At 69.1% G+C, this 56,777-nt stretch carries 50 protein-coding genes (1 of these 50 running past the window's edge); 19 read left to right on the forward strand and 31 right to left on the reverse strand.

Features of this window, described 5'->3' with window-relative positions:
• Positions 1–168: 168 nt before the first annotated feature.
• Positions 169–1,986, reverse strand: coding sequence for a DEAD/DEAH box helicase (locus tag ACIRCZ_RS00005; protein ID WP_402848241.1), 1,818 nt, complete (start codon positions 1,984–1,986; stop codon positions 169–171).
• A 115-nt stretch (positions 1,987–2,101) separates the two neighbouring features.
• Between ACIRCZ_RS00005 and ACIRCZ_RS00010 the strand changes: the two genes are divergently transcribed.
• Positions 2,102–3,346 carry an MFS transporter gene (locus tag ACIRCZ_RS00010; protein ID WP_402848244.1) on the forward strand — a complete coding sequence of 415 codons (1,245 nt, stop codon included), beginning with the start codon at positions 2,102–2,104 and terminating at the stop codon, positions 3,344–3,346.
• A gap of 10 nt (positions 3,347–3,356) precedes the next feature.
• Here the strand turns inward: ACIRCZ_RS00010 and ACIRCZ_RS00015 are convergent, their stop codons facing one another.
• A complete protein-coding gene (locus tag ACIRCZ_RS00015) occupies positions 3,357–5,936 on the reverse strand; it encodes an ATP-binding protein (RefSeq protein WP_402848247.1) in 2,580 nt (859 codons plus the stop codon).
• A 134-nt stretch (positions 5,937–6,070) separates the two neighbouring features.
• Here ACIRCZ_RS00015 and ACIRCZ_RS00020 point away from each other — a divergent pair, with 134 nt between their 5' ends.
• Genes ACIRCZ_RS00020 through ACIRCZ_RS00030 form a run of 3 tightly spaced genes read left to right on the forward strand, consistent with a single transcriptional unit; the run spans position 6,071 to position 8,464 of the window.
• Positions 6,071–6,871 (forward strand): class I SAM-dependent methyltransferase, encoded by an 801-nt coding sequence (locus ACIRCZ_RS00020; protein WP_402848250.1) that lies wholly within the window; start codon positions 6,071–6,073, stop codon positions 6,869–6,871.
• 59 nt (positions 6,872–6,930) lie between these two features.
• Entirely contained in the window at positions 6,931–7,806 is an 876-nt protein-coding gene (locus tag ACIRCZ_RS00025; RefSeq protein ID WP_402848252.1) for a class II glutamine amidotransferase, read from the forward strand.
• Positions 7,807–7,816: 10 nt separating this feature from the next.
• Positions 7,817–8,464 (forward strand): DUF402 domain-containing protein, encoded by a 648-nt coding sequence (locus ACIRCZ_RS00030; RefSeq protein ID WP_402848255.1) that lies wholly within the window; start codon positions 7,817–7,819, stop codon positions 8,462–8,464.
• A gap of 33 nt (positions 8,465–8,497) precedes the next feature.
• Here the strand turns inward: ACIRCZ_RS00030 and rimK are convergent, their stop codons facing one another.
• Positions 8,498–9,688, reverse strand: a complete 1,191-nt coding sequence (gene rimK, locus ACIRCZ_RS00035) for a 30S ribosomal protein S6--L-glutamate ligase (RefSeq protein WP_055891709.1) — start codon at positions 9,686–9,688, stop codon at positions 8,498–8,500.
• A gap of 18 nt (positions 9,689–9,706) precedes the next feature.
• Here rimK and ACIRCZ_RS00040 point away from each other — a divergent pair, with 18 nt between their 5' ends.
• Positions 9,707–10,219, forward strand: a complete 513-nt coding sequence (locus ACIRCZ_RS00040; protein WP_055891712.1) for a RimK/LysX family protein — start codon at positions 9,707–9,709, stop codon at positions 10,217–10,219.
• 28 nt (positions 10,220–10,247) lie between these two features.
• On the opposite strand, the gene ACIRCZ_RS00045 is transcribed toward ACIRCZ_RS00040, so the two are convergent.
• The gene (locus tag ACIRCZ_RS00045) at positions 10,248–10,889 is read right to left on the reverse strand and encodes a TetR/AcrR family transcriptional regulator (protein ID WP_402848261.1); all 642 of its coding nucleotides are present in this window, start codon (positions 10,887–10,889) and stop codon (positions 10,248–10,250) included.
• Positions 10,890–10,983: 94 nt separating this feature from the next.
• On the opposite strand from ACIRCZ_RS00045, the gene ACIRCZ_RS00050 reads away from it, so the two are divergent.
• The 3 genes from ACIRCZ_RS00050 to ACIRCZ_RS00060 all read left to right on the forward strand — a co-directional run bounded on the left by ACIRCZ_RS00050 (position 10,984) and on the right by ACIRCZ_RS00060 (position 13,735).
• Positions 10,984–12,723 (forward strand): MDR family MFS transporter, encoded by a 1,740-nt coding sequence (locus ACIRCZ_RS00050; RefSeq protein ID WP_402848264.1) that lies wholly within the window; start codon positions 10,984–10,986, stop codon positions 12,721–12,723.
• A 22-nt stretch (positions 12,724–12,745) separates the two neighbouring features.
• Positions 12,746–13,243 carry a MarR family winged helix-turn-helix transcriptional regulator gene (locus ACIRCZ_RS00055; protein WP_402848267.1) on the forward strand — a complete coding sequence of 166 codons (498 nt, stop codon included), beginning with the start codon at positions 12,746–12,748 and terminating at the stop codon, positions 13,241–13,243.
• Between the two features lie 114 nt (positions 13,244–13,357).
• On the forward strand, positions 13,358–13,735 hold the full coding sequence (locus ACIRCZ_RS00060; RefSeq protein ID WP_402848270.1) for a VOC family protein: 378 nt from the start codon (positions 13,358–13,360) through the stop codon (positions 13,733–13,735).
• Positions 13,736–13,754: 19 nt separating this feature from the next.
• Here ACIRCZ_RS00060 and ACIRCZ_RS00065 read toward each other — a convergent pair whose 3' ends face one another.
• Genes ACIRCZ_RS00065 through ACIRCZ_RS00080 form a run of 4 tightly spaced genes read right to left on the reverse strand, consistent with a single transcriptional unit; the run spans position 13,755 to position 16,897 of the window.
• Positions 13,755–14,945, reverse strand: a complete 1,191-nt coding sequence (locus ACIRCZ_RS00065) for an OmpA family protein (protein WP_402848273.1) — start codon at positions 14,943–14,945, stop codon at positions 13,755–13,757.
• 55 nt (positions 14,946–15,000) lie between these two features.
• The gene (locus ACIRCZ_RS00070) at positions 15,001–15,867 is read right to left on the reverse strand and encodes a hypothetical protein (RefSeq protein WP_402848276.1); all 867 of its coding nucleotides are present in this window, start codon (positions 15,865–15,867) and stop codon (positions 15,001–15,003) included.
• A gap of 18 nt (positions 15,868–15,885) precedes the next feature.
• The gene (locus tag ACIRCZ_RS00075; protein WP_055891722.1) at positions 15,886–16,242 is read right to left on the reverse strand and encodes a hypothetical protein; all 357 of its coding nucleotides are present in this window, start codon (positions 16,240–16,242) and stop codon (positions 15,886–15,888) included.
• Positions 16,229–16,897 carry a hypothetical protein gene (locus tag ACIRCZ_RS00080; RefSeq protein ID WP_055891727.1) on the reverse strand — a complete coding sequence of 223 codons (669 nt, stop codon included), beginning with the start codon at positions 16,895–16,897 and terminating at the stop codon, positions 16,229–16,231. The genes ACIRCZ_RS00075 and ACIRCZ_RS00080 overlap by 14 nt, the downstream gene beginning before the upstream one ends.
• 157 nt (positions 16,898–17,054) lie before the next feature.
• Between ACIRCZ_RS00080 and ACIRCZ_RS00085 the strand changes: the two genes are divergently transcribed.
• On the forward strand, positions 17,055–18,668 hold the full coding sequence (locus ACIRCZ_RS00085; RefSeq protein ID WP_055891730.1) for an MFS transporter: 1,614 nt from the start codon (positions 17,055–17,057) through the stop codon (positions 18,666–18,668).
• Here the strand turns inward: ACIRCZ_RS00085 and ACIRCZ_RS00090 are convergent.
• Positions 18,661–19,500, reverse strand: coding sequence for a helix-turn-helix transcriptional regulator (locus ACIRCZ_RS00090; RefSeq protein WP_402848279.1), 840 nt, complete (start codon positions 19,498–19,500; stop codon positions 18,661–18,663). The genes ACIRCZ_RS00085 and ACIRCZ_RS00090 overlap by 8 nt on opposite strands.
• Before the next feature lie 100 nt (positions 19,501–19,600).
• On the opposite strand from ACIRCZ_RS00090, the gene ACIRCZ_RS00095 reads away from it, so the two are divergent.
• Positions 19,601–20,383 carry an SDR family oxidoreductase gene (locus tag ACIRCZ_RS00095; protein WP_402848282.1) on the forward strand — a complete coding sequence of 261 codons (783 nt, stop codon included), beginning with the start codon at positions 19,601–19,603 and terminating at the stop codon, positions 20,381–20,383.
• A 30-nt stretch (positions 20,384–20,413) separates the two neighbouring features.
• On the opposite strand, the gene ACIRCZ_RS00100 is transcribed toward ACIRCZ_RS00095, so the two are convergent.
• Positions 20,414–20,932 carry a DNA glycosylase AlkZ-like family protein gene (locus ACIRCZ_RS00100; RefSeq protein ID WP_402848285.1) on the reverse strand — a complete coding sequence of 173 codons (519 nt, stop codon included), beginning with the start codon at positions 20,930–20,932 and terminating at the stop codon, positions 20,414–20,416.
• Positions 20,933–21,511: 579 nt separating this feature from the next.
• Entirely contained in the window at positions 21,512–22,087 is a 576-nt protein-coding gene (locus ACIRCZ_RS00105; RefSeq protein WP_055891745.1) for a hypothetical protein, read from the reverse strand.
• 201 nt (positions 22,088–22,288) lie between these two features.
• Here ACIRCZ_RS00105 and ACIRCZ_RS00110 point away from each other — a divergent pair, with 201 nt between their 5' ends.
• Positions 22,289–24,862, forward strand: coding sequence for an ATP-dependent Clp protease ATP-binding subunit (locus ACIRCZ_RS00110; RefSeq protein WP_402848288.1), 2,574 nt, complete (start codon positions 22,289–22,291; stop codon positions 24,860–24,862).
• 87 nt (positions 24,863–24,949) lie between these two features.
• On the opposite strand, the gene ACIRCZ_RS00115 is transcribed toward ACIRCZ_RS00110, so the two are convergent.
• Both ACIRCZ_RS00115 and ACIRCZ_RS00120 read right to left on the reverse strand, forming a co-directional pair.
• Complete coding sequence (locus ACIRCZ_RS00115) at positions 24,950–25,438, reverse strand: DUF2510 domain-containing protein (protein ID WP_402848291.1); 489 nt, start codon at positions 25,436–25,438, stop codon at positions 24,950–24,952.
• Positions 25,439–25,530: 92 nt separating this feature from the next.
• Positions 25,531–26,628, reverse strand: coding sequence for a type I restriction endonuclease (locus ACIRCZ_RS00120; RefSeq protein ID WP_402848293.1), 1,098 nt, complete (start codon positions 26,626–26,628; stop codon positions 25,531–25,533).
• A 245-nt stretch (positions 26,629–26,873) separates the two neighbouring features.
• Here ACIRCZ_RS00120 and ACIRCZ_RS00125 point away from each other — a divergent pair, with 245 nt between their 5' ends.
• Together ACIRCZ_RS00125 and ACIRCZ_RS00130 are read left to right on the forward strand one after the other, a co-directional pair.
• A complete protein-coding gene (locus ACIRCZ_RS00125; protein WP_402848296.1) occupies positions 26,874–29,486 on the forward strand; it encodes a transglycosylase domain-containing protein in 2,613 nt (870 codons plus the stop codon).
• Positions 29,487–29,536: 50 nt separating this feature from the next.
• On the forward strand, positions 29,537–29,764 hold the full coding sequence (locus tag ACIRCZ_RS00130) for a hypothetical protein (RefSeq protein WP_402848299.1): 228 nt from the start codon (positions 29,537–29,539) through the stop codon (positions 29,762–29,764).
• On the opposite strand, the gene ACIRCZ_RS00135 is transcribed toward ACIRCZ_RS00130, so the two are convergent.
• The 10 genes from ACIRCZ_RS00135 to ACIRCZ_RS00180 all read right to left on the reverse strand — a co-directional run bounded on the left by ACIRCZ_RS00135 (position 29,761) and on the right by ACIRCZ_RS00180 (position 41,064).
• Positions 29,761–30,891 (reverse strand): DUF1611 domain-containing protein, encoded by a 1,131-nt coding sequence (locus tag ACIRCZ_RS00135; RefSeq protein ID WP_402848301.1) that lies wholly within the window; start codon positions 30,889–30,891, stop codon positions 29,761–29,763. The two genes, ACIRCZ_RS00130 and ACIRCZ_RS00135, sit on opposite strands and share 4 nt — an antisense overlap.
• Before the next feature lie 138 nt (positions 30,892–31,029).
• Positions 31,030–31,644 carry an HD domain-containing protein gene (locus tag ACIRCZ_RS00140; RefSeq protein WP_402848304.1) on the reverse strand — a complete coding sequence of 205 codons (615 nt, stop codon included), beginning with the start codon at positions 31,642–31,644 and terminating at the stop codon, positions 31,030–31,032.
• 38 nt (positions 31,645–31,682) lie between these two features.
• Complete coding sequence (locus ACIRCZ_RS00145; RefSeq protein ID WP_402848307.1) at positions 31,683–32,714, reverse strand: zinc-binding dehydrogenase; 1,032 nt, start codon at positions 32,712–32,714, stop codon at positions 31,683–31,685.
• Complete coding sequence (locus tag ACIRCZ_RS00150; protein WP_402848310.1) at positions 32,711–34,300, reverse strand: PucR family transcriptional regulator; 1,590 nt, start codon at positions 34,298–34,300, stop codon at positions 32,711–32,713. The genes ACIRCZ_RS00145 and ACIRCZ_RS00150 overlap by 4 nt, the downstream gene beginning before the upstream one ends.
• Positions 34,297–35,328 (reverse strand): DUF917 family protein, encoded by a 1,032-nt coding sequence (locus ACIRCZ_RS00155; protein WP_402848313.1) that lies wholly within the window; start codon positions 35,326–35,328, stop codon positions 34,297–34,299. The genes ACIRCZ_RS00150 and ACIRCZ_RS00155 overlap by 4 nt, the downstream gene beginning before the upstream one ends.
• Before the next feature lie 3 nt (positions 35,329–35,331).
• Positions 35,332–36,435 (reverse strand): DUF917 domain-containing protein, encoded by a 1,104-nt coding sequence (locus ACIRCZ_RS00160; RefSeq protein ID WP_402848316.1) that lies wholly within the window; start codon positions 36,433–36,435, stop codon positions 35,332–35,334.
• A complete protein-coding gene (locus ACIRCZ_RS00165; protein ID WP_402848319.1) occupies positions 36,432–37,538 on the reverse strand; it encodes a DUF917 domain-containing protein in 1,107 nt (368 codons plus the stop codon). The genes ACIRCZ_RS00160 and ACIRCZ_RS00165 overlap by 4 nt, the downstream gene beginning before the upstream one ends.
• Positions 37,535–39,088 carry a hydantoinase/oxoprolinase N-terminal domain-containing protein gene (locus tag ACIRCZ_RS00170; RefSeq protein WP_402848322.1) on the reverse strand — a complete coding sequence of 518 codons (1,554 nt, stop codon included), beginning with the start codon at positions 39,086–39,088 and terminating at the stop codon, positions 37,535–37,537. Before ACIRCZ_RS00170 ends, ACIRCZ_RS00165 begins: the two co-directional genes overlap by 4 nt.
• 47 nt (positions 39,089–39,135) lie before the next feature.
• A complete protein-coding gene (locus tag ACIRCZ_RS00175; protein ID WP_402848325.1) occupies positions 39,136–40,536 on the reverse strand; it encodes a purine-cytosine permease family protein in 1,401 nt (466 codons plus the stop codon).
• A 141-nt stretch (positions 40,537–40,677) separates the two neighbouring features.
• The gene (locus tag ACIRCZ_RS00180) at positions 40,678–41,064 is read right to left on the reverse strand and encodes a (deoxy)nucleoside triphosphate pyrophosphohydrolase (RefSeq protein ID WP_402848328.1); all 387 of its coding nucleotides are present in this window, start codon (positions 41,062–41,064) and stop codon (positions 40,678–40,680) included.
• Positions 41,065–41,130: 66 nt separating this feature from the next.
• Between ACIRCZ_RS00180 and ACIRCZ_RS00185 the strand changes: the two genes are divergently transcribed.
• Positions 41,131–41,826, forward strand: a complete 696-nt coding sequence (locus ACIRCZ_RS00185; protein WP_055891798.1) for a DUF1345 domain-containing protein — start codon at positions 41,131–41,133, stop codon at positions 41,824–41,826.
• A gap of 48 nt (positions 41,827–41,874) precedes the next feature.
• Here ACIRCZ_RS00185 and ACIRCZ_RS00190 read toward each other — a convergent pair whose 3' ends face one another.
• Positions 41,875–43,473, reverse strand: coding sequence for a serine hydrolase (locus ACIRCZ_RS00190; RefSeq protein ID WP_402851577.1), 1,599 nt, complete (start codon positions 43,471–43,473; stop codon positions 41,875–41,877).
• Between the two features lie 23 nt (positions 43,474–43,496).
• Positions 43,497–44,528: a LacI family DNA-binding transcriptional regulator gene (locus ACIRCZ_RS00195; protein WP_402848331.1), complete on the reverse strand. Its 1,032-nt coding sequence runs from the start codon at positions 44,526–44,528 to the stop codon at positions 43,497–43,499.
• A gap of 150 nt (positions 44,529–44,678) precedes the next feature.
• On the opposite strand from ACIRCZ_RS00195, the gene ACIRCZ_RS00200 reads away from it, so the two are divergent.
• From ACIRCZ_RS00200 to ACIRCZ_RS00215, 4 genes are all read left to right on the forward strand, one after another.
• Positions 44,679–45,977, forward strand: coding sequence for an extracellular solute-binding protein (locus ACIRCZ_RS00200; protein ID WP_402848334.1), 1,299 nt, complete (start codon positions 44,679–44,681; stop codon positions 45,975–45,977).
• Between the two features lie 92 nt (positions 45,978–46,069).
• Entirely contained in the window at positions 46,070–47,041 is a 972-nt protein-coding gene (locus tag ACIRCZ_RS00205; RefSeq protein WP_402848337.1) for a carbohydrate ABC transporter permease, read from the forward strand.
• Entirely contained in the window at positions 47,038–47,907 is an 870-nt protein-coding gene (locus ACIRCZ_RS00210) for a carbohydrate ABC transporter permease (RefSeq protein ID WP_235500376.1), read from the forward strand. Before ACIRCZ_RS00205 ends, ACIRCZ_RS00210 begins: the two co-directional genes overlap by 4 nt.
• On the forward strand, positions 47,904–49,721 hold the full coding sequence (locus ACIRCZ_RS00215; protein WP_402848342.1) for a glycoside hydrolase family 35 protein: 1,818 nt from the start codon (positions 47,904–47,906) through the stop codon (positions 49,719–49,721). Before ACIRCZ_RS00210 ends, ACIRCZ_RS00215 begins: the two co-directional genes overlap by 4 nt.
• 122 nt (positions 49,722–49,843) lie before the next feature.
• Here ACIRCZ_RS00215 and hpaD read toward each other — a convergent pair whose 3' ends face one another.
• The 6 genes from hpaD to hpaH form a co-directional block, all read right to left on the reverse strand.
• Positions 49,844–50,926 carry a 3,4-dihydroxyphenylacetate 2,3-dioxygenase gene (gene hpaD, locus ACIRCZ_RS00220; protein WP_402848345.1) on the reverse strand — a complete coding sequence of 361 codons (1,083 nt, stop codon included), beginning with the start codon at positions 50,924–50,926 and terminating at the stop codon, positions 49,844–49,846.
• A gap of 38 nt (positions 50,927–50,964) precedes the next feature.
• On the reverse strand, positions 50,965–52,461 hold the full coding sequence (gene hpaE / locus ACIRCZ_RS00225) for a 5-carboxymethyl-2-hydroxymuconate semialdehyde dehydrogenase (protein ID WP_055891810.1): 1,497 nt from the start codon (positions 52,459–52,461) through the stop codon (positions 50,965–50,967).
• Positions 52,462–52,530: 69 nt separating this feature from the next.
• The gene (locus tag ACIRCZ_RS00230; RefSeq protein ID WP_235500377.1) at positions 52,531–53,226 is read right to left on the reverse strand and encodes a GntR family transcriptional regulator; all 696 of its coding nucleotides are present in this window, start codon (positions 53,224–53,226) and stop codon (positions 52,531–52,533) included.
• Positions 53,208–54,710 (reverse strand): fumarylacetoacetate hydrolase family protein, encoded by a 1,503-nt coding sequence (locus ACIRCZ_RS00235; protein ID WP_402848350.1) that lies wholly within the window; start codon positions 54,708–54,710, stop codon positions 53,208–53,210. The genes ACIRCZ_RS00230 and ACIRCZ_RS00235 overlap by 19 nt, the downstream gene beginning before the upstream one ends.
• A 96-nt stretch (positions 54,711–54,806) precedes the next feature.
• Positions 54,807–55,616, reverse strand: coding sequence for an HpcH/HpaI aldolase/citrate lyase family protein (locus tag ACIRCZ_RS00240; protein ID WP_055891821.1), 810 nt, complete (start codon positions 55,614–55,616; stop codon positions 54,807–54,809).
• Entirely contained in the window at positions 55,601–56,386 is a 786-nt protein-coding gene (gene hpaH / locus ACIRCZ_RS00245; protein WP_055891824.1) for a 2-oxo-hept-4-ene-1,7-dioate hydratase, read from the reverse strand. Before hpaH ends, ACIRCZ_RS00240 begins: the two co-directional genes overlap by 16 nt.
• A 294-nt stretch (positions 56,387–56,680) precedes the next feature.
• Between hpaH and ACIRCZ_RS00250 the strand changes: the two genes are divergently transcribed.
• Positions 56,681–56,777 carry the start of an ABC transporter substrate-binding protein gene (locus ACIRCZ_RS00250; protein ID WP_402848356.1) on the forward strand. 1,427 nt of this gene lie beyond the right edge of the window, so only the first 97 of its 1,524 coding nucleotides appear in the window; its start codon is at positions 56,681–56,683; the stop codon falls past the right edge of the window.

A 56,777-nucleotide genomic window follows, 5' to 3' on the forward strand; every position in this document is an offset into this window, starting at 1 on the left:
GGGGGACCCTGTGGGAGAGTAGGACACCGCCGGACTTCTTTTCACGAAATGGCCACCCACCGGGTGGCCATTTCGCATTTAACAACCAACACCACGGTCTGTATGCCGTTGCGGACATGTAGAAAGGGCCACCCGGAATCGGGTGGCCCTTTCTGCGTTCTGTGACTGCTACTTGTGGCGCGGCTTGCGGGCGGGACGGTCGTCGCGGTCGGCGCGAGGAGCGCGATCGTCGCGGTGCACGGTGCCTCCGCGGCGGTCGGGGCGCAGCTCGATGAGCTTGCCGCCGATGCGGGTGCTCTCCAGGCGCTGCAGGACGTCACCGGGCAGATCGGCCGGCAGCTCCACCAGGGAGAACGCCGGGAGGATCTGGATGGCGCCGAAGTCCTCGCGGCTCAGGCCGCCCTCGTTCGCCAGCGCGCCGACGATCTGACGCGGCTCCACCTTCTGACGGCGGCCGACTTCCAGCCGGTACGACGCCATCGGCTTGCCGCTCGGGCGGCTGCGGCGCTCCGGACGCTCCGGGCGCCCACCGCGGTCTCCGCGGGCGTCGCGGGAGTCCCGCCCGTCGCGGGTGCCACGCTCGCGGGAGTCGCGGCCGTCGCGCTCCACGCGACGGGCCAGCTCGTCCTCGGGGGAGAGCAGCAGGGGCTCCTCGCCCTGGGCCACCACGGCGAGAGCGGCGGCCACGTCGGCCTCCGGCACGTCGTGGTGCTCCACGTAGTGGGCGATGATGTCGCGGAAGCGAGTGATCCTGTCTTCCTGGCCGAGCGCATCCGTGATGGCGTCGTCGAAGCGGGCGAGGCGAGTGACGTTGACGTCCTCGACCGTCGGCAGCTGCATCTGGGTGAGCGGCTGGCGGGTGGCCTTCTCGATCGCGCCGAGCAGGCGGCGCTCGCGCGGGGTGACGAAGCTGATCGCGGCGCCGCTGCGACCAGCGCGACCCGTGCGGCCGATGCGGTGCACGTACGACTCGGTGTCGATCGGGATGTCGAAGTTGACGACATGGCTGATGCGCTCGACGTCCAGGCCGCGGGCGGCGACGTCGGTGGCCACCAGGATGTCGAGCTTGCCCGACTTGAGCTGGTCGACCGTCCGCTCGCGCTGTGCCTGAGCCACGTCTCCGTTGATGGCCGCAGCGGAGTATCCGCGGGCGCGCAGCCGCTCGGCGAGGGTCTCCGTCTCGTTCTTGGTGCGGACGAAGACGATCATGCCCTCGAAGTTCTCGACCTCGAGGATGCGGGTGAGTGCATCCACCTTCTGCGGGTACGAGACCATCAGGTAGCGCTGCGTGGTGTTCGCGGAGGTGGTGGTCTTGTTCTTGACCGTCACTTCCTCAGGATCGTGCAGGTACTTCTTCGAGATGCGGCGGATCTGCGCGGGCATGGTGGCCGAGAACAGCGCGACCTGTTTGTCGTCCGGGGTGTCCGCGAGGATTGTCTCGACGTCCTCTGCGAAGCCCATCTTGAGCATTTCATCCGCCTCGTCGAGCACGAGGTACTTGAGCTCGGAGAGGTCGAGGGTGCCCTTGGCCAGGTGGTCCATGATGCGGCCGGGGGTGCCGACGACGACGTGGACGCCACGGCGGAGCGCGGAGAGCTGGACGCCGTAGCCCTGGCCGCCGTAGATCGGCAGCACGTGCACGCCACGCAGGTGCGCCGCGTACTTCTCGAACGCCTCGCAGACCTGCAGCGCGAGCTCGCGCGTCGGTGCGAGGACGAGGGCCTGGGGGGTCTTCTGCGATACGTCGAGCCGCGACAGGATCGGCAGGGCGAACGCTGCCGTCTTGCCCGTGCCCGTCTGTGCGAGGCCGACGACGTCGCGGCCTTCGAGGAGGAGCGGGATGGTCGCGGCCTGGATCGCGGACGGGGTCTCGTAGCCCACGTCCTTCAGTGCCTTCAGCACAGCCCCGTCGAGTCCCAGCTCGGAGAAAGTCGTCGTTTCGCGGGCAGTCTCTGCCTCGTCCTGCGCTGTATCCGGTGCTGTCATGCTTCAACGGTAGTCCCCAGCGGAGCAGACCGCTCGCGCGGGGCTGGCCTGGGGCCCCGCGGAGGTCGATGATGGCAGGTGTGAGCATCGTGGATACACGGAGCGGTCGCCAGCGATGAACCCGGCCTCGCGCAGGGTGCAGCGCATCTACCTGACCCTGCTGCTCGGGAACACCATTGCCGCATCGTTCATCTGGGGCATCAACACGCTGTTCCTGCTGGACGCAGGGCTGACCAATTTCGAGGCGTTCGCGGCGAACGCGTTCTTCACCGCGGGGATGGTGGTCTTCGAGATCCCGACCGGCGTCGTCGCCGACACCGTGGGGAGGAAGGCGTCCTACCTGCTCGGCACCGTGACGCTGTCGGTGACCACCGCGCTGTACTGGATGCTGTGGCTCTGGCACGCGCCGTTCGTCTGGTGGGCGCTGGTTTCCGTGCTGCTCGGTCTCGGGTTCACCTTCTTCTCCGGCGCCGTCGACGCCTGGTTGGTGGATGCGCTCGCCTCCACCGGGTACACAGGGAGCCTGGAGGCGGTGTTCGGCCGCGGTCTCGTGGTGGAGGGCATCGCGATGTTCGCCGGTTCCGTGCTCGGCGGCGTGATCGCGCAGGCGACGAACCTCGGTGTGCCGTTCCTGCTGAGGGCGGTGGTGCTGGTCGTCATGTTCGTCTTCGCGTTCGTGGTGATGAAGGACCTGGGGTTCACGCCGGACAAGACGATGGGCCCGCTGAAGGCGACGAGGAACGTGCTGGTCCAGTCGATCGACCACGGTCTGCGCAAGCGGTCGGTGCGGTACGTGATCCTGTCGGCGCCGTTCGCCTCCGGGGTCGGCATCTACGCGTTCTATGCGCTGCAGCCGTATCTGCTGCAGCTGTACGGCGACCCGTCCGCATACTCGGTTGCCGGCCTGGCCGCCGCGATCCTCTCGCTGGCGCAGGTGGCAGGCGGGGTGCTCGCCTCGCGCATCCGGGGGCTGTTCGCCAGGAGGACGACGACGGTGATCGGCGCGTCGCTGGCGAGCGTCGTGGTGCTGGTGGTGCTGGGGATCACGAGCCTGTTCTGGCTCGCCGTGGTGTTCCTGGTGGTGTGGGGGTTCGTGTTCGCGGTGGCTGGGCCGGTGCGCCAGGCGTACCTGAACGACATGATCCCGTCCAAGCAGCGCGCGACGGTGCTCTCCTTCGACTCGCTGTTCGGGAGTCTTGGCGGGGTGTTCATCCAGCCGGCGCTCGGCCGCGCCGCCGATGTCTGGGGGTACGGGACGTCGCTGGTGATCGGAGCGGCGGTGGAGCTGATCGGCGTGCCGATCCTGTACCTGAGCAGGCGGCAGCGCGATCCGGCGGACACGAACACGGTGCGCACCTGAGCGCGTCGGGTCAGGCGTCCGTTGCGAGGGCCTCGGCGACGGCCTGCTCGACGGTGAGCTCGCGGCCGGCCGCGATCGCCGCATCCAATCGCTCGCCGTCACCCGAGGCGGTGAGGCGGTCGAGATACGCCTGGTGGAACGTGAAGGTCGGGCCGTTGTGCAGGCCGCTGCGTTCCCGCAACGCTCTGGATGCACCGGCGAGCCGCCCCGCGCGAACGACGTCTCCGCCGATGGCCGCGATCGCGACCATGCCTTCGAGGCCGTACGCGAGACCTTCGACGTGGCCGAGCGTGGCCGAGACGGCGACGCTGCGGGCGAAGTCGGTGCGCGCGTCGTCCGTCTCGCCGAGCATGAGCTGCGCCCAGCCCAGGTGGTATGCGGCGATCCGCTCGCCGACGGCGTCGCCCTCGCGCTGGGTGATGGCGAGGCTCGTGGCGAACCTGTCGCGCGCCTCTGGGATGTCCTGCTTCCGGAGCGAGACGCGACCGAGGAGGACGAACGCCATCGACTCGCCCCAGGTGTTCCCACTGGACCGGAACAGCCGGAGGCTCTCCTGCATCACCTCTTCGGCGCGGTCGGGGTCCGGCTTCGCTCCGGTCAGCAGCGCGAGAGCAAGCGAGATGCGCGCGAGACCTTCCCCATCCGGGTCGCCGACGCTGCGGAAGAGGTCGGCGCTCTCCGTGAGCTCGGCGGCGACGCTGCCGTCCGGGTCCTTCCAGAACATGATCGTGCGGGTGAAGTAGAGGGCGATGGCCCTGGTGCGATCGGAGAGCGTGCTCCCTGAGTCGAGGGCCTCGTCCATCCAGGTGCGCACCTCGCCGAGCAGGCCGGACACCCACCAGTAGAGGTAGAGGCTGAACGCGAGGTGGGCTGCGCGATCCCAGTCGCGGGAGCCGAGCAGGAATCGCTCGGCGGCGCGGAGGTTGTCCCGCTCGTCGCCGAGCCGCGTCAGCCACTCGCGTTGCCGCCCGGCTTTGAGGTCGTCCTTCGCACTGTCTCCGAGACCGAGGAAGTACCCGGCGTGTGCGTCGCGGGCGGCATGCAGGGCGCCGGCGTCCCACAGCTGTTCGCGGGCGTACTCGCGCACGATGGCCTGCATGGCGAACCTGGCACGCCCATCCCGATCGTGCTGGCTGACCATGCTGCTGTCGACGAGGGCGGCGAGGTCGCCGAGGACATCCGACGACGGCGCGCGCCCATCGCCGTGGCCGTCGAGCTCTGCGGCTCCGACCGCCTCCGCCGCGTCGAGGGTGAAGCCGCCCTCGAAGACGCCGAGGCGCGCGAGCAGCGTGCGCTGGCTCTCCTCCAGGAGCTGGGTGCTCCACTCGATCGTGCGGCGCAGCGTCTGCTGCCGTTCCGGGAGGTCGCGGGAGCCGCCGATCAGCACCGCGAGGCTCCTGTCCAGCCGGTCGAGCAGGTCGTCGGGGGAGAGCACCCTGATCCGCGCGGCGGCGAGCTCGATGGCGAGCGGCATCCCGTCGACCGCCGCGCACACCCCGGTGACGGCGGCGCGGTTGTCATCGGTGACCTCGAAGTCGGGTTTGACGGCGTGGGCGCGTTCGACGAACAGGTGCAGGGAGGAGTCCTCGGGGAGCGGGCCGACCTCGAAGCTCTGCTCTGCGCTCAGCCGGAGCAGGGCGCGGCTGGTGACCATCATCGACACCCCCGGCGCGGCGGCGAGAAGCGCCGTCAGGGTAGGAGCGGCGGTGAGCACCTGCTCGAAGTTGTCGAGGACCATGAGCAGGTGCCTGTCGTGGAGGGCGGTCTCCAGGTTCTCCATGATCGGGGCGTCACCGGTGTCACGCACCCCGAGCGCCTGCGCGATGGCGGCGGGGACGCGCTCGGGGTCGTGGACGGCGGACAGATCCACGAACACGGCGCCGTCGACGAACGCCGGGGTGACCGCGCGGGCGGCAGCGAGCGCGAGGCGGCTCTTGCCGATGCCGCCAGGACCGGTGAGGGTGACGAGGCGGGCGCCGGCGCTGTAGAGATTGCGGATGGCGGTCAGATCGGCCTCGCGCCCGATGAGGCCGGTGAGCGGTTTCGGCAGACGGACCGGCTCCGCCACCCTGTCTGCGTCGGCAGGCACGTCGACGACGGTGAGCGATCTGCTCTGCTCGAAACGCTCGGCGAGGAGGGTGGCGAGGTCGGCCTCGACCAGGCGGGAGAGCTCTTTGGCCGACTCGAAGTATTTGTACGCCGCCCTGTCGTCGTCCCTGATGCGGTTGAGCAGGTCGGTCAGCTTCGGCTCGCGGTTCTGCGCCGGCGTCTTGACGTAGAGCAGGCGCGGAAGGTCGTCCGGGCAGAGGTTGTACTCGTCTTCGAGGCCGGAGACCTCCTCCTCAGGGGCGACCCATCCGTAGCGCTCCCAGTAGAGCCCGAGGAAGACATCGCTCTGCTCCAGATAGGCGCGGTACAGGTCGCGCGGCGGATGCGGGCGGGCGCCGAGCTCGAACATCACGGGCGCGAGGTGCAGGCGCTCGATGGCGCTGCGCGCCGCTCGGCGTTCGTCCGCGAGCTCTTGCAGGGTGGAACTGACGAAGATCCGCAGCCGTTGATCCGGCGTGCGGATAACATGAGCGCTCCTCATAACGGCATTCTGTTGCGGCCGGCAACAATAGTCCAGTGTTTACGGGCAATCCGGGATGCGCGGGGTGGCCGTGGCGGGCAGGGGAGGCGCACACTGAACGGGACGACAGGACGACGGGAGACGAGGGCCGGGCGATGAGCGAACCGGGAGGAGACCGGTGGGAGCGCGGCGACGCATACGAGCGGTTCGTCGGTCGGTGGAGCGCGCTCCTAGCGGTGCCGTTCCTGGACGGACTGGGGGTCGCAGACGGGCTGGACTGGCTCGACGTCGGCTGCGGCACGGGGGCACTGACGGAGGCGGTCCTGGAGCGGTGCGCGCCCGCATCCGTCGTCGGGGTGGAGCCATCGGCCGGGTTCCTGGGCGTGGCGGCGGAACGGCTGGGCGGGAGAGCCGAGCTGCTGCGGGGGAGCGCTGACGCGCTGCCGGTGCCGAGCGCATCCCGCGACGCGGTGGTGTTCGGGCTGGTGCTCAACTTCGTGCCGGATGTGCAGGCGGCGCTCGCCGAGGCCGTCCGCGTCGCGCGGCCGGGCGGGACGATCGCGGCGATCGTCTGGGACTACGGCGCTCGGATGGAGTTCCTGCGCATCTTCTGGGATGCGGCGGTCGAGCTCGACCAGGAGGCGGCGGCGCTCGACGAGGCCGTACGCTTCCCGCTCAGCGATCCGCGCGCCCTCCGCCGCGCGTTCGAGACGGCCGGGCTCACCGGGATCGTCGTGCGGGCGATCGAGGTGCCGACCGTGTTCGCCGATTTTGACGACTACTGGCGGCCCTTCCTCGGCGGGCAGGGCCCCGCGCCCTCGTACGTCGCAGGGCTGGACCGTGCGGCGCTGGACCGGCTGCGCGACCACCTGATCGGCCATCTTCCGGTGGCGGACGACGGCACGATCCCGCTCACGGCGGGCGCCTGGGCGATCAGCGCATCCCGAGCCTGGTAGTCGGCGCATCCTGGTGGGATGATGAGCCATACCGATTGCACAGACTTGGAGGTCGTGCGATGTGTAGATGGCTTGCATACTCTGGGGCTCCGATCAATCCATCGACCCTGGTGCTCGACGCGCAGAACTCGATCGTCGCGCAGTCGCTGAACTCGTCGCTCGGGGCGGAGCCGGTCAACGGCGACGGCTTCGGGCTGGGCTGGTATCCGAGCGGAGGCACACGCGAGCAGACGCCTGCGCTGTTCCACAGCACGGAGCCCGCGTGGAACGACGCCAACCTGCGCGAACTGTCCACCGCGATCGAGAGCCCGATGTTCTTCGCGCACGTCCGCGCGGCGACGCACCCACCGATCCAGCAGACCAACTGCCACCCGTTCCGCTTCGAGCACTGGATGTTCATGCACAACGGCGCGATCATCGACTTCCCGAAGATCAAACGAGAGCTGACCTTCGCGGTCGACCCGGAGCTGTATCCGCACATCGAAGGGACGACGGACACCGAGGTGCTGTTCTACCTCGCCCTCACCTACGGGCTCCGCGACGACCCGATCGCGGCAGTGGGCGCCGCCATCCGGAAGGTCGAGGAGGTCGGGCACGCCGCCGGCATCCGGTTCCCGATGCAGGGCACGATCGCTGTCGCGGACGGGTCGACGATCTGGGCGTTCCGGTACTCGACGCAGCACCAGACGCGGTCCCTGTTCCACGCGGTGGACATTCCGACGCTGCTGCAGATGTACCCGGACATCGAACGGTTCCGCATCTTCGATCGCAGCGCCCATCTCGTGGTGTCCGAACCGCTGAACGACCTGCCTGGCGTCTTCCTCGAAGTGCCGGAGTCGACCGTCGTGGTGCTCGACGGCACTGGATACCACCACGAGGCGTTCCTCGACGACGCGTGGGTGCCTGCCAGCGGAGTGCCGACGTCACACGGCTAGACTCCTCTGCATGCCGCAGACCACCGCGACCGCGCTCCTCCGCTGGATCTCCGACGACCGCATCAGCAGCGTGTATCAGCACTATGTGATCGAGGACTCCGAACGCTGCATCGCCCTCTGGCAGCCGGCAGGCACGGTCGGACGGGTCGCCGTCGGGGAGCGGGGAGGACCGCGTGGCCGCAACATGATGCCAGGCGGATGGAGCGGGAGCTACACCGAACACGAGTGGACAGGCGACGGCGTGCTGCGCATCCACGTGCCCGGACAGCCGTGGTCGACGTGGCGCTGGCTCACCGCAGACGGGTGGACGGAGCACGCGTACGTGAACCTCGAGACGCCGTGGACGCGGACCGGCCTCGGGTTCGACACCGCCGACTGGATCCTCGACGTGATCGCCGAGCCGGACGGCAGCCACAGCCTGAAAGACGAGGACGAACTCGCCTGGGCGGCTGAGACGGGCAAGTTCGACGCCGCGAAGCTGGCCGCGGTCGAGGACGCGCGACGCCGCGCGGTCGCTGCCGTCGAGGCGCACGCCTTCCCGCTCGCAGCCGACTGGGACGCCTGGGGCGCGCTTCCCGCCGAACCGCTGCAGCTCGCGGCGGGCTGGGAGATCGTCGCCCCGGAGCCCAGCCGTTCTCCCTCTCCGACGCTGGACTGAGCCGAAGACGCCTGGGCTCGATCGCTTCGGAGCTCAGGATTCGGGCAGAGGTTCCTTGGGGAGCTTGCGCACCTTGTGGCGACGGCGGCGCCGCTCGGGGATCATCGAGCGCATCTCCTCGAGCCTGCCGAAGCAGAGGAGGCGGTCTCCCGCTTCCAGCTCGACGTCGCCGCGCGGGTTCGGGATGACGGTCGCGCCGCGGTGCAGGGTGAGCACGGTGATGTCGCGGTCGCCGAGACCGGAGTCGCGCATCCGCTTGCCGACGAGGTCTGCATTGCCGTGCACGACCAGCTCGGCGACGCCGTAGCCGGTGGAGACGCTGAGGCGCTGACGCACGTCGATCTCGGGGAACGCCACCTGGTTGTCGATGAAGTCGATGATCGCGCCGGCCACGTCCAGCCCGGTCGCCGTCTCGATGCCTTCGAGCCCCGGCGAGGAGTTGACCTCCATGACCAGCGGGCCGTCGTTGCCCTCGAGCATGTCGACCCCGGCGACGCGCAGCCCCATGATCTGGGCGGAGCGCACGGCGGCCTGCTCGTACTCCGGCGTCAGCTCGACAGGCTCGACGGAGCCGCCGCGGTGCACGTTGGAGCGGAACTCGTCGCCGTTCGCCCTGCGGCGCATGGCGGCGACGACCCTGTCGCCGACGACCAGTGCCCTGATGTCGCGGCCGCGGCTCTCCGAGATGAAGCTCTGGATGAGGACGTTCTGCTTGGTGGAGTGCAGCGTCTCGATGATCGCCTCGGCGATCTTCACCTCTGGCGCGAGGATGACGCCGATACCCTGGGTGCCTTCCAGCAGCTTGATGACGACGGGAGCGCCGCCGACCTTCTCGATGGCGAGGCGCACGTCGGCGCGGCTGTGCACGAACGCGGTCGCTGGCATCCCGATGTTGTGCCGGGAGAGGATCTGCGTGGCCCGCAGCTTGTCGCGGGAGTTCGTGATGCCGTTCGCCGTGTTGGGCGTGTACACATCCATCTGCTCGAACTGGCGAACGACGGCCGTGCCGAAGTAGGTGATCGAGTTGCCGATGCGGGGCAGGATCGCGTCGTAGTCGGAGAGCAGCTTGCCTCGGTACTGCAGGTCGGGCTCCTCGCCGGAGAGGTCGATGGCGAACCGCAGCGTGTCCAACACCTTGACCCTGTGCCCGCGTTGCAGTGCGGCCGCTCGGAGCCGCTGAGTGGAGTACGCCTGCGGGGCGCGCGAAAGGATCGCGAGTTTCATCGGGGGTGTCCTGCCAAGATGGTGGGTGTGAAAGACGACCTCCATTCAAGCACCATCGTGGGCTGGCGCGAATGGGTGAGCCTGCCCGATGTCGGCGTGCCCTGGATCAAGGCCAAGCTCGACACCGGCGCCCGCAGCTCGGCGCTGCACGCGTTCGACATCGAGGAGCTGCCGGGGGAGGGCACCCCCGATGGAGAAGGCACCGGCGGCGATCGCGTGCGCTTCCGGGTGCGTCCCTGGCAGCGGTCGGAGGACGATGTCGTGACCGTCGAGTGTCCCGTGCACGACAGGCGGACGGTGCGCAGTTCGTCCGGTCACGCGGAGGAGCGCATCGTCGTGCTCATCGACGTGCACCTGTTCGGACGAACGATCACGGCCGAGACCACGCTCAGCAACCGTGACCAGATGGGCTTCCGGATGCTGATCGGGCGCGAGGCGCTGCGCCAGGGCTTCGTGGTCGATCCGGGCCAGTCGTTCCTCGCCGGGCGCGCTCCGCGCCAGGTGCGGCGGAGGAACCGCGGGCGCGAGTAGCCGGTAAGCGGCGGTAGACGCCCGTCGCTCAGGCGACCAGCGGGGCGAGCGTCTTCGCGATGGCGGTCGCTCGCGTCGCCACCGTCTCCGAGGTGCCCGTCGCTCCGGTCTCGGCCCACTCGCGGAGGGCGATCCGGATGCTGCCGATGCAGGCGACGACGACGAGCTCGGCCTGAGCTTCGGCAGGGACGGGGCTGTCCGCATCCACCAGCTGTTCGCGGAGCATCAGCTCGGCGATGCAGCCGACGAGGCCGGTGCGCAACTCGTCGAGGCGACGCATCCTGCTCTGGATGAGGCCGGGGTTGCGGGAGGCGATGATCATGCGCGCCTCCTGCAGGTCGGGGTCGGCCGCTGAAGGCAGGCCGCGGACCAGGGTCTCGACGACGCAGGCCACGATGCTGCCAGCATAGGTGCGCGCGAGGTGCTCGCCGACGAGCTGTGCGTCACCCCAGGCGTGACGGAAGCCGAGGAGGGCGTCCTCTTTGCAGTCGAAGTAGTTGAAGAACGTCCGGTGCGAGACGGGGACGGCGGCGCAGATCTCGTCGATGGTGACGTCGTCGATGGGGCGCTCGAGCACGAGGGCGACGGCGGCGCGCTCGAGGCTGGCGCGGGTCTGTGCCTTCTTGCGCTCGCGGAGGCCGGGCTCCGGCGCGGGAGGAAAAGTCTTCATAGTTGGAAATATTGCAGCAATGCAGAAAGTTAGTTGATTTCGGTCATCTAATTATATATGGTTGCTCATCGTCAACCAATTGCGAAGGAAAAACATGTCACGATCTCTCACTCGAGAGGAAGAGGCGCCCGCGGGAGCCATGTCGCACCGGCAGGTGCTCGAAGCGCTGTCCGGCCTGCTGCTCGGGATGTTCGTCTCGATCCTCGCCGGCACCGTCGTCTCGTCGTCGCTGCCGCGCATCATCTCCGAGCTGGGCGGCGACCAGTCCGCCTTCACCTGGGTGGTCACCAGCACACTGCTCGCGACGACCGTCTCCACGCCGATCTGGGGCAAGCTCGCCGACCTGCTCAACCGCAAGCTGCTCATCCAGCTCGCCCTCGGGCTGTTCGTGCTCGGCTCCGCGCTCGCCGGGTTCTCGCAGAACCCGGAGATGCTCATCACGTTCCGCGTCGTCCAGGGCCTCGGCGCCGGCGGTCTGACCGCTCTCAGCCAGATCATCATGGCCGACATCATCAGCCCCCGCGACCGCGGGCGCTACATGGGCCTCTTCGGCGGCATCATGGCCGTCGGCACCATCGGAGGGCCGCTGATCGGCGGTCTCCTCACCGACTCCATCGGCTGGCGCTGGAACTTCTTCGTCGGCGTGCCCGTCGCGATCCTCGCGATCATCCTGCTGCAGCTCACCCTGCGGCTGCCGAAGCGCCCGAAGGGCAAGGTGCGCATCGACTACCTCGGCGCCGTGCTCATCGCCGGCGGCGTCTCGCTGCTGCTCATCTGGGTGAGCATGGCGGGTAGCCAGTTCGAGTGGTGGAGCTGGACGACCGCGTGGATGGTCGGAGGGTCCGTCGTGATGCTGGTCGCCGCCGTCATCACCGAGCTCCTGGTGAAGGAGCCGATCATCCCGCTCACGCTGTTCAAGAACCGCACGTTCACGCTCGCGGTGATCGCATCCATCTCGGTGGGCGTCGCGATGTTCGGAACCTCGGTCTTCCTCAGCCAGTACATGCAGCTCGCCCGCGGCGCGACGCCGACCGAGTCCGGTCTGCTGACCCTGCCGATGATCGGCGGTCTCCTGATCTCCTCGATGGTGGTCGGAAACCTGATCAGCCGCTTCGGCAGGTGGAAGCCGTACATGGTCGTCGGTTCGATCATGCTCACGGTCGGTCTCTACCTGATGAGCACGATCGAGTACGACACGAACTACGTCATCGTCTCCGTCTACATGTTCATCCTCGGCGCCGGCGTCGGCATGGTGATGCAGAACCTGGTGCTGATCGTGCAGAACACGGTCGACCCGTCGCAGCTCGGCGTCGCCAGCTCGTCCGTGGCGTTCTTCCGCAGCCTCGGCGGCACGGTCGGCGTCTCGGTGATGGGAAGCGTCCTCGGCACCAAGGTCGTCTCGATGCTCGCCGACCGTCAGCACGACCTGCAGGTCGCGATCGGCAAGCTCGGAGCTGCGGGCGCCGACGTTGCGAAGTCGCTGCAGAGCGGGACCCTGCCGGAGGTGAACAAGCTGCCTGAGGGCGTGCGCGTCATCATCGAGTCTGTCTACGGCCAGGCGGTCGCCGACATCTTCCTCATCGCGGTGCCGCTGGCGATCGTCACGATCGTCGCGATCCTGTTCCTGCCGAACTTGAAGCTCGGCACGCAGACCGCCATCGAGAAGATGCGAGAGCGTACAGGTCACAGCGGTGCGGAAGAGGCGGAGGAGAGCCTGGTCGAGGTCGCGGAGGCCATGATCGCCGCGCCGGTGACGGGATCGCTCGGCGCCGTACATCCCGGGCAGGACGAACGACAGGATGCGTCGGCCGTCTCTTCCAAGGAACGGCCTTAGCCGGTCGGTTATGATCGCGGCCATGAGCAACGTGGAACGGGTGGTGGCGCCGGACGGCGTCGCCACCCGCGCGAACGACGAGGCGATCGCCTCCGTCGAGGAGCAGTTCACTCTCCTCTTCAACAGGGTGAGCGTCGGGATGCGCGAGCGCGCCGCCGGCGTGCACCCGGATCTGCAGCCGGTCGGCTTCAAGATCCTCTACTCGCTGGTGCGCAGCGGACCCACCCACTCCGGCTCGCTGGCCGAGAAGCTGTCGACGGACAAGAGCGTTGTCAGCCGCCAGGTGCGCATCCTGGAGGACCTCGGCTTCGTCGAGCGGCGCGTGGACCCCGCCGACCGCAGGGCCAGCTACCTGGTCGCGACGGTCGCGGCCATCGAGAAGGTCAACGAGGTACGGGCGAGCGACCAGCAGCTCCTCTACAGCAACCTGCGCACCTGGGACCGCGGCGACGTCGAGCAGCTCGCCGCGCTTCTCTCGCGGGTGAACACCCCCGGCCGGGCGCGCGGCCGCACCCGCTGACCCGTAGCTCGATCGCCCGTCGCTCGATCGCCCGTCGCTCGATCGCCCGTCGCTCGATCGCCCGTAGCTCGATCGCCCGTAGCTCGATCACTCAGGGCGGTCGTAGCATGGGGGATGGCCAACCCGGTTGTGCACTTCGAGATCATCGGCCCGGACCCTGATGCGCTCCGGGCGTACTACGCGGCGCTGTTCGACTGGGATGCGCCGCCAGGCGCTCCTGTCGCCGCCGAGGTCTCCGACCAGGACGCGTACTCGTTCATCGACGCGCCTGGCGGAGCAGGCATCCCCGGTGGGATCGGCGGCGGCCCAGGCCGGCCGCCTCGCGTGAGCTTCTACATCGGCGTGCAAAACGTAGAGGCAGCGCTGCGCGACGCGGAGCGGCTCGGCGGCAGGCGCGTCCTGGGGCCGGTGCGGAACGAAGGAACCGGCGTGGTGGTCGGTCAGTTCACCGACCCGGCCGGCAACCTGGTCGGCGTCGCGGGACCGCAGTAGCGGACACTCCGTCTGGCGGTCAGCTGCAGAGGGAGACGCCCGCCGAGGTGAGGATGACAGAACGGTTCTGCTCGGCGAGCGCGTCCGAGTACTTCCCCGACGCGTCGGTCTCGCTCTTCCAGCCGCACCAGTCGTAGCCGACCCCGGCCGTGGTGAGCAGACCCGACGGGACGCCGAGCTTCACGAGCGCGGCCTTGACGGCGTCCGCGCGCTTCAGCGAGAGGGCGGTGTCCGCGGTGTTGCTCGTCGCCTGGTCTTTGGAGGCCGTGCCGGTGATCGTGACCTGCTGGCCGTTCTGCTCGATCGACGGCACGAGTTCGCCGAGGACGCTCTGCGCCTTCGCAGGGTCGGAGAAGGTGGCCGTGTCCTTCGTGAACAGCAGATCGCTGTTGCGGATGACGATGGGATGCGTCCAGTCGGTCTTGGTCTGCACCGCATCCACGGGGACGGCGGAGACCGACGGAAGGCCGGACGCCGCTGCACCGGATGCCGGCTCAGGCAGCAGGGACAGCGTGCCGCCCGCCGCCTTGACGATGGCGGTCCAGATGGCGGCCAGGTTGCTGCGCGCCGGGATGGTCAGCGGCTTCTGCGCGCCGGCAACGTCGCCCATCCCCGACCAGTAGACGGTCACGCCCTTGAGGTCGGTGGGGAGCAGCCCCCTGGACTGCAGGTCGCTGACGACCTGCGCAGGGTCGGCGTAGAGCACGCCGCTGGCGGAGAAGTTCAGCGGGTCCGTGGTCTGCAGGCCGCTGCCGACCACGAGCACGCCCATCGGGTTCGAGCCGAGGTTGCGGGCAGCCTGGTCGATCGAGCCGAGGAAGTCGACCTCGGGGGCGGAGGCTTTGAGGCCGTTGATGTACGCGGTGATCTGGGTGAGCTTGGTGCGCTGATCGTTCTGACAGACCACCGCGTCCTGAGCCGTCGAGCCGATCACGGTCGTGCCCATCACCTGCGGGGAGCCGGAGGGGACGACCACCGTGACGCTGCCGTTGCTCTTGCCGACGGCCTCGAGCTGGGCGACGGCGGAGGACGGAAGGCTGGTGACCGGCGCGTTGGCGGTGCTGCCTGCGACGACGCCCATGTTGCGCTTCTGCGACTGGTCGCAGGATGCGCCGGCAGCGGTCGCCGACGCGCACGCGGTGAGGCCGGCGCCCAGGGAGAGAGCGGCCGCGATGGCGACGCAGGCTCTGACGAGGTGTCGGGAGGTCACGGGGTGGTCCTTTCGGGGTGGGGCACAGCGGCGGGAGGGGGCGCGAGCGCAGCCGTCAGTCGGTGAGCCGGCCCGGCTGCGCGCCCTGGCCGAGCTCGGCGTCGCTCGCCCGCCTGGCGCGGAGCTCGCGGATGATCTGGCTGGTGCTCTCAGGGTCGCGCTCCTGCTGGGCGAGGCGGGTGGCGAGCTGCGCGCGGACGACGTCCAGACGGGAGGCGAAGGTGATCCTGGCGCCGGTGTATCTGGCATGATCCGCCGCATCCAGGTGCATGGCCTGGATGGTCTCCTCGCGGGCGGCGACCGCCTCGCCGAGCAGCCGGTCGCGGTAGCGGCGGAGTTCGTCGACGTGCGCGTGCGCCTTCTCGCTGGCGAGCAGGAGCGGGCGGGTGGTGAGCCAGGCGACGATGAAGCTGATCGCACCGGACGTGGCGAGCACGCCGAGCATCAGGAACGCCATGATCGTGTCCGGGGCCGTCCAGGAGAATCCGGTGGTGGCCGGCGCCGTCGAGCCGCCGACGAGGCCGGTCAGGCCGCCGGCGTTCTGCGCGTCGATGCCCGCCTTGATCCTGGCGATGGTGATCGCGGTGAGCAGCGCGACCCAGACCAGGCTCATCAGCACGGCGGCGATCGACCAGCGGCGGTCCATCACCCTGGCCTGGATGCGCCGCATCACGATCGCGACGACGTGCGGCAGTGTGACCACCGCGAGCGAGATGCCCAGTGTGATCACGTACATCTGCAGCCCGATGGAGCCGTACTGGCTGTCGTTGCGCAACAGCAGCGTCAGCGCCTGGGAGAGCAGGACGTAGTCCACGGTGATCATGCCGAGGAGCAGCAGATAGACGAGCACGTGCGCGAAGCGCGACATGTGCCCGACGCGGGAGCGGATGCGCGGTGGTCTCGCGACGATGTCTCTGGCCATGGTGTCTCTCCTTCCGTCTCAGGCGAAGTTGTGCAGGTCGGGGTCGTGGCCGAGCAGGCGCGCGTCCAGCCGCTCAGCGGCGACTTCGGCGCGTTCGAGCTGACGCTCTGTGCGCTCGATCGAGCCGCGGATCAGCTCCTCGCGCTTCTGCGAGGCGATGACGCGGGCGGCGGCCGCCGCCATGTTGCGGGTGCGCTGGCGCTCGATCTCGGCGACGCCGCCGCGCTCGAACGCCGCGAGCTCGTGCTCGAAGACCTCGAGGGTCTCGACGTCGACGGCGGCGCGCATCCTGCGCAGCCGCCAGAACAGGCGACGACGGAGTCGTGCGGTCTTCGGAACCGTGTAGTCGGCGGGCAGCCGGTCACGCTTGGGCATCGTTTCTCCCCTGCCAGAGTTCGAGCAACCTGGTGTTCTCTTTCGTGGTGAGCCAGTCGGAGCGCTGCAGCACGGGCGCCCTGTCGAGCGTGCGATCCGGGGCGGCGGCGCGATCGGCCGCGAGCTCGCGCCGGTATGCGCCCCAGTAGACGGCGAGCTTCTCGTCCGCGTGGTCGAAGTAGCGGTTGGCGCGCAGCTTCGCGGCGGTGAAACGGGAGTGGATGAGAGCAGACAGCTCGTCGACGCGGCGCTTGCCGCGCGTGATCCGGCGCTCCAGCCTGCGCAGCTCTTCGAAGCCGGGGCCGGATCCGTTCGCGATGAAGTCGCGGTCGTCGAAGGAGATGTCGCCTGTCAACCTGTCGTAGGCGGCGAGGTCGGTGTCGAGCGATCGCGACAGCACCCGGTACTCGGTCAGCTCGCGGTCGATGCGCACGAAGAAGCGCTGCTCCTCGCGCCTGGCGTACGCGGCGGCGTGGGCCTGCATGGCCTGTACGTGCGGCGTGGTGGGCTCGCCATGGTCCCCATCCCGTGCCGCACCCTGAGCGGTCGCTGCCGCATCCAGCCTGGCCTGCTGGGCGAGGCGGCGGCGGGCGAACGGGCCGACGCGGAACGGCCGGCGATCGGCGCGCGGCGCAGGAAGCGTCCGTGTCGTCATGCGTTTCCCCTCCGTACGGTGAAGCCGACAGTGCGGCGGACCTCGAAGGTTACGCACGCTGGCTGGCAAAGAACTAGGCGAATGTCGTATGCCAGCCGATAGCCGACCATTGCGGCCACGGCCGTGGGGGGAACATACTGACCCCGAGGAGCCGCGCATGAAGAAATGGTCGGTCGTGATCGTGCTGGGCGCTGCCCAGTTCGTGATGGTGCTCGACGGCACAGTGATGAACGTGTCGATCTCGACCGTCGTCGCCGATCTGCACACCACGGTCGCGGCGATGCAGGCAGCGATCACCTTCTACACGCTGACGATGGCGGCGTTCATGCTGCTCGGCGCGAAACTCGGCGACGTCTGGGGGAGGCGCAGGGCGTTCGTCATCGGGGCGTGCGTGTACGCGGTCGGATCGCTGCTGACGGCGCTGAGCCCGAACATCGAGCTCCTGTTCCTCGGCTGGTCGGTGATCGAGGGACTCGGCGCCGTGCTCGTCATCCCCGCCATCGCCGCACTGATCGCCGACAACTACCGCGGCCACGACCGGATCACCGCGTACGCGATCATCGGCGCCGTCTCCGGCGCCGCCGTCGCCGCCGGCCCGCTGATCGGCGGGTACGTCACCACCTATCTCGACTGGCGGTACGTCTTCGTCGCCGAGGTGGTCATCATGGCCGTCGTCGTGATCTTCTCCAGGCTGGTGAGGGACGAGACAGGCAGGACCAAGTCTCGGATCGACATCGCGAGCGTTCTGCTCTCGGCGTTCGGCCTGGTGTTCGTGGTCTACGGGATGCTGCAGAGCAAGACCTGGGGGTGGCTCATCCCCCTGCACTCCCCGGTGGTCGGCGGCGTGCCGATCAATCCGTTCGGCATCTCGCTGACGGCCTGGTTCATCCTCCTCGGCGGGGTGCTCATCGTGCTGTTCGCCCGGAGGCAACGGAAGCTGGTCGACGCCGGGCGCTCGCCGCTGGTGCACATCGAGATGTTCTCCATCCGGCAGCTCCGCAGCGGCCTCAGCGTGCTGGGCGCGCAGTACGCCGTGACGGCCGGGCTGTTCTTCATGGTGCCCGTCTATCTGCAGATGACCCTCGGCCTGGATGCGCTGTCCACCGGGCTCAAGATCTTCCCGCTGTCGGTGTCGCTGATCCTGTTCTCCGTGCTCGGCACGATGCTGTCCAGGTTCTGGTCGCCGCGGCGGATCGTGCGGGTGGGCCAGATCATCCTGGTGCTGAGCTCCATCTTGCTGCTCGGCGCGGTCACGCCCGACCTGCGGAGCTGGCTCTTCGGTATCGGGATGTTCCTGGCGGGCGGCGCGCTCGGGCTGCTGGCGTCGCAGCTCGGAAACGTGAACATGTCGAGCGTCGGGGAGAAGCAGACGAGCGAGGTCGGCGGCCTGCAGGGGGTGTTCCAGAATCTCGGCTCATCGCTCGGGACAGCGCTCATCGGCTCGATCCTGATCGGCGCGCTCGCGACCTCGTTCGCCTCCGGCGTCGCGGCGAGCAGCCTGCCGGACAGCGTGCAGTCGACGATCGCTGAGCGGACGAACGGCGGCGTGGAGATCGTGCCGGCCGACAGTGTGCAGAAGATCGGCGAGGACGCCGGACTGTCCACGAGCGACGCCGACACGCTCGAGTCGATCTACCGGGACTCGCAGCTGTCGTCGCTCCGGGTGGCGCTCTTCGGCCTGATCGCGATCTCGCTCGGCTCGCTCGCGTTCTCCCGCGGCATCCCGACCGAGGTGCTCGGCCGCACCCGCGAGGACGAGACCGTCAGCTGAACGCCTGCGTGCCGAGCACGCCGAGCAGTGCGAGCTTCTCCGCACCCTCGGTGCGGGGAGGGGCGGTGAGGACGAGCAGGCACTGGGACTGGTCCTCGGTGAAGAGCACCTGGCAGTCGAGCTCGATCGGGCCGAGCTCCGGATGCACGAGCGTCTTGTGGTCCTCGAACCTGGTGGCCACCTCGTGCCTCTCCCACAGCTCGGCGAACTCCTGGCTCTCCCGCAGGAGGGTCCGCACCAGCTCGCCCGCCTGCGACGCCGCGCCCATCGCCCCGTACGCGACGCGCAGCGACGCGACCTGCGCGCGGCTCTGCCGCTGCCTGTCGTCCTCCGGGTAGTGGCTGCGCTCGGTCTCCGGATGCACGAACCAGCGGTACGACTCGAACCGCTCGATGCCGGTGTATCCGGAGCGGTCGCCGAGCAGCGCGGCGGACAGCCGGTTCTGCACCAGCGTCTCTCCGAGGTTGGAGAGGATCAGCGCAGGGGTGTCGTCGAGGCGGTCGAGCACACGGAGCAGCGTTGGGGCGACGTGCGACGCTCCACTGAGGCGATCGGGCGGGTTGTGGCCGGCGGCGCGGAACAGGTAGTCGCGCTCGTCCCCGCTCAGGCGGAGGGCTCTGGCGAGCGATGCGAGCATCTGCTCGCTCGGCTGCGGACCTCGCTGCTGCTCCAGTCGCGTGTAGTAGTCGGCCGACATGTTCGCCAGCTGCGCCACCTCCTCGCGCCGCAGCCCAGGCGCCCGACGGCGCGCTCCCGAGGCGAGCCCGACGTCGGAGGGCTGGAGTTCCTCGCGGCGTCTGCGGAGGAAGTCGGCGAGGGAGGAGCGGTCCATGCATCCATCATCCGCTGTCGCGGCCCGCGCAACCAGGGATCGCGGGTCCCCCGATGACCGCTCTCTGCCTGGATGCGCGCGGCCGGCAGACACTCGAAGCATGAACATCACAGGAAACACTGTCTTCATTCCCGGCGCGACCAGTGGCATCGGTCTCGCCATCGCCGTCGCGTTGCAGGCGAAGGGCAACGCCGTCATCGTCGGCGGTCGCCGAACCGAACTGCTGGAGCGCATCGCGGCCGAGCACCCCGGCATCCATACGGTGCGGATCGACACGACGGACGCCGGCAGCATCCGCGCGGCGTCCGCCCAGGTGATCGCCGCGCATCCGGAGCTCAACGTGGTTGTCGCAATGGCCGGCATCATGCGCGTCGAGGACTGGACCACCCCGTCGGGGTTCCTCGAGACGGCGGAGGCGACCGTGACCACCAACCTGCTCGGGCCGATCCGGCTGATTGCCGCGTTCGTCGAGCACCTGCAGACCAGGCATGACGCCGCGATCGTGACGGTCTCGTCCGGGCTTGCCTTCGCGCCGCTCGCCGCGACCCCCAGCTACAACGCGACGAAGGCAGCCATCCACCAGCTGAGCGAGAGCATCCGGCTGCAGCTCGCCGACACCAGCGTGCAGGTCATCGAACTCGTGCCGCCCGCGGTGCGCACCGGACTCCTGCCTGGACAGGAGGAGAGCGAGGTCGCGATGCCGCTCGACGACTTCGTCAGCGAGACGATGACGCTGCTCGAGACCCAGCCGGACGCGCGGGAGATCCTGGTGGAGCGGGTGAAGTTCCTCCGCTACGGGGAGGCGCGCGGTGACTACGACACGGTCGTCGCCGCGCTCAACGCATCCGACCCGCACGGGAAGAAGGCGGCGCAGGTGAGCTAGGACCGTACCTTCCTGCGAGCGTGGCCGGCGTCACGCGCGCTCGACGGCGAGGCCGAGCCAGTCGGCGAGGTCGGCGATCTCCGCGTCGACCGCGCTCCTGGTGGACCGGGTGAACGGCGTGTCCTCGTGCACCGCGGCCACCCGGAGGACTCCCGCCTTCCTGTCCGCCGTCGCGTCGAGCTTGCCGACCAGGGAGTCGCCGTGCAGGATCGGCAGCGCGAAGTAGCCCCAGCGGCGCTTGGCGGCGGGCTTGTACATCTCCAGCAGATACTCGAACTCGAAGACCTCGAGCGTGCGCACCCTGTCGTGGATGAGCCGGTCGAACGGCGAGAGCAGCGCGGTGCGGCCCGTGAACGCGCGGCCGGAGCCGAGCGCATCCAGAGCGGCAGGATCGACCCGCCACAGGCGGGAGCTGCCCTCGATCTCGACCGGCTCTCCCGCATCGCCGACCATCGCGGCGCGCGAGACGCCCTGCGAGCGCAGCCGCGCGGCGTCCCTGATGCCCTTGGCCTCCTCTTCTGGGACGACAGCGATCCCCGACGGGTACACCCGCTCTGCGATGTCCCAGGTGCGCTGCCTGCCGATGCGGCCCGCGGTGGCCGCGGGCGGACAGGAACTCGAGCATCCTGGTCACGTTCTGGTTGTGGGTCCAGCCCGTCGACTCCCACGGAGCGGCGGCGGTGTCAGGGATGTCGCGCGAGAGGAGGGGACCTTCCGCGCTCAGCAGGGCGAGTACATCCAGGCGGAACTGCGCGTTCGCCTCCAGCCAGGCCTGCACGCGGCTGCCGGCCGACGGCCAGCGCGACATGGCGTCGAGGTGCAGCCGGAGAGCAGAGGTCGGCCGCAGCATGGCGATGGGCGGCGTGCTCTCGTCGTCCTGGGCCTTCTGCTCGAACAGGGTGCGGTCGACCTCGACCGCCCGCTGCAGGTGCTCAGGGCGGTACGACGAGCCGATGCGGGTCCACGCGATCAGATCGGCGGCCGGGGCGATGGCGGCAGTGGGATCGAGTTGCAGCAGAGTGAGCTGCTCGACCAGCGGCAGCAGCTTGGTGGGGCGGTCAGCGTCGAGGCGCTGAGCACGGACGGCGATCCTGCGGGCGTCTGCGCGGCTCAGCCGGGGGACAGCCATCAGCCCTGGTGCCCGGCGTCCGACAGCTCGTCCACGATGTGCTGGTAGAGGGCGGCGGAGATCAGGCGGCGTCGCAGTGCCGTGGCAGCCACATCCATCGGGCCCCCACCTCCCTGGCCGGACGAGTTCTGGCCGATCGGGATGCCGTCGAGCGGCACAGGGGGGATCTCGCGCAGCCGGGCGACGAGCTCCGCCTCGTCGAGCCGGCCCTGGCCATACGCCTCGAACAACCGACCGGCGTACGCACCGGCATCCCGGAGGGCGGCGACCCTGGCGCCGACCTCGTTGAGATAGCCGAGCTCTCGCCACTGCAGGATGTTGGCGTGCGCCTTCCTGGCGGCGTTCGCGACGGCCGATTTGGCCTGCGCAGGCGGGGTCGACAGCGGGACCCTGGCCCGGAAGGCGGCGAGGGGGAGGTCGCTGAACCGCACGAGAAAGCGGGCCGCATCGTGCTCGACGGAGACGGTGTCAGGGTCGGCGTGCATAGGCGACTGGAGCGCTGACGCCACCGCGTCGTACAGCGCCCTCGCCTTGGCATTCGCGACGCCATTCCTGGAGCCGACGCGACCTTCCATCCCTCAAGGTTAACGCGACGCGGAGCGGTCGGCGCACGCGCCACGGCTTCGCACCGGCTTCTTGGCGGCTTCTCAGAGAGGTCGCGGCGGCGTCGCCGCGCTGCGATGCCGAGGCGATTTCGGCGGCCACGGGAATATCAAGAACCCCGAAGCGTTGAACTTGAGTGCAGTTCACTCAACTTTCAACACACAGGAGATTTCGTGCCCGAAGACTTCACTCCCGACAGTGACGGCGGCAACTCGTTCGACGAGTTCCTCGCCCGTTACCTCGCGGGTGAGCGTGCGCGTACCGCGCGCTCCATCGACATCAGCCGGTTCCTGAGCCGGCGCACGCAGGAGACCCTCGCCGAGGCCGGCCGGTTCGCGCTCGAACACGGCCACAGCGAGCTGGACGCCCTGCACATCCTCCGCGTCATGGCGACGGAGGAGCCCGCCGCGGACGCCATGCGCCGCATCGGCGCCGACCCGCAGGCGGTCGCCGCCGCGGCTGAGCAGCGGCTCCCGCGCACGGGCGACCCCGTCGACGCGGACGCCGCATCCATCACCCCGTCCGCCCAGCGGGCGCTGTTCCACGCGTACCAGGTGGCCCGCGCATCGGGTTCCACGTACATCGACCCCGAGCACCTGTTCTTCGCCCTCGTGATCGTGCAGGACGCCCCGGCCGGGCAGGTGCTGCAGGCCGCCGGTGTGACACCGGATGCGCTCACCTCGGCCATGCGCCAGACCGCGACGGTCGGTGCGGGCGCCGCAGGACAGGACGCGCAGGACGACGGTGCTGACGCATCCACCACTCCGATGCTCGACAGGTTCGGCACCGACCTCACCCAGCTCGCCCGCGACGGCAAGCTCGACCCGGTGATCGGCCGCCTCGACGAGATCGAGCAGACGGTGGAGATCCTGTCCCGCCGCACCAAGAACAACCCGGTGCTGGTCGGTGAGGCCGGCGTCGGCAAGACCGCCATCGTGGAGGGGCTGGCCAGCGCGATCGTCTCGGGCGACGTGCCGGAGCAGCTCCGCGACAAGCGCGTCGTCGCGCTCGACCTCGCCGGGATGGTGGCGGGAACCCGCTACCGCGGCGACTTCGAGGAGCGCCTGACGAACCTGATGGACGAGATCAGCGCGGGAACGGACGAGCTCATCGTGTTCATCGACGAGCTGCACACCGTCGTCGGCGCAGGCGGCTCCGGTGAGTCCGGCGGCATGGACGCGGGAAACATCCTGAAGCCGCGGCTGGCCAGGGGCGACCTGCACCTGGTCGGTGCGACGACCCTGAAGGAGTACCGCCGCATCGAGAAGGACCCGGCGCTGGAGCGCCGCTTCCAGCCGGTGACGGTCGGCGAGCCCAGCGTCGAGGACGCCGTGCTCATCCTCTCGGGGCTCCGCGGAGCGTACGAGGAGCACCACGGGGTGCAGTACACCGACGACGCGATCCGCGCCGCCGTCGAGCTGTCCGCCCGCTACGTCTCCGACCGCTTCCTGCCGGACAAGGCGATCGACTTGATCGACCAGGCGGGGGCACGCCTCCGCCTACGCCTCGGCAAGCGCGTCGACACGACAGCGCTGATGAGCACGCTCGCGACCCTCGAAGCGGAGAAGAACTCCGCCGTCGCGGCAGAGCACTACGAGGAGGCGTCGCGCCTGCGCGACGAGATCGAGGGCGTCCAGCGCTCACTCGACGAGCTCGGCTCAAGCCCGCGACCGGATGCGGTGGTGGGGGAGCCGGAGATCGCTGCGGTCATCTCTCGGGCGACGGGCATCCCGGTCAGCCGCATCGGAGAAGCAGACCGTGAGCGCCTGGCGAAGCTCGAATCCGAGCTGCACGAGCGCGTGATCGGCCAGGACGACGCGGTCGTCGCGGTCGCCAAGGCTGTGCGCCGCAACCGCACCGGCCTCGGAGACGAGCGCCGCCCCGTCGGAAGCTTCCTCTTCCTCGGCCCGACCGGCGTCGGCAAGACAGAGCTCGCGAAGGCGCTCGCCTCCTCCCTGTTCGGCGACGAGAAGGCGATGCTGCGCTTCGACATGAGCGAGTTCGGCGAACGCCACACGGTCGCCCGCCTGGTCGGCGCCCCTCCCGGATACGTCGGCTACGACGAGGCAGGACAGCTCACAGAGCGCGTGCGCCGCAACCCGTACTCGGTCGTGCTGTTCGACGAGATCGAGAAGGCGCACCCCGACGTGTTCAACCTGCTGCTGCAGGTGCTCGACGACGGACGCCTGACCGACGGTCAGGGACGCACGGTCGACTTCCGCAACACGGTCGTCATCATGACGTCGAACCTCGGTTCGGAGTTCCTCGCATCCCGCAGCGGTGCCCTCGGCTTCGTCCCGGTGGGCGGAGACGCCTCCGCGGCCGGCTTCGCCTCGGAGAAGGACCTGCGCGACAGGGTGATGGGCAAGCTCCGCGAAGCAATGCGGCCCGAGTTCCTGAACCGGATCGATGAGATCGTGCTCTTCAGGAAGCTCGACGCAGAGCAGCTGCGCGACATCGTGCGCCTGCTGCTGACGGCGACCTCCGGCCGCCTCGGCTCCCGTTCCATCTCCTTCGACGCGACGGACGCGGCGGTCGCCTGGATCGCGGACGCCGGCTACGAGCCGGAGTACGGAGCGCGACCGCTGCGCAGGGTGATCCAGCGCGAGATCGACGACAGGATCGCCGAGCTGATGGTCAGCGGAGAGCTGACGGACGGCGGCACGGTGACGGTGGATGCGCAGGGCGACGAGCTCCGCGTGACCGCCGGTGCGCGTGCGGGCGAGTGGATGCGGGCGGCGGCGTAAGCGGCGGCTCTGCCCCCGCGCGACGGGGGTGAGAAGAGGCGGTGATCCCGGACGGGGTCACCGCCTCTTCTGCGTGATGCGGCGCGGTCAGACGAACGCGCGGGAGAACGTCCAGCCGAAGTACGCAAGGGTGGCGACCCCCAGGATCACCCCGATGATGGCCGTGACCTTGCCTGAGTATCGGACGACGGAGGACAGCTCACCGGACTTTGCCCAGCCGATCGAGGAGAACACGATGCCCAGAATGCTCAGGATCGCGAACGGGTTGACGATGAGCCCGAGCAGGGAGAAGACGAGCCCCAGGTAGGCCATCGGGTTGTTACGACGGACCTGACGATCCTTCTCGCCACGAGCGATCGTCATGCGCGGCTCGCGCGTGTATGTGGGCTGCGCTGTCTGCTGCCAAGAGGGCTGCGCTGTCTGGTACTGCTGTCCGAACGCCGGGTTCGGAGGCTGCGGCGCAGGCGCAGGCTCAGGGAACGGACGAACGTGCTCCGTCCATCCGTCGCCCGCCCACCAGCGCACCATCCTGCCGTCCGCCGGATCGGAGTACCAGCCGGGTGCGGGTGTTGTCACGGTTCCCCCTGAGTGTGGATGCCGCCTCACTCTAGGGAACGCGGAGACGCCGGCTCCAGACCCCAGCCCGGGTGACGCGCGTCGGAGTCGAGCTACTTGTCCGCGAAATGCCTGACGGTGTCGCGGATGTGTGCGGCGTGTGCATAGATCTCGTCGAGCGAACCGAGCTCGTGCCTCGTCTCGTTCTTCTCCTCGTCGAACAACCCGATGTACTTCTTCGCCTTGCCGTTGAAGTGGAGACGTGCGATCGGCTTGCGGTTGTTGTCGTCGAGGAGGATCGCGAAGTACGACTTCGAGTCCCGGTGCACGACCCGCTGTGGCTTGACCTCGCTGCACGCGATCGCCTTGACGATCTGATAGCCCTCGAGCTCTTCGAGCGTCGTCTCGATCTCGGTGTCGCGGTCGAGGTCGTCATGAGCGGGCGGTTGGCTCGTGACTGCATCGTCTGGTGCTGGCTCGATGGGCGCGTAGTTCGATCCGCCGAGCGCCGTCTTGAGGCGCTCATTGACCTGATCGTTGAGGAACTGTTTCGTCGCCTTGGCCACGAGGGGTGCGAACTGCTCGCGCACGCGTTGAGTGATCGAACCGTCGTACACGCGGCCGATGAAGAAGCGTGTCCAGTCGTCGTCCGGCTCGCGGAACTGCGATGCCAGCGCGCGCTTGATCTGCCCGATGTACTTGAGCTCTCCGGCTGCATTAATGATCGAGTCGAGGTCGAAGGCGTCCTTGGTCAGCTTGCGCAGCTCCGGGATGAGCGTCTCGTCGACATCGAGGAGGTCGAGGACCAGGAAGGGCTTCGCATCCATCCGGTTGGGAGCGTCGAGGTCAGTGTAGAAGTGATAGGTCTCGCCATTGGTGAGAACCGCGATGCGCGCATTCGTCACCGCGAAGTAGCGGTACAACTGCGATGCGTTCTCGATCTTGAGGCTCTCATTCGACTTCTTGCACTCGATGAGCATCTGCACTTCGCCATCCCGCATGATGGCGTAGTCGATCTTCTCGCCCTTCTTGATCCCGACGTCCGCGGTGAATTCCGGCACGACCTCGAGAGGGTTGAACACGTCGTAGCCGAGCACGTTCGAGATGAACGGCATGATGAATGCGTTCTTGGTGGCCTCTTCGGTCTGGATCGCGTCGCGCTGGTTCCTCACCTTGAGCGCCAGCGCGGCCAGAACTTCAGCGAAATCCATGGTTCCTCCGTCTGTAAAGTCACTCAGAGGCTAGCGAGTCGCCGAATCGAAACGGGCTGTCACGGCCCGAACCACACTCGAACTGGGGACAAAATCGGACGACCGGTTCACACTGCTTGATCGAAAACTGCGATCGCAGGACGCGCAGCCAACCTGAGTGCCGCACATCCCGTGTCTGTGAAGAACGACAGCATTCGGCAGCACGCGTCAGAGGTTTCTTAGTGTTCCGGTGGAACGCTGGACCGATGCCTACCCGACCGCCGCTCCGTGACCGCCCGCGGTTCGCCGCATTCTCGCGACGTTTCGACCCGCTGCGGCGCTACGAGATCCGGCCTGCGCGGTCTCGCGCGGGGCTGATCATGCAGTTCGGGGTCGTCGCGCTCATCGCAGCGGTGCTGACATCGGCGTTCGTCCTTCCCGGTTTCCTGGGAGTCGGCCAAGCGGCCGCCGCCGCGTCGAACGCGTTCGAGGCGCTGCCGTCGAACCTCGAGATCCAGCCGTTCGCGCAGAACACCACCGTCTTCGCCAAGAAGGGCGGCGTGGATGTTCCGATCGCGTCGTTCTACGCGCAGAACAGGCAGGACGTCGGCTGGAACGACGTGGCGCAGACCGTCAAGGACGCCACCGTCGCCGCCGAAGATCCGCGGTTCTATCAGGAGGGCGCCGTCGACCTGCTCGGCACCGTCCGCGGTGCGCTCTCGACCGTGAGCGGCAGCTCCGTGCAGGGCGGCTCGTCGATCACGCAGCAGTACGTGAAGAACGTCGAGGTCGAGCGCTGCGACGCGCTCACCGACGAGAAGAAGCTCAAGGCCTGCTATGCCGACGCCGCCGGTGTCACCCTGCAGCGCAAGGTGCAGGAGATGCGATACGCAGTCGGGCTGGAGAAGAAGTACTCCAAGCAGCAGATCCTGCTCGGCTACCTCAACGTCGTCGGATTCGGCGGCACCGTCTACGGCATCCAGGCCGCGGCGCACTACTACTTCAACACCACGGCAGCGCAGCTCACCCTTCCGCAGGCCGCGACGCTCACCGCCATTCTGAACAACCCGGCCAACCTGCGCATCGACGAGCCGGACAACAAGGACAACGGCGCAGCGAACGGGTACAAGGCCACCAAGGAACGGCGCGACTACGTGCTCGACCGCATGGAGATCAACCACAAGATCACCGCAGCGGAGCGGGATGTGGCCAAGAAGACGCCCATTCAGCCGACCATCACGCCGACGACCTCCGGATGCGCGTCCGCCTCCCAGTACAACGCCGCGTTCTTCTGCGACTACGTGCGGGATGTGGTGCTCAACGACCCGGCGTACGGCGCGACCGCCGACGACCGCTGGGCGACGCTCAACCGCGGCGGCCTCAAGATCTACACCACCCTCAACCTCGACCTGCAGGCGGTGGCGCAGCAGTCGCTGAGCTCGTACATCCCGCCGTCGATGGCGGGGATCGACCTCGGCGCATCCAACGTCTCGATGGAGCTCGGCACGGGCAGGATCGTGACGATGGTCGAGAACAGGGCGTTCAACAACACCGATCAGCCGATCGACGGCACGACGGCGGTGAACTACAACACCGACGAGGCGTACGGAGGGTCCCAGGGCTTCCAGACCGGGTCCACGTTCAAGGCGTTCGACCTCGCCGCGTGGCTCGAAGCGGGCAACAGCCTGTACGACACGATCAACGCGTCGCAGCACGACTTCCCGACGTCCGACTTCACCAACAGCTGCGCCGACATCACCGGGCCGGACTGGCCCGTCACCAACGACGAAGGCTCGGCGAGCAGGCTCTCCGTGATGGCCGCGACGGCCGAATCGGTGAACACCGCGTTCGCCAAGATGGGCACCCAGATCGACCTGTGCTCGATCCTGAACGCCGCGAAGGCGCTGGGCGTGCATCCTGCGTCGTCGAGCAACCCGCTGACCTCTGTTCCGTCGATGATCCTCGGCGTCAACTACCTGTCTCCGCTGACGATGGCCACCGCATACGCAGGCATCGCCAACAACGGCGTGGTCTGCACGCCGGTCGCGATCGACAAGGTGGTGAACGCGGACGGCTCGGCGCACAAGGTCAGCCCGACCACCTGCACGCAGGGCCTCCAGCCGAACATCGCCGCCGGGGTGACGTACGCGCTGCAGGGCGTGATGCGCGGCGGAGGAACGGCCGAGAGCGCCAACCCGTATGACGGGACGCCCATCATGGGCAAGACGGGCACGACGGACGACTCGCTGCAGAACTGGCTCGTCACCTCCACCAGCAAGGTGTCGACGGCCACCTGGGTCGGCAACGTGTCCGGCTCGACGCCGCTGCGCAGCCTCGACTTCGACGGGATCGGCGGCGGCGACGTGAAGTTCTCGATCGCGAAGCCGATCCTCAGCGCCATCGACGGCCTCTACGGCGGCAGCGCGTTCACGAAGCCGACCAACGCCGTGCTCTACGGCGACCAGGTGACCATCCCGGATGTGTCTGGCAAGTCCCCGCAAGAAGCCCAGACCCTCCTGCAGGGGCTCGGGCTGGACGCGACGATCGACAGCACGCCTGTGGACTCGTCGCAGCCGGCCGGCACCGCCGCAGGCACTGACCCTGCGGCGGGGACCTCCGCCAACAAGGGCAGCTCGGTGACGGTGCAGGTCAGCAACGGGCAGTCGGCGAGCATCCCGGGCGGCCTGATCGGCAAGACGGAGAGCGAGGCGAAAGCAGCGCTGACCGCCGCAGGGTTCACGAACGTGACCGTGAAGAAACCGGACTCCGGCGGGAACGGGAACGGGAAGTCGGACGCCGATCTGCGCGTTACCGCCGTCGATCCTGCGGAGGGTTCAGCGGCCTCGAAGAGCCAGACGGTCACCATCACGCTCGGCTGAGCAGGCAGCGCCCTGAGCCGGAACGCCGCCCGGTGACGCACAATGGAAGGATGCAGGCCGGGAGCGGAGGAGCGAGCGCGACATGCCCGTCGTGCGGCGCCGAGGCGAACGCCGTGCGCAACCCGTACTACGGAGCGGGGCTCGCCGTGCACGAGCTGATCGTCGAGTGCCCGCAGTGCGGGGTCGGCTTCCTCGACACCGTGACGGCTGCCCCCGACGCCGCGCCGCGCAGGCGACGCGGCCTCTGGGGGATGCTCAGGACGCTGTTCGGGCGCTAGTGCGTGGCGCCGGGCGTCGCGGCGGCGGCCGCGGAGGCGGGGCTGGTGTGCTCCAGCTCGGGGAACGCCGTCAGCACCATGTCGACCAGCGCGTCCAGCGGGCGGGAGAGCGGGTCCGTCGCGGGAAGGCCGAGCTCGAGCTCGTGGGCGTCGATGGCCGCGGTGACCTCGGCGTCCGTCATGTTCTCGTGGTTGATCGTGACGCCGATGACGCGCGTGGCGGCGAACGACTCGATGAGCCGGATCTCCTGCGCGGCGGACGGCACGGGCATCATCGGGAAGTCGTCGAGCATGACGCGCGCCGGCGCGTGCTGCAGGATGACCGCATCCGGTCGGCTGCCGCGCAGGATGTACGCGCTCGTCAGATAGGCCGGGTGGCTGAGCGCGCCCTGGCCCTCGACGACGATGACGTCCGGCTGCTCGTTCTCGAACGCCGCGACGACCTCGTTCTCGACCTCTCCGGAGAGGAACTGGGGAACGCTCGCATCCAGCGCGACCGCATACCTGGCGCCCTGGATGAGGGCGGTCTGGCCGGTGCCGACCATCACGGCCCTGATGCCGCGAGCGTTCAGCGCCTGCACCAGCAGGGTGCTCGTGGTGCGCTTGCCGACCGCGCCGTCCGTGCCGAGGACGGCGATGCGCGGGCAGGTGACGTCGAAGATCCGGCCGGAGAACAGGTGCATCTCGCTCTTCGGCTTGGGACGGCGGACATCCTCGATGGTGACGCCGGCGAGCAGGGCGGCGGCAGCGAACTCCGGCTCGTCGTCGAGGAACTCGTGCAGGCCGTTGACGAGGTTCATGCCGCGGGACATGCCGTCGAGGAGGGCGGTGCGGTGACCGGCGGAGAGCATCCCGCCTGCCGGAGCCATGCCGACGATCAGGGTGCCCGGCACGAATCCGGCGTGAGCGATCGCCTCGGCGATCGAGCCGAGCACCGGGATGCCGTTGGCCGCGCCGTCGAGCACGAGTCCGGAGTCCTCTCCCGCGTGACGGCTGTCGACCACGCTGAGGATCCGGTAGCGCTCCGAGTGCCGGACGAGTCCGTTCGCGGTCTTGCCGTCCTGCTCGGCGAACAGGCCCTCGCAGTAGACGACGGCGGACGTGGGAGCAGGGAGGGACGCGGGCATGGGGATGCTCCTCTGATAGCACAGAGGAGGCGACGGGTTCGAGGCGGAGCCGCAATCGGCTCGACGTTCACGAGGCGTCTTCCCTGAAAACCGGCTCGGTGCCGGTGTGCGAACCATAGCAGCCCAGGCTGATGGACCTTACGGGCGCGGTCCGCGGGACTCGAGAGGGTTGGCCGCGAGCTTGCGCTCGACGCCGTTGGCGACGATGCGGGCGGCCTGCGTCGTCGGCTTGCGGGCAGCCTGGTCGGTCACGCACGCGCCGAACTCGGCAGCCAGAGTGAGCCGGGGATAGGCGGCGAGCACTTCCTCCTGGAACGCGAGCGGGAGGTCGTCCGCGCGGAAGCCGGAGATGTCGAGTCCTGTGGCGATCTCGAGCAGGTTGCCCTCCACATCCAGCGCGGGGTCGACGGACGGCCAGTTGTGGCGCACGATCACGTCGTGCACGCGCTGCCGCCGCTCGGCGGGCCAGCCAGCGCCCGCGGTGAGCGCTGCGGCGACGTGGCCGCCGGCGTCCTCGTAGCTGAGCGTGACGTTGTCGAACTCCTCGACCAGCCCGAGATCGTGCAGCAGTGCGGCGACGTAGAGGAGTTCGCGGTCGGCGTCGTCCCTGCCGTCCAGCTCGGCGAAGCCGACGGCCCACAGCCACGACCGGATGCAGTGGTTCAGCATGGCGGGCGACTGGCGCTCAGCGGAGAACTCGTATGCGGCGCGGGCGGCCTGGGTGGTCGGCGGGGTGATGTCGGCGAGGTGCATACCGACATCATGCCGCGTCCGGGGGGGACGGCGCTGCCTCAGCCGGGATGCACGACGGTGATCCCCGTCGGGGACGCCGTGTCTGCCTGTGGAAGCATGGTCGCGCCGGTCTCCAGGGTGACAGCGCCGGCCAAAAGGTCCTGCGGGCGGAGGGCTCCGGTGGCGACGAGATCGAGCATCCCCGGATAGTCGGCGGCGGACATCCCGTGGCTGCCGAGGATGTCGAGCTCCCAGGCGATGACGCGGTCGAGGGGGAGAGTGGGGAGCTGGTCGGCGGACAGCAGGCCGACTTGCACGTGGCGGCCGCGGCGGCGCAACGACAGGACAGCGTGCGTGCTCGTGGAGGCCGCGCCGACCGCATCGATGCTCACGTGCGCTCCTCCTCCGGTCAGTTCGGCGATGGCGGCCGGAGCGGAATCACCGGCTGCGACGACGTGCTCTGCCCCGAGGCTCGCCGCCAGGGCGAGGGCGGCGGGGGTGCGGTCGACGGCGATCACCCTGGCGCCGATGGCCGCGGCGATCATCACGGCGCTCAGGCCGACGCCGCCTGCGCCGTAGACGGCCACCCACTCGCCATCCCGCACGGCCGCGCGCGAGCGCACCGCCCGATAGGCGGTGGCGAAGCGGCAGCCGAGGCTCGCGGCCGCGTCGTCGTCCAGCGCATCGGGCACGGCGACGAGATTGAGGTCGGCGGCACGGACCGCCACCAGTTCGGCGTGCGAGCCCCAATGGGTGAAACCGGGCTGGGTCTGGTCGGGGCAGACCTGCGCCTGCCCGCTGCGGCACCACTCGCAGACGCCGCAGCCGTTGACGAACGGCGTCGTCACCCTGTCGCCGACGCGCCAGCCCGTCACGCCCTCTCCGACCGAGGCGACGGTGCCTGCGAACTCGTGGCCTGGCACGTGCGGCAGGTGCACGGAGTCGTCGTGGCCCGCCCAGGCGTGCCAGTCGCTGCGGCAGAGACCGGATGCGCCGACTCTGACGATCGCGCCGCCGGGAGGGGCGACGGGGTCGGGGACCTCGCGCACCTCGATGGGGCCGCGGAAACGGTCGTAGATCATGGCTCTCACGGGGTGGCTCCTCTGGTGGTGCTGGTGCTGGTGCTGGTGCTGGTGCTCGTGCTGTCGGCGCTCTGGCGCACCGCCCGGCAGGCCAGGTGCACGGCCAGCCTGGTCTCCGGATCGGACAGGTCGAGCCCCAGGAGGTCCTGGGCGCGAGCGATGCGGGTGGAGACGGTGTTCCTGTGCAGGTGGAGGGCGTCGGCGGTCGCTGCGATGCCCGATTCGTGGTCGAGGTAGGCGGTCAGAGTCTCCAGCAGCTCAGGGGCGCGGGAGATGAGCGGGCCGAGCAGCGACTGGGCTGCCGGCACGAACGTGTCGTTCTCCGTCCAGGAGAGCAGGAGCTGTTCCAGGCCGAGGGCGTCGATGCGCACGAACCAGCCGGTCGCCGACCGGCTCACCGCGATGCGTGCGGCGTCGGCAGCGCCGTCGATGGTGGTCGCCAGCCCTGCCGAACCGCTCTCCACAGAGCCGACGCCGGTGGCGACGTTGAAGGAGCGGCGGGCAGCGGTGTGCAGGGAGCGGAGGGCGGAGACCGCGGCATCGACCTGGCTTGGCGCCGGGGGAGCTGCGAAGCTCAGCCAGCCGGTCACGCCGCGACCGCTCGTCACGACGTGCGAGTCTGCTGGGACGGCGGCGAGCTCTCGCGTCACGAAGCGGAGCAGCTGGAAGGTGTCGACCCTGGTGCGCCCGACGATGCGGAAGCCGAGGTGGTAGCCGGCCGTGCGCCAGCCGCGGTCGAGCATCCGCTGCTCGCGTTCCGCATCCCTGGTGTCGCGCTGTTCGAGGAAGTCGCGCAGCAGGTCGGCGGCCACGGCGGCGTCGTTGACGTCGGCGACCTCGTCGATCAGGATGCGCGCCGCAACGGCGGGCATGGCGACCTCTGCCGCGACAGCGAGCGCCGTCAACTGCACGGCGTTCAGGCCGGTGCCGAAGAACGCCAGCCGGAGTCCTGCCCGGCTGGGGCTGTCGACGTGCACCGATGCCGCAGAACCATCGTCGACAGTCACCGTGTCCAGCCACGGGCCGAAGTCGATCGCGGCGTGCACCGCGGCAGGCAGCGTGCCTCCCGACTGGAGCAGCACGCCTTCCGCGTCGATCAGGGCGATCCCGTGGCCGACACTCGCCGACAGGTGCCGCAGAAGGTCGGCGAGGCCGACCGCGTGATACTCGATCGACTGCGCGACCCGGCGCACGTAGCCGAGGGTCAGCGCATCCCGGCCTTCCAGCAGCAGCCAGCAGGCCTTCGCGAGCGCCATCGGATCGTCGACGTGCAGCAGGTCGAGTCCCACGCGCTCGGCGAGCACGCGACTGCCGACGCCGAACAGGTCGGCGTTCGGCATCGCGAGCGCCAGGTAGCCGCGATCCCGGATGCGGCGGATCAGCGCATCCTGCTGCCACGGCGCTGATGGCGGCTCCGTGGTGAGGATGGCGAGGTCGGCGTCCGCGCCGCCTGCCCCATCGGCAGGAAGCCCTGACTCGCCGGAGGCCACGACGACGTCGTGCCAGACGGTGGCGGGATCGGCGGCGGCGACCGGGCGGAGGCCGCCGTTGGCCGGGTGGGCGAGCAGGGCGCCCAGGTCGATGGTCTGGCTCATGCCGCATCCAGCCCGTCGATGCCGAACGCGGAGGGCGTGACCTGCCGCAGCCGCTCTGGGCGCTCGGTCCACCAGGCGGGCGCAGGCAGCGCGATGAGTGCGACGTGGCGCGCGATGGAGAGTCCGTCGACCTGGAGGATGTCGCGGGAGATCGAGTCGATCGTGACGATGATTTCGGGGGAGGCCGCCTCCAGCGATCCGTCGCGCAGCACGGCGAGGACTTCGGAGCGCGCGACCAGGCGCAGGAGCGCTCCGTCGTCGGCTGTCACCTCGACGGCGGAGGAGTACGCGTCGGACGGTGCAGCCTCGACGGCCGCGACGCGTCCCGTGCCGAGCATCCGGCCGCCGAGGCGTCCCGCGAGCTCGGAGAGCGGTGCGGCCGCCGCCGCGTCGAACGCCGTCCCCAGTTCGAGCGCCCGCTCGTAGCCGTCGTGCACTGCGTGCTCGATCAGATCGCCCACGGTGAACCCGGCGACCACGACACCGGCCGCTCCGCCGGCCTGCACGATCGCGCCGCGCACCAGGCTCTCGACGTCCGCTGCGCGGTCGGTCTCGATCAGGACGACGCCTCCAGCGCCGGACCCGCAGACCGTGACCGTTCCAGGCACCCGGTCGATGAACAGCGACAACTGGTCGAGCCGGGGGAGCGCGCGACCCATGAAGTCCGCATCCACCAGGGCGAGACGGCCGGCGAGAGTGAGCGGGGTCAGCCCATTCAGGCCCGCGCCCTCCAGCGGACAGACAGCGCCAGCGCGAACGCCCGTCCAGCGCTCAGCGGCGGTGATCAGCTCGTCGAACGGGTCGGAGCCTGGGATGCGCTCGGTCAGCAGATACGTCGACCCCGCGAACGCCGCGGCGATGCACGGAGTGGCTGGATCGAGCCCGGCGACCGGATGCACGGTGAGCGGCCAGTCCGCGTCCGCCAGCATCAGTTCGAGCATGGTCGTCGTGCCTCCGCCACCGGAGCCGAGCAGCGAGAACCCCCTGGCCAGCGACGGCAGGTCGCCGTGCTCGAGGGTTCTCGCCATGCCTCAAGCGTAGACGGGCGCGGATTCGACCGGCACGAACGGCTCGGTGAGACCGAACGCGCTCGGCCCGAACGCGGCGAGCGCTTCCGGCGTGCGCATCATCTCGGGGGTGGAGATGCCGAGCACGCGGACGCGCTGGCCGTAGCGCAGACCCTCGGTCGTGATGGGCTCTCCCGATTCGACGTCGACGACGCAGATCAGATCGGGGACGATGGCCACGACCTCGTCGCCGTGGTGGGCGATGAGGTTCTCGTTCTGGAAGCGGATCTCCAGCGTGTCGTCGTCTCCGTCCAGGGAGGTGATCGTCGCGCGGCCCTTCGCGAAGCCCTCCGTCGTGCGCCGCTCGACGTCGGTGACCTTTCCGGTGAAGAGCTCGCGGACCTCGGAGTACAGGGTCGGCGACAGCGTGCTCGCAATCGCAGCGAACGGCGACCGGTGCTCCTCCCTGGCCTCGCGGATGGCGCGGCCGATGGCGAGCGCCATCGAGAGGGTGCGCGGGACAGCGGTGCGCTTGACGTCGGCTCCTGTCATCGCGTACTCGGCGATGTGTGCCACGCCGCCCAGCCGGATGGTGACGCCGCGCGCCAGCCACTCCATCTGCCTGTCGTCGTCTCCCGTGTCGATGATCACCCGCTCGCCCCGCTCTCCTGCGAGGGCGAGCGGGGAGCCGTGCACGCCGTAGACGGCGAAAGTCTCCATGGAGAGCTCGGGGAATGCGCGGCCCATGCCGTCCGCATCCACCACAGGCAGCCCGGTCTCCGCCGCGACGATGAGCGGGATCATCGAGTTGATGCCGCCGCACTCGATCGGCATGGTCGCGTCGGCCTTCCTGCCGAGATGCTCCTCGAGCGTGCGCAGCGCGAGGGTGGGCTCCGTGCCGGCGGGGATCTTCTCGATCATGACCGTCGGAGCCCCCATCTGGGCGGTCGGGATGACGAACAGGTCGTCAGCGAGCTCGTCGGGATCGAGGATGGTGATCGAGCCGTCGCCGAGGACGCGCTCGACCAGCATCGTGCCGATGTACGGGTCACCTCCTCCTCCGGTGCCGAGGAGGGTCGCTCCGCGGGCGAGGTCGGGCAGGTCGGCCGCAGTCAACTGCCAGCTCATGCCGTCGCCTCCGCCGGCTCCGCGGCTACCGCCGCTTCTTGCGTGCCGTCGAAGCGGTGCGACGGCACGTCGTAGCCGAAGTAGCCAGGGCCGACCATCGCGAGAGCGTCTGCGGAGTGCCAGCGCGGGTCGCTCGGCGCGGCGACGACCCGCACCCGCTGACCGTAGCGCAGGCCCTCGGTGGTGATCGGCTCTCCCGAGTCGTGGTCGAGCACGATGATGAGGTCCGGGGTGGTCACCAGGACCTCGCCGTCCGCCTCCGCGATCAGATGCTCGTTCTGGAACGACAGCGTGAGAGTGCAGCTCGGATTCTCGATCCGCGCGGTGCCTCTGGCGAACCCGGAGGTGGTCCCGCGGTGCACGTCGACCACCTTGCCTGCGAAGAACTCGCGGCCGCCGAGCAGCTCGACGGTGCGGCCGACGGCGTCCTCCTTGGCGGCTCGTGCGTCCGCGATGCCGGCGCCGATGGCGATGCAGTGCTGCAGCGAGCCTGGCACGAGCGCTTCGCGGGCGACGGCGCCCTCCATCGGGAAGCCGGAGATCATGATGGAGCAGCCCATCTCGACGCAGGCGACGCGGGCGATGCGCTCCGTCCAGTGGTTGTCGACCGTCTGCAGCACGCCGACGTTGCCCTTCTCGTCGCTGAACGCGAGCGGGGAGGCGGTGACGCCGTAGAGGGTGGGGAGGACCATCTGCAGCTCGGGGAAGGCGCGGCCCATGCCGTCGCCGTCGATCAGCGGAAGGCCGAGCGCTGCGGCGGCCGCGACCGGGATGGTGGAGTTGACGCCGCCCACCTCCGCGCAGGCGATGTGGGTCACAGGGCGGCCCAGGTAGGTGCCGAGCGCGGCCACGGGCGCGATGACCTCATCCAGACTGGGCAGCTTCTCGACCATCACGGTCGGGGCGCCCATCATGGCGACGGTGAGCACGAGCGCGTCGTCCGGCACCTCGTCCAGGGTGACGACGGTCACCTCGCCGTGCTCGGCGAGCGCCTGCTTCGCCAGCAGGGAGCCGATGTACGGATCGCCTCCTCCTCCGGTGCCGAGGACGGCTGCGCCGCGGGCGAGGGCGGGGACGAGGTCGGCGGTCAGTGTCCAGCTCACACCCGCACCCCCATGTCCAGGTCGCCGACGGCTTTCACCCTGATGCGGGTGGCGTTGCCCGGCAGGTATGGGATGGGAACCTCGTCGAAGTCGACGATGGCGACGGACTGCGGGGATGCTCCGGCGGCGATGGCCTTGTCGACGGCCTCCGCGCGCACCTCGGCGATGGCCTGCTCGCGCCGGCCGGGCTCGATGGCGTACACCTTGTCGATCTCGCCGCCGACCTGGGCGATGGATGCGCCGATCGCGTTGGCGACGGCGTAGTTCTCCGGGCGGTGCACGGTGCCGAACAGCGGGAGCTCGTCCGGCAGCAGGATGGAGCCGCCGCCGACGGCGACGACGGGGATGGGGTCCGGCGATGTGCGCATCCGGTCGACGGCCTCTGCGACGCGCTCGGCGATCCTGTCGAGGACCCGGGCGACGAAGGCGGGGTCGAGGTGCGCGACGAGCGCAGGGTCGCCGATCCGGGCGCGGCCGGCGGCGACCGCGATGTCCGTGGCGGTGAGGGTGGAACCGCCGAAGACCAGCGCCTCCGTGCTGAGCCGGTAGCCGACCGACTCTGGGCCGACCTCTCCGGTCTCCAGGTCGACGATGCTGCCGCCGCCGATGCCGATGGACAGCACGTCCGGCATCCGGAAGTTGGTGCGGACCCCTGCCACCTTGACCTCGTTGGCGGTCTCGCGGGGGAACCCGTTGACCAGCAGGCCGATGTCGGCCGTCGTGCCGCCGATGTCGACCACGGCGCAGGTGTCCAGCCCGCTGGTGAGGGCGGCGCCGCGCATCGAGTTCGTCGGCCCCGATGCGAAGGTGGCGACGGGGTAGAGGCGCACGTAGTCCTCGTCCATCAGCGTTCCGTCGTTCTGGCTGAGGAAGATCGGAGCGTCGATGCCCTGTGCGCGGACGGCGGCGGTGAGGCCGTCGACGATCTCCGAGGCGAGCTCGCGGAGAGCGGCGTTGATGATCGTCGCGTTCTCGCGTTCGAGCAGGCCGATGCGGCCGATCTCGTGGGAGAGCGAGATCGCGACGTCGTCGCCGAGCGTCTCGGCGATGATGGCAGCCGCGCGGGTCTCCAGGTCGTGGTTGACCGGGCTGAACACCGACGAGATGGCCACGGAGCGCACGCCGTTCTCCGCCATGTCGACCGCCAGGCGGGTCAGCTCCTCCGGGTCGAGCGGGGAGATGGGGCGTCCGTCGAACTCGTAGCCGCCGTGCGCCAGATAGCCGCGTGCGCCGATCGCCTGCTTGAGCGGCTCCGGCCAGTCCACCAACGGAGGGAGGGCGCGCGTCGCAGGGAGGCCGAGGCGGAGCGCCGCCGTCGGGGCGAGGCGCTTCGCCTCGACCAGCGCGTTGATGAAGTGGGTCGTGCCGATCATCACCGCGCTGATGTCGGCGCCGTCGAAGTGCTGCGCCGCCCTGAGTGATTCGATGGCCTGGACGATGCCGGTCGTCACGTCAGGGCTGGTCGAGTTCTTGGTGCCGGCCAGCGTCTGCTTGCCGTCCATGAGCACTGCGTCGGTGTTGGTTCCTCCGACGTCGATGCCGATATGCATACTTCCCGCTTTCTTCGTGGTGCTGGTGGTGCGTGTGCTGCCGATGGTCAGTTGGTGCTGGGGAGCGCTCCGGACTGCTCGCCCGGCTGGTCGCCGACCCGCTCGCTCGTCGCCGGGTCGCCCTGAGCCTCGTCCAGCGCAGGCTGGATAGTGGTGGCGCGGCCGACGCCGCGCACCCAGCCGAGCTTGCCCGCGATCGTGTAGAGCACGATCGAGAGGGCGAGCGAGAGCAGGGCGGGGATGCCCCAGGTGACGAAGTAGCCGACGACGGCCGAGATGATCCAGATGACGATGGTCGCAGGCACGAACCGCGGAGCGGTCTGCGGCAGCCGGCCGGATGCGCGGGTCTCGTCGAGCTCGCCGCGCCAGCGCCGCACGAAGAAGTACTCGGCGACCATGATGCCCGCGATGGGAGGGAAGGCGACGCCGAGGATGATGAGGAAGCCGGTGAACTGCGACAGGATGCCCGCCGCGGCCAGGATGGAGCCGACCACGCCGAGCACGATGGTGGTGGTGACGCGGTTGAGGTTCTTCGAGAACGCGGTGGAGATGAAGTTCACCAGGCCGAGGGTGGACGAGTAGAGGTTCCAGTCGTTGATCTTCAGCGTTCCGGTGATGACGATGATGAGGCCGACGAAACCGATCGACGACGTCACGATGGCGACGATGTCTCCGGTGGCCGCTGCGTGGGCGAGCAGGACGCCGGCGAGACCGATCACGAACTCGCCGAGGCTGACGCCGACGACGGTCTGCTTGACCACATCCGCCTTCGAGCGGTTGAACCTGGTCATGTCCGCCGTGATGATCGCGCCGACGATGAGGCCGCCGGCGACGATGCCGGTGCCCGCCCAGACGCTCATGGTCGGGCCGGGGGCCGGAGAGGTGAGCAGGTCGCCGAAAGAGTGCTTGGTCAGCTCGCTGATGACGGACCAGCCGACGAGGATCAGGAACAGCGGCACCGTGATGTTGGCCAGCCACTGCATCCCGACGAAGCCGAAGCTGACGATGGCCGTGACGGCAAGGCCGAAGATCAGGCTCCACGACCAGATCGGCATGACGCCGGGCATCAGCACGTCGAGCGATTGGGCGGAGATGGCGCTCTGGATGCCGAACCAGCCGATCAGGCTGATGCCGATGGCCAGTCCGACCAGGGATGCGCCGATCTCGCCGAACCCTGTCCAGCGGGCGAGGAGCGCGGTGTTCAGCCCCTCCTTCTGCCCGATGATGCCGACGATGCACATGATCACCTCGAGGATCACAGAGCCGAGGAGCAGCGCGAGCGCCGCCTCGCCGAACGTCATGCTGTAGCCGAGGGTGGCGCCGAGCAGGAATTGCGAGAGGGCGGAGACCTGGCCGAAGCGCTGCACCGCGATGCCGAACCAGGGTTTCCGGGCATCGGGAGAGACACGGCTGAGGGCGAAGTCGTCGGCAGGTGCTGTGCGTGCCATGGAGTGTCCTTCTGACGGGGGTGGGGGTTGGCGAACAGGTTATGTCGCCACCCATCCCCGCGCGATGTGCAGAGTGCACTGATCGGCGCGTGACGGGTGCAGGATGCACATGGCTATTGTCCGGCGGCGTCGGCAGCTCGGTCAGGCGGTAAGGATGCGCACCGCCGGCACATCTGCCGCTGCCCACTCCAGCGCCGCCAGCTCGGTCGTGCGCACCCAGAGGAGCGCGTCGTGGTCCGTGCTGCGCGACGGCAGTTCGCCAGTCAGCTCCGCGCGATAGCAGGCGAGGTCGATCGACCGGCCGCCCGACTCCGTGACGCTGCGGTCGATCAGCTCGCCGACCAGGATGCCGACGCCGAGCTCCTCACGGATCTCGCGCACCAGGGCTGCCTCCGGCGTCTCTCCGGTCTCGACCTTGCCGCCTGGGAACTCCCAGAGGCCGGCCGCATCCTTGCCGGGCGCGCGGCGGCACGCCAGCACGCGCCCGTCGCGCACGAGGACGGCTGCCACCACTTCGAGGGGTTCCACACGTCCATCCTGCCCCTCCAGCGCGGAAACCGCCGGACCGCCACAGGCGCGCGGTAGCATCCAGAAATGCAGGCACAGCCGGGTGAAGGCGCCGTCGAGGGGACGAGACCGCTCGTCGTGGTCGGATTCGTCGTCAGTCTGATCGCCCAGCTCGGGATGATCGTGCTCGGAGTGCTGCTCATCGCCGCCGACGACGACGATGCCACGTTCCTCATCCTCCTCGCTGTCTGGTGCGGCATCGCAACGCTCTACGAGGCCGTGACGCTGATCGTTCTCGGCCGGCTGGCGAAGCGTCCTCCGCCTCCGCCGGGGCACCGGCCGACGCGCATCGAGGTGAGCCGCGTGGCGAGGGTCGTCTCCCTGACGGCCACGATCCTGTCGAGCCTGATCGGGTTGTTCGCGGCGTTCTCCGTGCTCGGGCTGCACAACGATCCGACCGTCGGCTCCCTGATCGACGTCGTGGGGGTCTGGGCGATGCTGCTGTCGTGGGGCTTCCTGCACTGGGGCTTCGCGCAGGTGTACTACCAGCGCTACTACGCGGCGGAGGAGCCGCCGTTCCGGTTCCCGAACACCGAGCATCCGCGGATCGTCGACTTCGTCTACTTCTCGTACACGGTCGGGACCAGCTTCGCCGCCTCCGATGTGGAAGTGCTGTCCACCAGGGTGCGCTGGACGATCGTCTGGCACTCGGTGATCAGCTTCTTCTTCAACGGGCTGATCATCGTGCTCGCGCTGAACACGATCACCGGGGCTGCAGGCTGAGGCTGCCCGGTGAGTCTGCCCGCCGCGCGTGCCTGCTGAGTATGGCGGTCAGCGGGTGAAGGTGCCGACTCCTTCTGTGGCGTAGCGCTCGAAGACGAACGACGCGCTCCTGCCCTCCGCCGGAGGAGAGAAGGCGATCGAGGAGACGGAGCCGGGCGGCGCGTTCTCGCTGTCGAGCGGAGCCACGAACTCGTTGCCCGTCCAGTGCTTCAGCGTGTAGACCGTGTTCTTCGGGCCGAGGGTGACCGTGAGCGTCCCCCCGGTGTCGGCGACGGTCGCCGGTCCTGTGTACGGGTTCTGGTACGTGCCGACGTACGCGCTGAGCGGTGCTGCTTGGACAGGGGATGCGGGAGGAGCCCGGCCGGCCAGGTCGCCGATCGGCGCATCCAGGTGGGCGAACGCGTCGTGGTACAGCGCTCCCCAGTCCGTGCAGGGAGCGCCGTACTGCACCAGGTCGAGGAACTGCATGGCCAGGGTCTCCGCCGTGCCGTTCGCCGCGGCGTTCACGAGGACGACGATGCCGAGGTCTGCGGACGGGAGCAGGACGAAGTTCGTTCCAGCGCCGAGCGCGAACGCGCCGGAGTGGCTGACGGTCGTGCGGCCGGATGCGGCGACGCCGACGTTGAAGCCGTAGCCGTACTGCCCGGGGCGGGTCTCGGCGTTCGCGACGGGGCCGGTGACGATCTGCGGCGAGATCGCCGGGAGCAGCGCCTTCTCCGAGACGATCTCGTGGCCGCCGTACCGCCCGCCGTCGAGGACCATCGCCATCCACTTCGTCATGTCGTTGACGGACGAGCTGACGCCTCCGGCCGGCGACTGCGCATCCGGTTGCCGCTGGTACTTGGCCTCGTACTGGCCGTCCACGAGAACGTGCGGAACGGCGCGGTCCGTGTGGGCGATGTAGTCGGAGAACCGGGAGCTGGTGGACGACATCCCGAGCGGGCCGTAGATGTCGTTCTGGGACAGCGTCTCCCAGTCGGTGCCCGCGGCGTCTGCGACGGACTGCGCGGCGGCGGTGATGCCGAAGTTGGTGTACGTCCACTGAGCACGGAACGGGTCGAGCGGCAGGTAGCGCAGGCGGGACAGTATCTCCGCGCGGTCGTAGCCGAGCTCCTCGAGATCGTCTCCCGCGTGGTCAGGCAGGCCGGAGCGGTGCGCGTACAGGTCGGCGATGGTCGCGTGGTCCGTCACGTACGGGTCGGCCAGCTCGAACGATGTCAGGTTCTTCGCGACCGGCGTGGTCCACGAGACGGTGCCCTTGCCGACCTCGTCGGCCACGACCGTCGCGCCGACCGGCTTCGACAGCGAGGCGAGCTGGAACACGGTGTCGGCGTCGACGGCGTCCTGCGTGCCCACCTCCCGGACGCCGAACCCCTGGGCGAACACGGTCCTGCCCTGGTACGTGACGCCGACCGCGAGACCGGGAACGCCGCTCTGCGACAGGATCGACGACGCGAGCGCAGGCAGCTTGTCGATCGCGGCCGCGATGGCGCCGTCCGCGATCGGGACGCCGGCATCCGCTCCCGGATCGGTGTTCAGCCCAGTGGATGCGGGAGTGGGCGTCGTCGCCGTCCCCGCGCTCGCCGTGCATCCCGCCAGAGCGGCCACAGCCACGACAGCACCGACAACCGACCCCACCCGTCGCATCCTCACGACCGCACTCTAGCGGCTCAGTGGGGTGCTGCGGCAGTGGATGCGCGGACGATCAGACGGGGCTCGACGGAGGCCGGCGCGAGGGTGGTGCCAGGGTCGGCGATATAGCGGAGGAGGTGGGCGACGGCCAGACGGCTCATCTCCGGGAATGGCTGGGCGACGGTCGTGAGGGAGGGCGAGCAGTACTCCGCGAGGGCGATGTCGTCGACGCCGACCACGGAGACGTCCTCCGGGATGCGCTTGCCCAGCTCGTGGAAGGCGCGGATCACACCGAACGCCATCTCGTCGCTCGACACGAACACCGCTGTGACGTCCGGGATGCGGCCGAGGATGAGACCGTTCTGGTAGCCGGAGGCCGGCGACCAGTCGCCCTTGAGCTCGGGAGGCGGCGTGATGCCTGTGGCCTCCAGGGTGCTGCGCCAGCCTTCGCTGCGGCTGACAGCATCCAGCCACTCCGTCGGCCCGGAGACGTGCCAGACGGTCTCGTGGCCGAGGTCGAGTAGGTGCTGCGTCGCCAGCTTGGCCGCCTGGGACTGGTCGACGGCGACGACCTCGGTGGATGAGGTGCGCGAACCGTCGATGGTGATGGTCGGGATGGCCTTGGTGAGCTCTTCGATGCCGCGGGTCACCTGGATGAGCGGGAGGGCGAGGATGATGCCCTCCACGTTCTGCTCGGCGAGGCGGGACATCGCGTCCTCGATCGCGACCGGTTCGAGCGACGGGCTGGTGGCAGCGCTCACCGCGTATCCGGCGTCGCGGGCGGCCTGCTCCAGGCCGGCGGTGACGGCGATGCGGGAGTACGAGTTGGTCTGCAGCAGCACGATCCCGATGGTCCTGCTGTGCCCGGACGACAGGATGCCGGCCGCCTTGTTCTTGCGGTAGCCGAGCTGCTCCACGGCGGCGAGCACCCTGGCGCGGGTCTTCTCCTGCACGTTGGGGTGGCCGCTGAGCGCCCGCGAGACGGTCTGGGCGGAGACGCCGGCCACCCGTGCGACGTCTGTCATGCCGGGCGGCTTCGCTGCCGCATCCCGCGCTTCGGTGCTGCTCATGGTCTCGATGATAGCGGGCGCATCTGCGTGTTCGCGCAGTTTCAGGGCGTTTCCGATCAATTCGAGTGAATGAGTTGTTATCGCTATCAATTCTATGCGACACTCACATCTCGAACCCGCTGAAGGGTGTCTGTGATCAAAGGAGAGGCAGTGAAGAAGTCAGCAGCAATCCGCATGGCGGGCGCGGCGGGGGCGATCGCGCTCGGCCTGATGTCGCTCGCTGGGTGTTCCGGCAGCACCGGCTCGTCAGAGTCCGGCAAGGCAACGGTCACGTTCTGGGGCTGGGCGCCTGGCTACGCCGACGCCGTCAAGGCGTTCAACGCCTCGCACTCGGACGTCACGGTGAAGTACCAGGAGGTGCAGCCGGGCTCCAAGGGCGGGTACCAGAAGATGCTCAACGCTGTCACGGCGAACAACGCCCCGTGCCTGGCGCAGGTCGGCTACGAGACCCTGCCGAGCTTCGCGGCGCAGGGCGCACTCGACGATGTCTCGCAGTATGCGAACGATGACAAAGAGGACTTCCAGCCGGCGGCCTGGAGCTCGGTGAGCATCGGGGATGCGGTGTACGGCGCTCCCGTCGACACCGGCCCGATGGGGCTGTTCTACAACAAGCAGCTGTTCGACTCGCTCGGCCTGACCGCTCCGACCACCTGGGACGAGTACAAGGCGGACGCCGAGAAGATCCACGCGTCCGACCCCAAGAAGTTCATCTCGTCGCCGTACCTCGACTACGACTACGCGGGGTTCGCCTGGCAGACCGGCGCCAAGTGGTTCGACGTGGACGGTGACGCCTGGAAGGTGACGATGGCGTCCGACCCCAACAAGAAGGTCGCCGACTACTGGCAGGGCCTCGTCTCCGAAGGCCTGATCAGCAGCGCGCCGATGTACGACCAGGCCTGGTACACCGGCCTCGGCGACGGCAGCATCGCCACCGTGGTCGGCGCCGTCTGGCAGGCGGGCGTGATCAAGGGCGGCGCGGCGGACGGCTCAGGCAAGTGGGCGGTCGCCCCGATGCCGCAGTGGTCGGCGGGCGACGACCAGGTCGGCAACGCAGGAGGCTCGGCGACCGCCGTGCTGAAGGGCTGCTCGACGCCGAAGGCCGCGTGGGAGTTCGCGCACTGGCTGAGCACGGACAAAGACACGTACAACACGCTCGTGCAGAAGGCGGGCCTCTACCCGGCCGCGACGGCGCTGACCGACCTGCCGGCGCTCACGGAGGGCGACCCGTACTTCGGCGGCCAGAAGATCTTCGACGTGTTCGCCAAGGCGGCGCCGAAGGTCAACCAGGACTGGACCTGGGGCCCCGTCATGACCAAGACCGCCGCCGACCTCGACGACGGCCTCGGCAAAGCCTGGGCAGGGCAGGGCACCATCGCCGACGCTCTGAAGACCGCGCAGGAGAAGACCGTCGCGGAGCTGAAGAAGCAGGGCCTGACGGTCTCCGAGTAACACCACGTGGATGCGGTGGACCGGCCAGCTGGCCGGCCCGCCGCATCCATCGTCGACGAGCACGCGCATCCCGTGTGCGGAGAGAAGGAAACGTGACCGACCTGGCCGTCGCCGCGCATCGGGCGACCACCGCGACCCCGCCGGACGGCGGCAGGAGGCGAAAGACCATGGCGCGCGTGCGCCGGTCGTTCGACTGGCGGTCTCCTCTGCTGTTCCTCGGGCCGTTCGCCGTGCTGTTCCTGGCGATGTACATCGCCCCGATCGTCTACGCGTTCGTGAGCAGCCTGTTCACGGTCAAGCGTTCCGGCCTCGGGCTCACCGCGCCGACCCAGGTTTTCGACCCGTTCGCGAACTACGCGCACGCGTTCGCCGACCCCGATTTCGTGGCGTCGCTCGGCCGGGTGGCGCTGTTCGGCGTCGTGCAGGTCCCGCTGATGCTCGGCCTCGCGCTGGCGCTCGCGCTCCTGATCGACTCGAAGTCCGCGCGCGGCAAGGGCTTCTTCCGGCTGTCGAGCTTCCTGCCGTACGCGATCCCCGGCGTGAGTGCCGCTCTGGTCTGGTCGTTCATGTACTCGACCACCTCCAGCCCGATCAACCACCTGCTCGAGCCGCTGGGCATCCAGCTGCCCTTCTTCGACGACGGGACGGTGCTGTGGTCGGTGGCGAACATCGTCACCTGGAGCTGGACCGGCTACAACATGATCATCATCTACGCCGCCCTGCAGTCGATCCCTGCCGAGGTGCTCGAGGCGGCGAAGCTCGACGGGGCGTCCGCGTTCCGCACGGCGTGGAGCGTGAAGATCCCGATGGTGCGCAGCGCGATCGTGCTCACGGCGGTCTTCTCGATCATCGGCTCCGCACAGCTCTACAACGAGCCGACCGTGCTGCAGCCCATCTCCGGCGGCTCTGTGTCGTCGACGTTCACCCCGATCATGTCGGCGCAGGCCGCCGTCGGGGCGGGCAACTATCCGTACGCGGCGGCGCAGTCGGTCATCCTCGCGGTGCTCGTCGGCGTGATCTCGTTCGTGTTCTTCCGCCTCACCAGCAAAGGAGAGAAGGCGTGACCGCCATCAGCCCCCGCGGAATCCGGAGCAGGAGGGACACCTCGCCGCTCAGCCGCACGGTCGTGATGGTGCTCCTCGCCGTCTCCACGATCTACTTCCTCTTCCCGCTCTGGTGGCTCCTCGTCGCGGCGACCAAGCCGTTCGGCGAGCAGTTCTCCGGCAGCGGCCTCTGGTTCGACGGGTTCGGCCTGTTCGACAACCTGGCCAGGCTCACCGCCCAGAACGACGGCATCTTCTGGCAGTGGATGCTCAACAGCCTCGTCTACTGCGGGCTCGGCGCAGCGATCGGCACCGTGCTCTCCGCGATGGGCGGGTACGCGCTGGCGAAGTACGACTTCCCCGGCAGGGGAGCGGCGTTCGGCGTGATCCTCGCCGCCGTGCTCGTGCCGAAGATCCTGTTCACGCTGCCGCTGTACCTGATGTTCTCCGGCGTGCACCTGATCAACAATCCGCTCGCCGTGCTGCTGCCCAGCATCGTCAGCCCGTTCGGCGTCTACCTGGCGCGCGTGTTCGCGGCGCAGTCCGTGCCGGACGAGGTGATCGAGGCAGGACGGCTCGACGGCGCGAGCGAGTTCCGCATCTTCCGCGCCATCTCCACCAAGATGATGCTGCCCGCCCTGGTGACCATCTTCCTGTTCCAGTTCGTCGACATCTGGAACAACTACCTGCTTCCCGCGATGGTGCTCGGCGACGACCACATGCAGCCCGTGACCGTTGGCCTGGTCGGCTGGAACGCCAGCCACGTCGCTGTGCCGCCGCCCCTCGTGGTGATCGGCTCGCTGGTCTCTGTCGTGCCTCTCATCGTCGCGTTCCTCGCGCTGCAGCGGTTCTGGCGCGCAGGCATGACGGCGGGAGCTGTCAAGTGACGGTCGCGACCAGCACAGCGCTGCTGAGCTACCAGGACGGCGCGCTGCTGCGCGGGGGAGAGGCGCACCGCGTGCTGTCCGGCTCGATGCACTACTTCCGCGTGCATCCCGAGCAGTGGCGCGACCGGTTGGAGCGGCTGGTCGCCCTCGGGCTCAACACGGTCGACACGTATGTGGCGTGGAACTTCCACCAGCGGCACGAGGAGCGCGCCGCCTCGTTCGACGGCTGGCGCGATCTGGAGGCGTTCGTCCGGCTCGCGGGGGACGTCGGTCTCGACGTGATCGTGCGGCCTGGGCCGTACATCTGCGCCGAGTGGGACAACGGGGGACTGCCGGCGTGGCTCACCGGCAGGGTCGGGATGCGCGCGCGCAGCTCTGAGCCGGCGTTCCTGTCCGCCGTGTCCACCTGGTTCGACGACCTCATCCCGCGGCTGGCCGCGCTGCAGGCGTCGAACGGCGGGCCGATCGTGGCCGTGCAGGTGGAGAACGAGTACGGCAGCTACGGCGACGATGCCGCATACCTGAGCTGGCTGCGCGACGCGCTGGTCGAGCGTGGAGTGACAGAGCTGCTGTACACGGCGGACGGCCCGACCGACCTCATGCTCGACGGGGGGAGCATCCCCGGGGTGCTCGCGACGGCGACGTTCGGATCGAAGGCCAGGGAAGCGTCGGAGCTGCTGCGAACCCGGCGCGAGGGGGAGCCCTTCCTCTGCGCCGAGTTCTGGAACGGCTGGTTCGACCACTGGGGCGAGCTGCACCACGTGCGAACGGTGCTGAGCGCAGACGCGACGCTGGACGAGATCCTGGATGCGGGCGGCTCGGTGAGCATCTACATGGCGCACGGCGGGACCAACTTCGGGCTCTGGGCCGGCGCCAACCACGACGGGCGGCTGCAGCCCACGATCACGAGCTACGACTCGGATGCGCCGGTCGCGGAGCACGGCGCGGTGACGCAGAAGTTCCTCGCGTTCCGGGAACGGTTCGCCGCGGTGCGCGGTGGCGATGGTGCGGACGCGGCGCTTCCGCCCGTTCCGGCCGATCCGCGCATCCTGGCTCCGAGGGCCGTGCAGGTGGTGGCGGGCAGCGGGCTGCTGGCGGCGCTCGCATCCGCGCCGGCGACAGCGGTGCACGCGGCGCCGCCGAGCTTCGAGGAGCTGGGCATCGCATCCGGGCTGGTGCTCTACAGCGCGACGCCTCGGCTGCCGCGCGGCGAGAACACGATCACGGTCAGCGGACTGCACGACCGCGCGCAGGTGTTCGTGGACGGCGTGCTGCGGGGGACGCTGGACCATGACGGCTCCGTCCAGGTGACAGGCTCCGGCGTCCCCGTCCTGCTGCAGCTCCTGGTCGAGAACCAGGGACGCATCAACTACGGCCCGCTGCTCGGTCAGGGGAAGGGCATTCTCGGGGGCGTGCAGATCGGCCGCAGGCTGGTGCACGGCTGGGTCGTGCGTCCTTTGCCGCTGGACGAGTGGACGGCGGGCGAGCTCGCTGGCTTCTCGGCGGCTGCGCCCGCGCGGGATGCGGCTGCCGCCGGGTTCTCGACAGCGCGCTTCGTCCTCGGCGGGGACGAGCCGGCGGACGCGTTCCTCGCGCTCCCCGGCTTCGGCAAGGGCTTCGTCTGGGTGAACGGCTTCCTGCTCGGGCGGTACTGGGAGATCGGGCCGCAGGTCACGCTTTACGTCCCTGCGCCGCTGCTGGCGCAAGGGGAGAACACGGTGACGGTGCTCGAACTCGAGCACTCCGGCGCCGCTGTCGAGTTCAGATCTGAGCCGGAACTGGGCCCCTCCGAGGAGTACGTGGAGACCTTCTAGCCGCCGATTGAAGCCGAACAGCAATCGAGTCCGGACTTGTTCACGCGACACGCCGGTGTCAGGGGTGAACAAGTCCGGACTCGATTGTTTTGGGGGAGGGGGAGGAGAGGGGGAGGGAGGGGCTAGACCTGGGCTCCCAGCTTGAAGCCCTTTTCCTCGGTGTCTTCGCTCTTGCGGGTGTACGAGAAGCCGTCTGCGCCGATGGTGACCTCCATCTCGGAGTCGTCGGTGCGGGCGGTCAGCGGCTGAAGGTTGCCGTCGAGGTCGAGCACCGGCGATGCGTCGGTGTACCAGGACGGCACGACGGGGTTGCCCCACCAATCGCGGCGCTGGTTGTCGTGGACGTCCCAGGTGACGACGGGATTGTCAGGGTCGCCGGTGTAGTAGTCCTGCGTGTAGATCTCGACGCGGTGACCGTCCGGGTCGCGGAGGTACAGGTAGAACGCGTTGGAGACGCCGTGGCGGCCTGGACCGCGCTCGATCGCGTCGCTGCGGCGCAGGGCGCCGAGCTTGTCGCAGATGGCGATGATGTTGTGCTTCTCGTGCGTCGCGAAGGCGACGTGGTGCATCCGCGGGCCGTCGCCGCCTGTCATGGCGGTGTCGTGCACGGTGGGCTTGCGGCGCATCCACGCGGCGTACGTGGTGCCCTCCTCGTCCTGGATATCCTCCGTCACGCGGAAGCCGAGATCCTCCATGTACTTGACGGCGCGCGGCACGTCGGGGGTCACCTGGTTGAAGTGGTCGAGGCGGACGAGCGCGCCGGTCGTGTAGAGGTCGTAGCGCCAGGCGAGGCGCTCGACGTGCTGCACGTCGTAGAAGAACTCGTACGGGAAGCCGAGCGGGTCCTCGACGCGCACGCTGTCGCCGATGCCCTTCGTGAACCCTGAGGCGTTGCGCTCGACGCGGCAGCCGAGCTCGGTGTAGAACTCGACGGCGCGGTCCAGGTCTTCCGGGGTGCGGACGCGGTATGCGAACGCGGCGACGGCGGCGACGGGGCCCTTGCGCAGCACCAGGTTGTGGTGGATGAACTCCTCGAAGCTGCGCAGGTATACGGCGTTCTCGTCCTCCTCGGTCACGACCAGGTCGAGCACGTCGACATAGAAGTCGCGACTGGCCTGCAGATCGGTCACGACGAGTTCCATGTACGCGCAGCGGACGATGTCCGGCGGGGTCGCCTTCGGGGTGGGGATGGCGGTGGTGGTCATCGGGGTGTTTCGCTTTCTCTTCGTTGAGGGGGTGTGAGTCAGTTGGCGCCGAAGCGGGCCGTGTGCACCTGGCCGAGGGTGATGTGCACGGCCTGCTGGTCGGTGTAGAAGTCGATCGAGCGGTAGCCGCCCTCGTGGCCGAGACCGGACGCCTTCACGCCGCCGAACGGGGTGCGCAGGTCTCGGACGTTGTGCGAGTTCAGCCACACCATTCCCGCCTCGATGTTCTGGGCGAAGGTGTGGGCGCGCTTCAGATCGCTGGTCCAGATGTACGCGGCGAGGCCGTAGCGCACGCCGTTCGCGAGCTCCAGGGCCTCCTCGTCGCTGTCGAACGGGGTGATCGCGACGACCGGGCCGAAGATCTCCTCCTGGAAGATCCGCGCATCAGGGGCCACATCGGCGAACACGGTCGGCGCGACGTAGTTGCCGGTGTCGAAACCCTCCGGACGGCCTCCCCCCGCGAGAAGACGGCCCTCCTGCTTGCCGATCTCGACGTAGCTCATCACCTTGTCGTAGTGCTCAGGGTGCACGAGCGCGCCGACCTCGGTCTTCGGGTCGTGCGGGTCGCCGACCACGATCTTCGCGGCGCGCGCGGCGTAGCGGGCGCAGAAGTCGTCGTAGATGCTGCGCTCGACCAGGATGCGGCTGCCGGCGGTGCAGCGCTCTCCGTTCAGCGAGAACACGCCGAACAGCGTCGAGTCGATGGCGGCGTCCAGGTCGGCGTCGGCGAAGACGACGGCGGGGGACTTGCCCCCGAGCTCCATCGAGAGTCCCTTCAGGTACGGAGCGGCGTTGCCGAAGATGAGCTGGCCGGTGCGGCTCTCGCCGGTGAACGAGATGAGCGGGACATCCGGGTGCTTGACGAGCGCGTCTCCCGCTTCCTCTCCGAGGCCGTTGACGAGGTTGAACACGCCGTCCGGCACCCCGGCGCCGCGGAAGATCTCCGCCCACAGGCTCGCGGACAGCGGCGTGAACTCGGCCGGCTTGAGCACGACCGTGCAGCCGGAGGCGAGCGCGGGGGCGAGCTTCCAGCTCTCCAGCATGAACGGCGTGTTCCACGGCGTGATCAGACCGGCGACGCCGATCGGCTTGCGGTTCACGTAGTTGAGCTGCGAACCGGGCACCTTGAACGCGTCGTCCGACTGGGCGACGATCAGGTCGGCGAAGAACCGGAAGTTCTCCGCTGCGCGCTGCGCCTGGCCGAGCGCCTGGGTGATGGGGAGGCCGGTGTCGAACGTCTCCAGCTCGGCGAGGCGGGCATCCTGGGCTTCGACGGCGTCGGCGATGCGGTTCAGGATGCGGGCGCGCTCGCGCGGCTTCATGCGCGGCCACGGGCCGTCCGTGAAGGCGCGGGTGGCGGCGGCGACGGCGAGGTCGATGTCCTCCTTCTGCCCTGCGGCAGCGGTGACGTATGTCTGATTCGACACAGGGTCGAGCACGTCGAAGGTCGCGCCAGAGACGCTGTCGACGAACCGGCCGTCGATGAAGTGCTGGATCCTGTCTGGGAGATTCTCCGGAATGTAGTGCTGCGCCATGGGACGCGCGCCTCCTTCGGCGGTCGGTGATGCGGTGGATGCAGGTGGATGCAGATGATGCGGTGGGAGTCAGGTGTGCGGGTGCTTGTGCTCGTCCTGGTACGTGTGGATCGCATCCAGCGTGGCCAGGCGGTGGCGGCGCGCGGTCAGCTCGATCTCCAGCGGCTCTGCGCCGTTCTCGATCAGCCGCAGGATCTGCTCGTGCTCCTCGACGGACTCGCGGGCGCGGCCGGGGACGAAGCCGAAGGTGGAGTCGCGCAGCACCCGCAGCCGGTTCCAGCCGCGGTGCACCAGGTCCAGGATGTGCGGGTTCGGGCACTCCTCGAACAGCACGGCGTGGAACTCCTGGTTGAGCTGCGTGAACCGGTGCGGGATGAAGTCGTCGAGGCACGCGATCATCTCGCGGTTGATCGCCCTGGCCCGGTAGATGTGGTCTCCGGTGAGCAGCGGAGCGGAGAGCTGGGTCGCCGCGCCCTCGACCAGGGCGAGCGTCTCCATCGTGTACGTGTACTCGGTGTCCTGCAGCAGGGCGACCTGAGCGCCGACGTTCTTCTCGAACGTCACCAGTCCCTCCGCCTCCAGCCGCCGGATGGCCTCGCGCACCGGCACGACGCTGATGCCGAGCTCGCCGGCGATCTGCCCGAGCACCAGCCGGAAGCCGGAGACGTATCTGCCGTCGTCGATCCTGGCCCTGATCCAGTCGTACGCGAGCTGGGACTTGCTCGGCGTCGCCGTCTTCACGGCGCCTACTGCTGTGTCAGCCACGCGCGGTACCTGTCCTTCCATTCGGCGTTCATCGGGAACAGCCCGTCAATCGGCTCGCCGGCAGCGACCTGCTGGGCGATGTACTCCTCTTCGCGCTCCTGTTCGAGCGCGTCGGCCACGACCTCCTCGACCAGCCCGGTCGGGATGACGAGCAGCCCGTCCGCGTCGCCGACGATCACGTCTCCCGGCTGCACTGCTGCACCGCCGCAGGCGACGGTGATGTCCGCATCCCACGGCACGTGCTTTCGGCCGAGGACGGCCGGGTGACCACCGGCGTGATAGGTGGGGATGTCGAGCGCTGCGACGATCGCGAGGTCGCGCACGCCCCCGTCCGTGACGATGCCCGCGGCACCGGTGACCTGCGCGCGGAGCGCGAGGACATCGCCGACGGTGCCGCTGCCGCGCTCGCCGCGGGCCTCGATGACGAGCACGTCGCCGGGACCGAGGGCGTCGAACGCGCGCTTCTGCACGTTGTAGCCGCCGCCGTGCGACGCGAACAGGTCTTCGCGGTTGGGGATGTAGCGCAGGGTCTTGGCGCGGCCGATCAGCTTGGCGTCCGGCCTCGTGGAGGTGAGGCCGTCGATCGAGACGTTGTCCAGCCCGCGCTTGCGCAACTGCGAGCTGAGGGTGGCGGTGGAGACGGCGGCGAGCTTGTCGCACAGTTCGGCGGTCAGCTCGAACGGCGGGGTCACGTTCCCGACCTCGGTCGCAGGCTCCCTCGGCGCTGGGGTCGCGGCATCGCTCCGCGCTGCTCTGCTCTCCGCCACGCCCCATGCCTCGGATCGCTGCAGATCGTCGACGGCCGGCTTGGTGCCGAAGTCGCCGAACGGGACGGTGCCCGCCGTGATGCGGGTGACGAGGCGGCCGGTGCTCGGCGCATCCTGAGCGGTCGGCGCATCCACCTCGACCTCGACGACGTCGCCCGGCTGAGTGACCGACGAGCCGGCGGGGGTGCCGGTGAGGATGACGTCGCCTGGTTCCAGTGTGAGGAGCTGGGAGAGGTCGGCGACGAGCTGGCCGAACGGGAAGAGCAGGTCGTCTGTGGTGCCCTCCTGCACGAGTTCGCCGTTCAGCCAGGTGCGCACGCGGAGCGCGTCGGGGGAGACGGAGGAGGCGGGGATGATGCCAGGGCCGAGCGGCGTGAAGCCGTCTCCGCCCTTGGAACGCACGTTGGAGCCTTTGTCGGCGGCGCGGAGGTCGTAGACGCCGAAGTCGTTGGCCGCGGTGATGCCGGAGACGGCGGCCCATCCGTCCTCCGGCGAGACGCGGCGGGTCGGGCGGCCGATGATGAGGGCGATCTCGCCCTCGAATGCGAGCAGTTCCGTTCCTGCCGGGCGTTCCAGTTCCGAGCCCGAGGCGGCGATCGAGGAGGCGGGCTTGAGGAAATAGGACGGCGTGGCCGGTGTGCGACCGCGCTGCGCTGCACGGGAACGGTAGTTCAGGTGCACGGCGATGATCTTGCCGGGAAGGCTGATGTCGCTCACGGGGTGGTTCTCCTCGTCATCGGGGACTGTATCTGAGATTGTATACGATCTGGAATCGCTGCGCCAGTGCCTCTGCCCGTCCAGCGGGGGAGGCCGTCAGTAGCTGGTGCGGATCGCATCGGAGCCCTCGCCGATGTACCGGTCGGCCAGGGCCTCGGAGGCGCGAGCCAGCAGGGCGACATCGGCTCCGACCAGTACCCACGCAGCGCCGGCGGCGAGGTAGCGGTCGGCCGCCGCCGGGTCGAACGCGTTGACGCCCACCGGCTTGCCAGCCGCGACGCCGGCCGCGATGGCCGTCTCGACGGCGGCGATCACGTCCTGGTGCGTCTGCTGACCGAGCAGGCCCATGGATGCGGCGAGATCGGCCGGACCGACCAGCAGCCCGTCGACGCCGTCGACCGCGGCGATCTCGGCGACGTTGGCCAGCCCGTCCACGGTCTCGATCTGCACGTACAGCGAGACGAGGCCGTCGGCGCGGCCGAGGTAGTCGTCGATCCTGTTCCAGCGGGCGGAGCGGGCGAGCGAGCTGCCGACGCCGCGCACTCCGGCCGGCGGGTAGCGCACGGCCGAGACCATGGCCGCCGCCTGCTCTGCGTCGTTGACCATCGGGATGAGGAGGTTCTGCGCCCCGATGTCGAGGAGCTGCTTCACGATCACGGTGTCGCCGATCGGCGCCCGCACCAGTGGGGCCACGGGGTACGCGGCGACCGCCTGGAGCTGCGCGAGGATCGACTCCAGCCCGTTGGCCGAGTGCTCAGCGTCGATCAGGACGATGTCGAGTCCGGCTCCCGCGCAGATCTCCGCGACCAGCGCGCTTCCCGAGCACGCCCAGATGCCGAACTGGGGCCGGGATGCGGTGCGCAGCCGGTCGGCGAGGGTGGGCGTCGGCTCTAGACGAATCGGCATGTGATGGCTCCCAGGGTTCCGTAGTCGGCGTGGACGGTGTCGCCGCGCTCCACCCACATCGGGCGGGTGAAGGATCCGGCGAGGATGATCTCGCCGGCGTCGAGGGTCGTGCCGTGGGCGGCGAGCTTGTTCGCAAGCCAGGCGACCCCGGATGCCGGGTGGTCGAGCACGGCGGCGGCGACGCCGGACTCCTCGATGGTCTCGTTGCGGTAGAGCAGGGCGGAGACCCAGCGCAGGTCGACCGCATCCACCGCCACAGGGCGGCCGCCGACGACCATGCCGCCCATCGCGGCGTTGTCGGAGATGGTGTCGACGATCGTGCGGCCCTGCATCTCGATGCGCGAGCTCAGGATCTCGAGCGCAGGCACGACGTACTTCGTGGCGTCGAGCACGTCGTAGAGCGTGCAGTCCGGGCCGCTGAGCGGCTGGCCGAGCACGAAGGCGAGCTCGACCTCGATGCGCACGTTGGAGTACGCGTCGAACGGGATGACGGACCCGGTCTCGAACACCATGTCGTCGAAGATCACGCCGTAGTCGGGCTCCGTGATCCCCGTGGCCTGCTGCATCACCTTGGAGGTCAGGCCGATCTTGTGTCCGACCAGGCGGCGGCCTGCCGCGATGCCGCGTTCCTTCCACACGTTCTGGACCGCGTACGAGTCCTCGACGGTCATGCGGGGATGGCGGGCGGTGAGGAGGGGGACGGTTCCGCGGTCGCGCTCTGCGGCGGCCAATTCGTCCGCGATCGAGTGGATGATCGAGTCTTCGAGCACCGGGTGGTCCCTTCGTCGTCGGAGGTCCTGCCCGCAGGGGCAGCCATGGGGGAATCGTATATCATCCCGTACACCTTCGCGATTTCGCGGACGGACCGAGTCGTGAAAAGCTCGTCTCACCCCGTTTTTCTCCACAGGTTGTTTTTCTTGTCAACAACTGTAGAATTACCGCCACGACACAGCGATGTGTAGCCAACCTCGGTTGACGACCGGATCAGTAACTGCTGTGTCGTACGCCTGCGCAGCGTGCGATTGAAGTTCCACCTCCTGCCCTGCCAACCGAGAGAAGAAGACATGAAGAAAGCATTGATCGCGGTGGCTGTCGCCGCCGTGACCGCGCTTGCGTTGACCGCGTGCGGCTCCGGGGGAAGCGACACGAAGACCACGACCG

The sequence above is a fragment of the Leifsonia sp. NPDC102414 genome (genome assembly GCF_044765685.1).
Taxonomy (GTDB): Bacteria; Actinomycetota; Actinomycetes; order Actinomycetales; family Microbacteriaceae; genus Leifsonia.

Coding starts and splice junctions, on each gene's coding strand:
- ACIRCZ_RS00005 (WP_402848241.1), bottom strand. CDS start 1,986: ATGACAGCACCGGATACAGCGCAGGACGAGGCAGAGACTGCCCGCGAA.
- ACIRCZ_RS00010 (WP_402848244.1), top strand. CDS start 2,102: ATGAACCCGGCCTCGCGCAGGGTGCAGCGCATCTACCTGACCCTGCTG.
- ACIRCZ_RS00015 (WP_402848247.1), bottom strand. CDS start 5,936: ATGAGGAGCGCTCATGTTATCCGCACGCCGGATCAACGGCTGCGGATC.
- ACIRCZ_RS00020 (WP_402848250.1), top strand. CDS start 6,071: ATGAGCGAACCGGGAGGAGACCGGTGGGAGCGCGGCGACGCATACGAG.
- ACIRCZ_RS00025 (WP_402848252.1), top strand. CDS start 6,931: ATGTGTAGATGGCTTGCATACTCTGGGGCTCCGATCAATCCATCGACC.
- ACIRCZ_RS00030 (WP_402848255.1), top strand. CDS start 7,817: ATGCCGCAGACCACCGCGACCGCGCTCCTCCGCTGGATCTCCGACGAC.
- rimK (WP_055891709.1), bottom strand. CDS start 9,688: ATGAAACTCGCGATCCTTTCGCGCGCCCCGCAGGCGTACTCCACTCAG.
- ACIRCZ_RS00040 (WP_055891712.1), top strand. CDS start 9,707: ATGGTGGGTGTGAAAGACGACCTCCATTCAAGCACCATCGTGGGCTGG.
- ACIRCZ_RS00045 (WP_402848261.1), bottom strand. CDS start 10,889: ATGAAGACTTTTCCTCCCGCGCCGGAGCCCGGCCTCCGCGAGCGCAAG.
- ACIRCZ_RS00050 (WP_402848264.1), top strand. CDS start 10,984: ATGTCACGATCTCTCACTCGAGAGGAAGAGGCGCCCGCGGGAGCCATG.
- ACIRCZ_RS00055 (WP_402848267.1), top strand. CDS start 12,746: ATGAGCAACGTGGAACGGGTGGTGGCGCCGGACGGCGTCGCCACCCGC.
- ACIRCZ_RS00060 (WP_402848270.1), top strand. CDS start 13,358: ATGGCCAACCCGGTTGTGCACTTCGAGATCATCGGCCCGGACCCTGAT.
- ACIRCZ_RS00070 (WP_402848276.1), bottom strand. CDS start 15,867: ATGGCCAGAGACATCGTCGCGAGACCACCGCGCATCCGCTCCCGCGTC.
- ACIRCZ_RS00075 (WP_055891722.1), bottom strand. CDS start 16,242: ATGCCCAAGCGTGACCGGCTGCCCGCCGACTACACGGTTCCGAAGACC.
- ACIRCZ_RS00080 (WP_055891727.1), bottom strand. CDS start 16,897: ATGACGACACGGACGCTTCCTGCGCCGCGCGCCGATCGCCGGCCGTTC.
- ACIRCZ_RS00085 (WP_055891730.1), top strand. CDS start 17,055: ATGAAGAAATGGTCGGTCGTGATCGTGCTGGGCGCTGCCCAGTTCGTG.
- ACIRCZ_RS00090 (WP_402848279.1), bottom strand. CDS start 19,500: ATGGACCGCTCCTCCCTCGCCGACTTCCTCCGCAGACGCCGCGAGGAA.
- ACIRCZ_RS00095 (WP_402848282.1), top strand. CDS start 19,601: ATGAACATCACAGGAAACACTGTCTTCATTCCCGGCGCGACCAGTGGC.
- ACIRCZ_RS00105 (WP_055891745.1), bottom strand. CDS start 22,087: ATGGAAGGTCGCGTCGGCTCCAGGAATGGCGTCGCGAATGCCAAGGCG.
- ACIRCZ_RS00120 (WP_402848293.1), bottom strand. CDS start 26,628: ATGGATTTCGCTGAAGTTCTGGCCGCGCTGGCGCTCAAGGTGAGGAAC.
- ACIRCZ_RS00125 (WP_402848296.1), top strand. CDS start 26,874: ATGCCTACCCGACCGCCGCTCCGTGACCGCCCGCGGTTCGCCGCATTC.
- ACIRCZ_RS00130 (WP_402848299.1), top strand. CDS start 29,537: ATGCAGGCCGGGAGCGGAGGAGCGAGCGCGACATGCCCGTCGTGCGGC.
- ACIRCZ_RS00135 (WP_402848301.1), bottom strand. CDS start 30,891: ATGCCCGCGTCCCTCCCTGCTCCCACGTCCGCCGTCGTCTACTGCGAG.
- ACIRCZ_RS00140 (WP_402848304.1), bottom strand. CDS start 31,644: ATGCACCTCGCCGACATCACCCCGCCGACCACCCAGGCCGCCCGCGCC.
- ACIRCZ_RS00150 (WP_402848310.1), bottom strand. CDS start 34,300: ATGAGCCAGACCATCGACCTGGGCGCCCTGCTCGCCCACCCGGCCAAC.
- ACIRCZ_RS00155 (WP_402848313.1), bottom strand. CDS start 35,328: ATGGCGAGAACCCTCGAGCACGGCGACCTGCCGTCGCTGGCCAGGGGG.
- ACIRCZ_RS00160 (WP_402848316.1), bottom strand. CDS start 36,435: ATGAGCTGGCAGTTGACTGCGGCCGACCTGCCCGACCTCGCCCGCGGA.
- ACIRCZ_RS00170 (WP_402848322.1), bottom strand. CDS start 39,088: ATGCATATCGGCATCGACGTCGGAGGAACCAACACCGACGCAGTGCTC.
- ACIRCZ_RS00175 (WP_402848325.1), bottom strand. CDS start 40,536: ATGGCACGCACAGCACCTGCCGACGACTTCGCCCTCAGCCGTGTCTCT.
- ACIRCZ_RS00185 (WP_055891798.1), top strand. CDS start 41,131: ATGCAGGCACAGCCGGGTGAAGGCGCCGTCGAGGGGACGAGACCGCTC.
- ACIRCZ_RS00190 (WP_402851577.1), bottom strand. CDS start 43,473: ATGCGACGGGTGGGGTCGGTTGTCGGTGCTGTCGTGGCTGTGGCCGCT.
- ACIRCZ_RS00195 (WP_402848331.1), bottom strand. CDS start 44,528: ATGAGCAGCACCGAAGCGCGGGATGCGGCAGCGAAGCCGCCCGGCATG.
- hpaD (WP_402848345.1), bottom strand. CDS start 50,926: ATGACCACCACCGCCATCCCCACCCCGAAGGCGACCCCGCCGGACATC.
- hpaE (WP_055891810.1), bottom strand. CDS start 52,461: ATGGCGCAGCACTACATTCCGGAGAATCTCCCAGACAGGATCCAGCAC.
- ACIRCZ_RS00240 (WP_055891821.1), bottom strand. CDS start 55,616: ATGCCGATTCGTCTAGAGCCGACGCCCACCCTCGCCGACCGGCTGCGC.